Raw genomic sequence first — 57,671 nt, 5'->3', positions numbered from 1 at the left:
GCCCGCGTCGCACGACGGCAAGAGCCTGACCTCCGCGTCGTACACCCGCGCCTCGCTGTCCTACGCGGATGCCTCCGGCCGTGAGGTGAACGCCGTGACACCAGGCGGGTATGTCACCACCACCGAGTACGACGGCACCGGCAACGTTCTGCGCGAACTGACCGCCGCCAACCGGGAGCTGGCGCTCGCCACCTCCGGCGCGGGCCTCGACGAGATCAACAGGCTCGGCATCAGTGGCCTGTCCACGGCGGAGCGCGCCGATCAGCTGTCCACCACGCACGTGTACTCCACCGACGGCCAGCGTGAGCTGCAGGAGTACGGGCCGCTGCACATGGTCACCCTCACCGGCACCATCAAGGCCGGCACGGGCGGCACCGACCTGCCCGCCGGCTCTGAGGTCGCCGCTCGACGGCACACAGCGACCGCCTACGACGAGGGACGCCCCACCGACGGCAGCGCCACGGTGAGCAACCAGCCCACGACCGCCACCATCGGCGCCTACGTGGACGGCTACCCCTCCGACGCGGACACCCGGACGACAAAGACCGGCTACGACTGGGTCCAGGGCCTGCCCACCACGAGCACGCTGGACCCGGCCGGCCTGGCAGTCACCCAGACCACGGTGTACGACACCAAGGGCCGGACGATCAAATCCATCATGCCCAAGTCCAACGGGTCCGACGCCGGCACCACGGCCACCACGTACTGGTCAGCCACCGGCACCGGAACCTGCCAGGGTCGTCCTGAGTGGGCGGACATGGTCTGCTCCGTCGGCCCGGCCGGGGCCATCACTGGAGGTGGCACCAACCCCGCCCAGCTGGCGACCAAGTCGCTTGAGTACGACCGGTGGGGCAACCTCTCCAAGGAGACGCGGACCGCGAACGGCGCGACCCGCACCACGGCCTTCACGGTCGACGGCGCGGGCCGCACGACCAAGATCGCCATCGCCGGTGGCGTGGGGACTGCGGTCGCCGACACCACCGCGGCTTACGACACGGTGACGGGGGACGTCACCACCGTCACGTCGGGCGGGCAGACCGTCACCCGGACGTACGACATGCTCGGCCGCGACCTGTCCTACAACGACGGCGCGGGAAACGTCCGTAACACGGTGTACGACAAGCTCAACAGGCCGGTGAAGACCACCGACTCGGCTCCGTCGACCATCACCTACACCTACGACACCAGCACGGACCCACGCGGTCTGGAGACCTCCCGCACGGACTCCGTGGCGGGCACCTTCCGCGCTGCCTATGACGCGAACGGTGGCATGACCAGCGAGCAGATACCGGGCGGCTACACCCTCACCGTCGGCACGAACGAGATCGGGACACAGACCTCCAGGGTCTACACCCGTGACAGTGACGGCTCCACCGTCGCGTCCGATGCCGCCGATCACTCAGTGCAGGACCAGGTCGTCGCGGACAGCGACACCAACGGGCAGACGGTCAGCCGCGCCTATGGCTACGACCAGATCGGCCGGCTCACGCGTTCCGACAACGCAAGCCCGAACGGCACCTGCACCAGAAGGGACTATGGCTTCGACAAGGACTCCAACCGCACCACCCAGGCGGTCTCGTCGGGTGCTCCCGGAGACGCCTGCTCCTCGACCGGTGCGACCAGCACCACGAACACCTACGACAGTGCCGACCGACTGACCAACACCGGCACCGTCTACGACGCCTTCGGCCGCACCACGGCCAAGGCGAACGGCACCACCCTCTCGTACTACGCCACCGACCTGATCCGTCAGCAGACCTCCAGCACTGGCCGTCAGACCTGGAGCCTGGATGCCCTCGGACGTCTGTCGTCCTCGGTCACCGAAACCCAGAACTCCGATTCCACCTGGAGCCAGACCGCAGTCAGGACTGATCACCATGGGGACGACACCGACAGCCCCGACTGGTCGGTGGTGGACGCGAGCGGCACAGTGAGCCGCAACGTCCAGGGCATCGACGGCAGCCTCGCCGCCGTCACCGGCGCCTCCGGCGCCACCGTGCTCCAGCTGGCCGACATAGCTGGCAACGTGACGGTGCAGCTGCCCCTGGACCAGTCGGGCACGGTCGTCGCCCAGTCCTTCGACGAATTCGGCAACCCTGAGTCCGGTGCCGCACCCACAAGTTACGGCTTCCGAGGAGCCACCCTGCGCAACAGCGGGACGGTCTCCGGCGACATCGTCATGGGCGTTCGCCTGTACGATCCGTCCACCGGACGGTTCCTGCAGACCGACCCAGTCCCGGGCGGTTCGGCGAACGCCTACGACTACGCCGGACAAGACCCGCTCAACCAGCAAGACGACTCCGGGACGTCGAGCAAGTGCAAGTGCACCAGCTCCAACAACTACTGGCGGCAGACGTCCGTCGGTCACGTTCACTGGGGCCGCTGGCACGACACTTACAGCCAGTGGATGAAGAGCTGGTTCAAGCGCAACGCCATCAACGCCTTCAACTACATCTTCGCGGGCTATTCCTTCGGATCGCTGCGCGTAAAGATCGTCGGAATGAAGACCCGGTACGGCTACCAGAACTGGTACTTCAGACGCTGCTACCGCGGACGATGGCAGCACGAGAAGGAGACCTACTACTGGTACGTCGCGAAGGGAACGGTGGAGATCACTGCCATCTACTTCCTTACCTGGCGTCGCACCCTCTATGACGGCCCGTACATGTACGACGCCAGAATCTCCTACTACTAGAAACGCAGATCGTCACTGACCGGGCTGGGTGGGGACGACTCCCCACCCAGCCCGGCGACGGTCTCGTTCCGAGTTACTTGAGGAATCATGGGAATTTCTATTTCACACGATCCGGTGCAGATCCTGTTGGGCATCCTCTGTCTTGCGCTGAACATCGGATGCTCGATAGCGGCCTCGCGCATCGCCCGTTCCAAGGGGGCAGACCATCGCGACTGGAGCTACGTCGCGCTGATCTTCGGGCCCTTGGCCGTCGTCTCGCTCCTCCTGTTCGGTGGACGGAAGAAGAACAAGAAGGTCTACCCATGGGAACAATGAGCGATCGACCCGCCCGCTGCCGACGCGGAACACCGACGCGACGCCTGCTCGCCACATCACTCGCCGCCTGCCTCTTCGCACTTGCGGGATGCGACAGCGGAGCAGCACGGCACCCCGACGCTCCTGACGGCTGGCATCGGCCGCTCACGGCTCCCTCCGTGCCGGCGCCCAAGAGGTCTGTACCCGCAGCCGTGCACACGGACGCCGTACTGCCCACCGTTTCAGGCCGGTTCGGAAGCGCCGCCACGATCTCGGTTCCGAAGACCGCGCCGAGCGGCAAATTCGTCGTGGCGCCGCAGACACAGGGACGAGGGCGTCCGGCGCGCACTGGCGATGTGGTCGTCGTCCGTAGCACCGCCAAGCTGTGGCGAACCGGCAAAGCGCTGCCCAGCTCGCACGACAAGGGAACCCGCCCTCAGGTCTTCGCCGTCGGGCGAGGCGCGACGCTCCCGGCCCTGGACCAAGCGGTGCAAGGACAGCGTGCCGGGAGTCGGGTTCTGGTCGTGGCACCTCCCGCGGCGGCATACGGGACGACCGGCAGCGCCCAGCTAGGGGTCTCCGGCAAAGACACCGTCGTCTATGCCGTCGACATTCTGAACGTCATCGCAGCCAAGGCGATTGTCCCGGGCGAGCAGGTGCCGGTACCAGGCACACTGCCCGAGGTACACATGAACAAGGACGACGGCACCGCGAGCGTAACCCTCCCCGACCGTGCCGCCCCCATGAGCCTGATGGTCCGGAACCTGGTCAACGGTTCCGGCCCGGTGGTGAAAGCCGGGCGGACCCTCGTTCTCCAGTACTCTTCGGTCGCTTGGGGGACCGCCAGCGGCGAGGATGAGGCAGACCTCTTCCTCAGCTCCCGCGCGGAAGGCAGCCCGCTGTCCGTTGTGATCGGCCGGGGCAACGTCATCGATGGCTGGGACCGAGCGCTGGTGGGCCGAAGGGTTGGCAGTCGCGTGCTCGCCGTCATTCCCGCGAAGCTGGCGTACGGTCCGCATCCCCCGAAGGGCTTGGCCCCCGGTACCGCGGTGGTCTCGGTTCTCGACATCCTCGCCGCTGTGTGACGTGGGACGAGACGGGCCTGACCGGGTGCCCGTCCCCTGGCACACACGACAGGGCTGCCCCGCAGCGGGCAGCCCTGTGTCGTTCGACTCGAACAACAGAATCGGGCGTCGCCGCTTTGAGAGCGCATGCCTGTCTGGTGGGCAACGGAGGTGACGGAACTGGCGACACCGATGGCTCCGCGCAGTTGGCCGAGCCCGCCCAATAGGCGGGTTCCATCGCACCACCAGCCAACTCGGTGACGCGTCCGGGCACCGGGTAGGCGGCAAGAAGCGCCGATCCAAGCCGGCTTCCACCCACCTGTGACCGCCGCCAGGTCGTCCATCGAGTCTGGCGTTCCGTCCGTGGTCAGCCGAAGGCGTATCGGGCAAGCACCCCGCCTACCACGTCGGCACGATCAGCAACCCTGGCTCTCGCAGAGGCCGCGCGCCAGCTGCACGTACAGACCGGGCTGGCCTGCACGGTCTGAACATCTCCCAGTCGGGCCGGGACCTGAGACCGACCCCTGACAGGTCATCGCACAGACCTCGGACCCCGACGCCGTCCTTCAGGGCACCGAGGCACGGACTCCCACTCCCGGTCATTAATCCGACTGCGCAAACCTGGTCGCCAGCCTGACGGCCGATGGCACATCGGTCAGCAGCTCGACGGCGTACGACCCGTTCGGCAAGCAAACAGCGACGACCGGCACCACACCGGCAGTCGGATACCAGTCAGGCTGGACAGACCCAGAGTCCGGTGACGTCAACATGGCGGCCCGCTGGTACCAGCCCGGCACCGGATCCTTCGCCTCGCGAGACACGTGGCAATTGGACCCATTCCCGTCCGCACAGGCCAACCGTTACACCTACGTCAATGCCGCGCCCCTCAACGGCACCGACCCTTCAGGACACCTCGTCCTGAAGGATTCCTGGGGAGGAGTGGGCCTCGCAACTGGCGAGATTTATATGCCTCGCGGCCCGATAAAGCTCCCCGACATCAGAAGGCCGATCCCTCGGAAAGTCCCTGATGGTAAGGCAAACCGGTATCCGCAGCGATCCCGCGGGCTGCCTGGAAGGTCTGGCGGCACGTCTTGGAGTATTGGATCCGGTCCCGGTATTACGGCCGGCAGCCTGGCCGACGCACTGGGCAAATAAGCGGCCTACTTCTCGTCGGGTCCCGAGTATGGATGGTCCGGGCTGGTCGACACCGAGGCAGGCCCTGGCCTAGCTCCTGGCGGCGCAGGCAGCGGGGGCGGAACCTGTAGGTACCGCTGTGTTGATGCCCCGCCTCTGCCTCCGCCACCCATCGACCAGAATCCTAACAATGGCCCGCACCCCGTTACGGCGCCTGACCGTCCGACAGCTAAAGCAGTGCATGACGATAAGAAGTGGAACAAGGACAGTGGCGTCGATGCCACTGTAAGCACGACCGACATGACCGGGTTGGTTGACACTGGCAACTACACACCTGAGGACGGGTCCAGTCTCGATCTTTTGCGTGACATGTTCCCAGACGAAGCCATCGATCCTGACCTCGGATATGGAATGTCTGGCGCGAATCCGGATGCGAAGCGCACACGTGACGCATGCTCCCGTGACTTCCCTTCCAGGAATCCTGCATTCTATTACGCTCCTATGACCCGTTTTGGTCCTGGACCGGACGACTGCAGGGCTACAGGCGCGGTGGCCCATATCAACGCATATGATCTTCGGGCGTGGAGGCTTGATCCAAAGTGGAAGCCTGGATGATGTGACGAAGGCCGCCAGGGGGCAGGATGTTACTCTCGGTGTAGTTTCCGTCTACGGGGGCGCTAATCCGGCGATTCCAACCGAAATTCAAGATGTATGCGGTTGGCAGCAGGGGATACGGTCTGAACTGTACGGTCTATAATCGGCCGACCGGTGGATATTAGTGCTCAGAAAGGTCCTCGGGTTGGAACTCTCTCGAACCTATCAAATCGCTGAATTGTTGGGTGAACCCGAAGTTAACGGAGACATTCGCCGTGACTGGGGGAGCCTTGAAGCGAGTTACGGGAAAGGGCTTCCTGACGACTATAAGTGGTTTGTCTCGGCTTATGGGTCCGGTTGTGTAAACGACCAGCTCTACTTTTTCCATCCGCGTGCTGTGATTGGTGATCAAGGGCTGCGGATTGAGTCGCTGTGGGAGCAGGCGGCCTATTCGTACGGCGAGTTGGTACGGAGTAGTCCTGAGCTGTATCCGTGCCCCATCTATCCCGAAAAGAGTGGGTGTATTCCCGTAGCTAGGTCCGTCTCGGGCAATTACGTCCTCTTGATGCCTCCGGGAAGCGAATCGAAAGAATGGCGAGTCGTAGTAGATATGGGGAGCTGGGTGATTCTTGATGTGAATTTCACCGATTTCCTCTACACTGCGCTGCGAGGAAAGCTTTTCGTGCCTGTGATCGAAGGGGATCCATTCGAGCGTATAGGTGAAATTGAGCCTTAGAGGTGGTCTCACGTGGCAGGTTCCGCGAGCTTCTTGAGTAGCTCAGGGCGGTGGCCATGGCCAGGCTTCGGCTTTGTCGGCCATGGCGGTCCACGTACGGGATCTTGAGGCCACGAGTAACCCATGGCAGGCTCATGCCGCATGATCGATGAATTCGCGAAGGACAACCTGCACGGGAGACTGCGGCGGGACCGCGAGGCGCTGCTCTGGAAACTCGACGGCCTGTCCGAATACGACGCCCGCCGACCTTTGACAGTGACCGGGACCAACCTCCTCGGCCTGGTCAAACACGTGGCCAGCGTCGAGGCCAGGTACTTCGGCGAGGTCTTCGACCGGCCGTCCCCGGAACCGCTGCCCCGGTGGCAGGACCACGACGGCAGCGATCTGTGGGCGGCTGAGGACGAGGCGCGCGATCAGATCATCGCGTTCTACCGGCGCACGTGGGAACACTCGGACGCGACGATCGACGAACTTGCCCTCGATGCCCCCGGCCACGTGCCGTGGTGGCCGGAGCCTTATTCCAACACGAACCTGTTCGCCATCCTGGTGCACGTCCTCGGCGAGACAAACCGGCATGCCGGGCACGCCGACATCCTGCGCGAAAGCGTCGACGGCCGAACCGGGATGCGCCCCGAACACGGGATGCAGATCGATGAGGACGCTCGCACCGCCTACTGCGCGAAGATCGAGCAGGCCGCCAGATCGGCCTCATCAGTCACGTAGAGGGCTGTCCCACGTGACTTGATGTTCGAGCGGCATGATGCCTGCCGTGAGTGCTGATCTGTCGAAGCGTCTGGTTCCTGATGAACTCTGGGAGCTGGTCGCCCCGTTGCTGCCGTCGTTCGCGGCTCGACCGCAAGGTGGCGGGACCGCTCCGCGTGACGAGCGGGCCGTGTTCACCGCAGTGGTGTACGTGCTGACGAGCGGCTGTGCCTGGCGGCATCTGCCGCCGACGTTCGGCACGTCCTCCGCCACCGCGCATCGCCGCTTCACGGTATGGACCGAGGTCGGCCTGTGGCGTCGGCTGCATCGGGCGGTGCTGGACGAACTCGGGGTCCGGAGCGAGGTGGACTGGACCTCGGGGATCGTCGACGCGGCCTCCGTTCGCGCCAAAAGGTGCCTCTATGGCTTTCGTCAAGCTGTAGCGGGTGTGGGCGGCTGGTAGAAGGTGCCGTCTCGGAGCATGGCGAAGAGGACGTCGATGCGGCGGCGGGCCAGTGCGATGAGGGCGGCGACGTGGTGCTTTCCCTCGCGTCGTTTGCGGTCGTAGTAGGCGCGCGACTCGGGCTGGGACAGAGAGGCGAACGCGGCGAGGTAGAAGGCCCGCTTCAGTTGTTTGTTGCCGCGTTTCGAGGGGTGCTCGCCACGGATGGATGAGCCGGAGTTCCTGGTGACGGGTGCCAGGCCGGCGTAGGCGGCAAGGTGTCCCGCCGAAGCGAAGCTGCTGCCGTCACCGACGTCGACGAGGATGCGGGCCGCGGTCCTGATCCCGATGCCGGGCATCGAAATCAGGACCGCGGAAAGAGGGTGAGCGTCCAGGAGCTTCTCGATCCGGGCGGCGAGGAGTTTGCGCTGGTCAAGCACTGCCTGGAGTGAGCTTGCGAGGCCGGGCACTATCAGCGCGGCCGCGTCGGTGCCGGGGACGACGACGGTCTGCTCGTCGAGTGCGGCGAAGATGTCGTCGACCAGTCGCTCGGCCATGCGGGGTGCCTTCGGCCGTATCAGCGTGGTCAGACGCCGTTTTCCTGCCTTGCGGATCCGGGCCGGGGAGCCGAACTGGTCCAGCAGTCGGAGCACAGCCGGATGCTGGATTCGCGGCCCCATCACCCGTTCCAGGGACGGATGGATCTGGGTCAGCAGGCCACGGAGCCGGTTGGCGATTCGGGTGGACTCGCCCGCCAGGTCGTCGTCGAAGCCCGTGATCATGGCCAGCTCCGCGACTGTCTCGTCGGCGAGATCGAGGGTCCGCAAGGTGTGGGGCATAGCTCGGGCGGCATCGGCGATGATGAACGCGTCACGAGCGTCCGTCTTGGCCTCGCCGGGATATAGATCGGCGATCCGTCGCATCGTCAGGCCGGGTAAGTAGGCCACTGGGCAACCCACATCGCGGGCAACTGCCAGGGGAAGAGCCCCGATAGAAGCCGGCTGGTCGACGACCACCAGCACCGTCCCGTGCTTGGCCTGCAGTTTCTCGAACAGCTCTCGCAGCTTCGGCTCGCTGTTGGGAAGCGGCTTGTCGAACACCTTCTTCCCGGCCCGGCTGACGGCGGTGGCGTGGTGTTCGCCCTTGCCGACATCCAGACCGAGGTAGACGTCGATGCCATCGTCAGTGGTCATGCCCGTTGCTCCCGTGTTGCTCTCTCCCCGGCCTCACCTGCGGCATCAGCGTGCCGGCATCCACGTTACGAAGAGTCTGCCTCGCCCCTCAGGGCTCCCCGCCGAGTACACCGCCGAGGACGGCCGTCGGACGCTCGCGCTGAACGAGATCCTCGTACGGCAGCAGTGGCGGGGCGCCCACGGCAAGGGCGCAGCGCACGCTCTGCACGAGGAGCTGCTCAGCGAGCGTCAGGAGCAGCGGGTCACGCTGCTGGTCAACCCGCTTCGGTCCGACGGCCGGCTCAAGGCCGTGTACGAGGCGTGGGGCTACAAGCAGGTGGGGAGTCAGCAGCCTTTCGCCGACTCCCCGGTGTTCGCGTCGATGATGCGCGACCCCCTGCGCTAGCCTGCGTCGTTTGTGCCTTCGGTGCGGGCCTGCTGTACGGCGGCGTGCGCAGGGCCGTCGTACAGCGGCACGGCGTCGAGCGGGTCACGGGTGCCGACGCTGTGGGGGCGGTCGTACACGGTGTCGGCGGTGCGCGAGCCTTCCGCTCACCGGCCGGCCTTCCGCTCGGCGAGCGAGGCCTTCCGAGTCGCCAAGACATTAGGCGCCGCAGCCGTCGATGGCAGAACTGCGGCGGCCGCGGAGCAGGTCAGGCCAGATCTGCAAGATTGTGCAGGTCCTCGCGGACGAGGCTGTCGCGTTCGGACGCACTGAGCCAGCGTGCCTGGGAACCGCGGTGGTCCTTTTCGACCCACAGCACGTCGTGCACCGTCTCGGCGACCGGCCGCAGATGGCTGATGACGGCCAGGAGCGTGTCGGTCCCGACGTGTGTACGCAGGACCTGCAGGGCGCTGTCGAGGGAAGCGGAGTCCAGGGTGCCGAAGCCTTCGTCGAGGAAGAGGCTTTCCATGCGGGTGCCGCTACGGCTGTGCATCTCCATCAGGGCGAGGGAGAGGGCGAGCGAGGCCTGGAAGGTTTCTCCACCGGAGAGAGTGCGGGAGCTGCGGCAGGTGTGACTGGTGAGGCTGACGATGTCGAAGTTGTCGGCGAAACCCAGCCGCCCTCCGGAGAGTTGCTGCAGCAGTTCGCTGCCGTGTGCGAGGAGGGCGCGGGTGCGCAGGTCGGTGAGATGGCCGAGGAATTTCCCGTCCGTCATATGGGTGCTCACCGCCTTCCAGATGGCCAACTGGTGCTCACCGGCGGTGAGCACGGCCGTCAGCTGCTCCTTGTAGGGGATCTGGGACAGGGCCTGCTCCGCGTCATTCAGGGCGTGCGCGGCTTCGTTGCGCAGGGTGCCGGCCTGGCTGCTCAGACCGTCCAGGAGGGTGGAATCCAGCGGATCCATGTCATCGGCCATCTGCAGCATCGTGGTGCCTGGGTAAGCGCCAGCCACCTCGTGGGCATGCAGGGAAAGCTGCGCGGTCAGTTCTGTCCTGGCCGCGCGCGCGGTGGTCTCGTGTTCCTCCAGTGCCGTGAGCAGTTGGGTGCTGACGGCGTCCAGGGCCGTGGCGTACTCTTCCGCAGCGGCAGGATCGTCCATTGTGGCCAGGGAGGGCAGCGCGGGGCGATCGGACTCTGCGACCAGCGTCGCTGCGCTGCTGGCGCTGTCCGCCCAGCGCTGCAGCCGTGCCTGGAGGCCGTGCAGGGGATCGGTGACCTCGCGCTGCTGGCGCTCGGCCAGTTCACCCCGTTCGGTCAGCAGCGACTGTGCGTGTCTACGCAGCTGCTCCTGCCGCTCGGTCAGCTCCTGCTGGCGGCCTTGCTCCTTCCGTACGGCCTCGGCCGCGGCTTCCAGACCACCGGCCGTGGGGACCTGCGGAGGCAGGGGAAGCGTGGCCCGCATGGGTTCGGGCACCGCGGACAGACTCGCCAGCAGGCTGCGTTGCTCCGCTTCCAGGCTCTCGCCCCTCTTGGCTGTCTGCTCGCGTTGTTTGCGCGAGGCCTGGGTGGCCTTTTCCAGTGAAGTGCGCTCTGCGTCCAGTTCCGCCTCGGCGCGCGCCAGTTCGCCCTTGCCGGCAGCGGCTGCCTCCTGCAGATGAGCGACACGGCTGCGGGCGCCCTCCAGCAGGTCACCCGTCAGTGCCTCCCGCTCGGCGACAGTCGGCGGTGCGGTGTCGGCCGTGCGGGCGAGAACTGCCGCGACCGTTTTCTCCAGTTCTTTGGCGTATACCGCAGGCTGACGGTGGGCGGTATGCGAGGCGAGTTGCAGCGCCTGCTCCCGCACCGCAGGCAGGGAAGTCTCCAGCCGGGCGACGGCTTTTTCGACCTGCTGCTCCTGCTCCGCCAGCGTCTGGTGAAGTACTTCGATCTCATGTGCGTGGCGGGTGTGTTCCTGCTCGGAGCGGCTCAGCAGGGCGGAGGTCTGCTGCACCGCGGTCCGAGCATGCTCGAGGGCGTCAGCGTCCTGCGGCTGCGGCGGCTGGTAGTTTCCGGGCAGTGGCCGGTCGCAAACGGGGCAGGCATCTCCTGCGCCCAGACCGTCGCCTGCCGAGTGGGCGGCTTCCCGGCGCCGGATGCCGTCCAGTGCCTCCTGCGCGGTGGCCAGCGCGGTCCGGGCGTTCTCCGGGTCGCTGCCCGGGGGAGCCTGGACCAGGGTGCTGAGCTTGCTGGCCGCGGTGGCGAGGTCTGCGCGCTGCTGCGCCAGCATGCCTGCCGCTTCGCCGGCATGCCGGACAGCGGTCGTCAGTGCCTGCAGGATCTCTACGGCAGCGGCTGCTTCCTCGCTGGTGTCCTGCGCCGTTCCGCGCAGTTCGGTGATGCGCTCCTCGGCGTCCTGCAGCCCGTCGGCGCGCCGCGCCAGGGCTTCTTCCTCACTTGCAAGCTCGGCCAGGGACTGCCTGTGTGCCGTTCGCCCTTCGTCGAGGGCGTTGAGCCTGGTGGGCATGTCCCTGAGGACCTGGGCGGCGGCTGCCAGCGCGTCGGAGGTCAGGCCCGCCGTGTCGGCTGCTGTCCTTTCGGCGGTGAAGATCCGGAGACCCTCCTGGGCGGTGGCCTCGGCCGCGGCGTTGTCGTCCTGCAGCTGCTGCAGTTCGTTCTGGGCCTGCCGCATGGTGGCGGTGGTGTGGGCGTAGTCGCTCACGCGCCGCTGGGTGAGTTCGGCTGCGGCGTTCGAACTGAGGAGGGCATGCTGCGATGCCTGTGCGGTTTCGGCTTGCCTCGAGCGCAGTTCGGCCAGCCGGTTGGTGAGGTCCGTGGCGCCGAGGGCGGCTCGGTCGTGCTGTTCCCGGGCCTCCTGGGCCTGCGTGCGGGGGTCGGCGAGCAGCCGTGCGTCTTCCTCCCGCGCCTGGTGGATGAGGTCCTTGACCCGGCCGACGGCCTCGTCGGCGAGCTGGCGCACCCGCTGCAGTTCATCGACGCCGAAGAGGGACTTCAGAATGCGGGAGCGGTCGGCGTCGCGCGCATTGAGGAGGTCGCCGAAGCGCCCTTGCGGCACGAGGACGGACGATTTGAAGGTGATGTAGTCGATTCCCAGGAGCGCGCGGACGGCCGCATCGACTGCGCGTGCGCCGTCGACGTGCTTGTTGTCCGGATCCGTCAGCCGTGCCTGGGTACCGCGCGTGGTGTGGAAGACACGGTGCACGTGCCATTCCCGGCCGTCCACGCTGAACGCGAGGTCGATGGTCATGGCCTGGCAGTCGTCGGAGCGCAGCTGGGATGCCTGGTCGGTGAAGGAGCATCTGCCGTACAGGGCGACGGTGATGGCTTCCAGGATGCTGGTCTTGCCCGCGCCGGTGTCGCCGAGGATGCCGACGAGACTCTTGCCGGTGAAGTCGATCTCGCAGGTGCCGGGGTAGCTGCGGACTCCTGAGAAGGTCAGGTGGAGGATCTTCATGAGGTGGTCTCCGTTCCGCTGGATGCGGCGCTGGTCCAGGGGGCGGCGATAGCGTCGGCGAGCAGGTGTTCGGCGGGGGAGCGGGGCAGCACGGTGTCCGGCGTGTTCAGCAGGTCGGCGAAGGCGGCCACGACCTCGTCGGCGTTCTGGCCGGGGGTTCCGGCATCGGCGAGGTAGGCGCTGAACGCCGCGGTGACGTCGAGCTGACCGTCGTCATCGGCGTCGGCGCCGGTCAGGACAGTGGCTCGGGTGGCCGCGCACTCCTCCTCGACTTCCACCAGGATGGCGTCCGGCACCAGTTCGGAGACCCGCTCGCCGAGCCGGGGGACGGGCTCGTTGCTGTGGACGACGGCCTTGAGGTAGACGCCGCGGTATTGGGCGGCGGAGGCGGCGAGTTGCTCCAGGGTGCCGTCGAAGCGTGCCAGGCGCCGTCCGGAGTGCAGTGTGTGCGGGGTGATGAGCGTGCGCCTGCCAGGTGCTGCGTCGACGACGGTGACGCTCTTGGTCTCCTCGCTCTCGCCGAAGTCCATCTGCAGGGGGCTGCCGGCGTAGCGGGCAGGCAGCCGGCCGCTGCCGACGGGCTGGGGTTTGTGGATATGCCCCAGGGCGCAGTAGGCGACCTGGGGAAGGGCGTCCGCAGCGGTGGCGTAGGGCTCGCGTGCCTCCCACATCCGCTCGCTGTAGGAGGGCACCGAACTGGCCACGTACTGGTGGGCGGTGAACAGCAGCACATCACTGCCGGGGTCGTAGCCGTCGAGCAGGCGGGCGAGCAGCCCGTCCTGAAGTTCGCGCAGACCGGCCGCGTAGGCGCCCTCGGTGGTTCCGAAGCCGGGGAACAGGTGCAGGTAGCGATTGGGATGCACGTACGGCAGGGCGGCCAGGCGGATGCGTTCGCGTCCGTCGCGGCTGTGGAAGTCGAGGACCGTCCCCGGGTCTGCGTCGCCGCGGCTGTGCACGAACTGCAGACGGTCCTGGTCGGCGTCCGGCCGCAGAGCGGTGGACATGTAGTTGAGCAGGTTGAACAGTTCGGGGGAGTCGTGGTTTCCGCCCAGGACCACGGTGGGTGCGATGCGTGCAAGGCCGTTGAGGCAGCGCATCGCGCGATGAACGTCCTTGTGGGCGGGCCGGTAGGTGTCGAACAGGTCGCCGCTGTGCACAATCAGATCCGGCTGGGCCGTTTCCGCTATGGCGGTGATCTCGGCCAGGACAGCGTCGAATTCCTCGTCCCGCGAGCGGCGTTGCAGCAGCGTGCGGCCCAGATGCCAGTCGGATGTGTGCAGGGCTTTCATGAACGGTTCTCCTCGGTGCGGCAGAACTGCCGGTGCCTACTGCAGCAAAGGCAGTTGACGAAGTGCCAGAGACTCTACAACAGCAATCACAGGAGAAGACTGGAAAACCCTGGAATGCGGTAGGGTGGGTATCATGCACGAGCATCTGGACGCACTTGAACAACGCATGCATCAGCTGCAGCAGGCCATGCGGCGCGCCCAACTGGCCCGTGAAAGCGATCAGGTCAAGCAGCTTCGCGACGAACTGCGGCGCACCCAACGCGCCTGGGACGCCCTCTTCGCGCAGGTTGAAGAGAGCGCGGACGACAGCACTCCCGACACCGGCGAGAGCAGCGCTCCCACGCCCGACGTCCCCGCAGAACCGCAGACCCTGCTGCCCGCACGCGAACAGGTCCACCAAGTCCTGACTCTGCTCGCCGTGCCCGCCGCCCCCAAACTCATCACCACCGTCCACGAAGCCTTCTTCGCCGGCACGCTGGCGGCCTCCCGGCTGACCAGCCTGCGCCGCGACGAGGAACGCTCCTACCGCAGCGCCCCCGGCGCCCGCCCCTACTACCTGTGCCCGGCACTCACCTCCGACCTCCTCTCACCCGCCCGCGGCCTGCTCACCGTCAGCACCTGGTCCCTGGAACAGCGCATCGTCGGCCCACTCAGCGCCCGTGTCCACTTCCTCACCAGCGCCCTGAACATCGCGGACGCCGCCGAACGCCTCGACCCAGACACCCTGCCGCTGCCCGCCCGCCAACTCCTCGCGCGCTACGCCCAGAACATCCCCGGCGCCCAACCCCCTATATCGCAGTCCAACCCGGTCGGAGCCCCCCTCGACCTGGCACTGCTGCGCCGCGCCGCCGAGGACGAACTCACCCTGCACACCGAAAGCGACACCGCAAGCCGCACCCAGGCCGCCGCCCGGGCCCGCGGCCAACTCGACGACGCGGCACTGCTGTTCGGAGGATCCTTCCAGTCCGCCCGCCACCTGCGCTCCGTGCCCTGACCGCCTGCGCCCCGTCCCTGCAAGGAAACAACGTGAGTCTGCTCGACGACCGGCTCGCCATACTGCGCGGCCCCGTCCCCGCCAAAGGGCACGACGCCCGCACCCTCGCAGCCCTGACCACCAACCCCGGCTGCAACCGCCGTGCCCTGCTGGACGCCGCCGGGGTCGACAAGGACGCCATCGCCGTCCACCTCGGCAAACCCCGCCCGCTCGCCAAATCCTCCATCGCCATGCGCAGCGGAGCCACCTTCGAACAGCAGGTCAAAGCCGACGGCTGCGCCGAACTGCTTCGCCTGCTGCGCGACATCCTGGACCTGCCACTACCCGAAGCCGCCCACACCGACCTCGCAGTCGTCGGCACCCAGGACGCCTCCCACCAGATCCGCTACGCCCACACCCGCAACGCCGTCCTGGAGGCGGCCCGATCCACCAGTCCCGCCCGCACACTGCTGGACCACCCCATCCTGCAGCTGACCGTCGCCGGCGCCCCCGTCTACCTCGAACCCGACGTCGTCGCCTTCCAGATCGACGGCGTCTTCCACATCATCGAGATCAAGTCCTTCGCCATCCTCGACGACCAGGCCAGTCCCGTGAAAGTGGCCGCCGCCGTCACCCAGGGCGCCGCCTACATCCTCGCTCTGCGCGAACTCCTCGAAAAGGAAGGCATCAACGGCGACAAGGTCTCCCACGACATCATCCTCGTCACGCCCCGCAACTTCACCCGCCAGCCCACCGCCAAGATCGTCGACGCCCGCAAGAAGATCGCCGCCCTCACCCGCCAGCTCGACCGACTCACCCGCATCGAGCCGCTCCTCGACGAACTGCCGGCCCACACCACCTTCGATCTCGCCCTCGACAAGGACGACCGGCCCACCCGCGACCCCAAAGAACTCACCACAGCCCTGCAGACCACCACCACCCGCTACATCCCCGCCTGCCGCTACTTCTGCGACCTGGCCTACGTCTGCCGCAGCGAAGCGCGCGACGACGGACTGATCGACGTCCTGGGCAGCGACATCTGCGACGACCTCGGCGGCGTCGACCACATCAGCACGGCACTGAGCCTTGCCGACGGCACCCGTGAGCCCGCCCCCGACCAGACCGACCTCGCCCTCGCCCTCCAGCACGCGCACGCAGTCCGCAACCAACTGTTGCAGGAGTCCGCATGAGCCGACTGTCCACCCTGCTGCGCCTCGAGGCAGCCCAGACCCAAACGGTGCAGGACGCCAGCATGGTCAGCCACTTCCACCTCACCGAGCAGCCGCTGATCTTCCTGCCGCTCAACCGCTCCGGCACCGAAGCGAGCCCGCTGGCCGTCATGTTCGGCGACGATCCGGCCCGCCCCCACCTCCTCGTCGCACCGCCCACCGGGCGGCCCACCGCATTCCGTGAGGAACTGGCCGACCACATCCTCACCTACATCGACGGCTTCCAGAACACCGAACACCTGCCCGCGAAAGGCAAGAAGCCTCCTCGGGAACGTCACACCCATGCCCCTCAACTCCTGGTCGCCAACCGCAGGTCGATCCCCTACATACAGCGGCTGGGCCGTGCCCTGCGCTTCACCGACCCACCCGACGGCACCGACCCGGCCCGCAGTATCGGCCGTTTCGGCCAGTGGCTCACCTTCTTCGCCGACCACGCCGAACACCCCGGCTCCGCTTTCCTGCTGCCCCTGACCGACCTGCTGACCACCCGCTGGATCACCGGGCAGAGCCGCATGGAGGACGAACACCTGGCCGCCCTCCTCGCCTGGATCGACCCTCCCCTTGGAGCCACAGGCCTGGACGCCGCACTCGAGGCCGAGAACCCCCAACTGCCCGGTCCCGACGGCCAACTGCACCGACCTGCCGGCCCGGCCGCCGACCCGTCCTTCGACAGTTTCGAACTCGACCCCCTGCTGACGGCCTACGACGACGCCGCCAAAGAGGGCAACACCGCTGCGACGCTCCGGCTCACCGACCGGCTGCACACCCTCCTCCACGACTACCTCAAGCCCACCTGGGACGACACCTGGCACGCTCTTGGCCTGCTGCGCAGCCTGCCCCAGACCCAGGACGCCCAGCGCCGCTGGGCCTCCGACCGTGACCGCTTCACCGCCTACAGCACCTACCTCGCTGAGGACGGACGCCCCCAGCCCATCAAGGACGACGCCGTCTCCGCGGCTCGCCGGCTCGCCCGCATGGAACTGGCCCAGGGCGCCTTCGACGCCCACCGCGCCCTGGAAGACCCCTTCTTCATGGCCGAACGGCGCACCACCGGAGAAGCCCTCACCGGCACCGTCACCGACGTCGACGCCCACCACACCATCCCCGGCGCCAGAAGCCCCAAACTGCGCCCGCGCCTGACCCTGCACACCACCGACCCGGTACGCCTGGACACCGGACACCTCCTCACCGGACCTCACAATCCCCGCGTCCACCTCGCTGTCCGCGCCATCACGCCCCGCGGCCGGGGAACGGACCTCCTCCTGGAGGTCACCACCCTCACCGGCACCGTCAACAAACCCAGAACCGACTCCGTCCCCGCCGTCGGCGACACGCTCGAGCTCACCTTCGCCCCCGAGTTCTTCAGCCGGCCCCCGTTTCCCAGCCGCGAGAACACCCCCTGGACCCACGGCGGGCCCCAGCACAACCACCCTGCCGCCGCCCTGGAGCAGACCGAGGAGCCCCAGCCATGACCCAGCCCTCGACTCCACCCGAGGAACTGGCCAACGCCGCCGTCACCAGCATCCTCACCGCACTCACCGCCGACGCCGACCAGCCCCTGGTCGTCGACTCGCCCCCGGGCGCAGGGAAGTCAACCCTGGTCGTACGCGCCGCCCGTACCCTGGCCGCCGCCGGTGAACGATGCATCATCGTCGCCCAGACCAACCACCAGGTCGACGACCTCCTGATCAGCCTCGCCGACCTTGAAGCACCCCGGCTGCGCGTGGGACGTCTCACCGGAGGCACCTACGAGGCGCCCGAAGAAGTCCTGTCCCTGAGCGACACCATCATCAGCAAGGACATCAAAGACGTCCTCTCCTGCGACGTGATCATCGCAACCGCCATGAAGTGGGCCTACATCGACGGACCCCGATGGCAGTGGGCCATCATCGACGAGGCCTACCAGATGCGCTCCGACGCCCTCCTGCTGATCGCCAAGCTCTTCGACCGCGCCCTCCTCGTGGGCGACCCCGGACAGCTCGACCCGTTCTCCATCGTCAGCACCCCCCGGTGGACCGGGCTGCCCCACGACCCCCTCAACAACGCCGTCACCGTCCTGACGAACCACAACGACGCCACCATCCACACCCTGCCCGTCTCCTGGCGCCTTCCCCCCTCGGCAGCCGGCCTCGTCTCCCGCGCCTTCTACCCCTTCACCCCCTTCCACCCCGGCACAGCCCCCGCCACCCGCACCCTCACCCTCACCACCCCAGGACTGCACGACCCCTGCGACGCCACCGTCGAGGAAGCCGCCCGCACCGGCTGGGCCCTGCACGAGCTCCCATTCCGGCAGACCGCACGTATCGACGCCGAGGCCGCCCGCGCCACTGTCGCCCTAGCCTCCCGCCTCCTGATCCGCGGAGCCGACGCCGTCTGCGAGAAGCATCCCGACGGGCGCCGTCTTCAGCCTGCCGACATCGCCATCGGCACCGCGCACCGCGAACAGGCCCGCCACATCCAGCAGCTCCTCAATCAGACCGCCCAAACCCGAGGAGTGCGTGCCGACACTGCCAACCGCCTGCAGGGCCGCGAATTCGCCGTCACCATCGTCCTGCACCCCCTCTCCGGCCGCCGTGACGCTTCCGCCTTCCACCTGGAAGCCGGCCGCCTGTGCGTGCTGGCCTCCCGCCACCGCCACGCCTGCATCGTGGTCGCCCGCGCCGGCATCACAGGCCTCCTCGACCGCCATCCCTCCAACGACCCCGTTCCTCTTGGCGTCCCTGCCAAGTTCCCCGACGGCTGGGAAGCCCACCAGCACGTCCTCGAACACCTCTCCCAGCACCGCATCCCAGCCGCCTGACCACCCCCTTCTGGAAGCCGCCCTTGCCCATGGCACCCTCCGAGCTGACACTGCGCCCCCACCAGAGGGACGCGGTCGCCGCAGCCACCAGGAACCTGACCCAGCACCCCCGCACGAGCGTGATCGCCGCCTGCGGCACCGGAAAGACCTTGATCGCTGCCCGTACCGCCGCACGCATCGCTCCGCGTGGCCGTGTCCTCGTGCTGCTGCCGACGCTGGACCTGCTGTCGCAGACGATCCGCTCCTGGCGCCAGGCCGGACGCAAAGGCACCGCCATCGCGGTCTGCTCCGCCCGCCAGGCACTCGACCACGAACCGCTCGGCTCCGACGTCCCCCTCACCACCAACCCCGCAGACCTGGCCGCTCTCACTGCATCCCAGTCCGGCACGGTCACGGCCTACGCCACCTACGCCTCCCTGCCCGCCGTGATTGCCGCCCACCGCGACCACCACCTGCCCGCCTGGGACCTGACCGTCGTCGACGAGGCCCACCGCACCGCCGGACGCCTCGGCAAGGCCTGGGCCGCCGTCCACCACGACGACCAGGTCCCCGCCACACGCCGCCTCTACCTGACGGCGACCCCCCGAGTCTGGGACCCCGGCGACAGCCAGGGCGAAGACACCGACGCGGTGGCCTCCATGGACGACGAGACCCTCTTCGGCCCAGTCGCCTACCGGCTCACCCTGTCCGACGCCATCGACCTCGGTCTGCTCGCCGACTACCAGATCCTCGTCCCCGTCGTCACCGACGCAGACCTGCGCGACTGGCTCGCCACCGGCCCCGGAGCCGGCGTCGACGGACTGCGCCTGGCCGGCCGCCAAGTCGCCGCCCTGCGCGCCATCCACGATCACCAACTGCGCCGCATCCTCACCTTCCACCACCGCGTGGCAGAAGCCCGCGCCTTCGCCACCACCCTGGCCGATACCGCCGCCACCCTGCCCACCGACCTGCGCCCGCAAGGGCTGTGGGCGGACTGGATCAGCGGAAGCCATACCCCCCAGGTCCGCCGCCGACTGCTGCTGGAGTTCGCCTCCCACACCGACCCCCACACCCCGGCCGTGCTGTCCAACGCCCGCGTGCTGGGAGAGGGCATCGACGTGCCCGCCATCGATGCCGTCGTCTTCGCCGACCCCAAGAACAGCCCGGTCGACACCGTCCAGGCGGTCGGCCGAGCCCTGCGCCAGCAACCGGGCGCCGGCAAGAAGGCGACCCTGGTCGTACCCGTCTACCTCACCCCCGGCGAAGACCCCGACGACCTCCTCGGCGCCGACGCCTACACCCCCCTCTGGCACACGATCCAGGCCCTGCGCGCCCACGACGACCGTCTCGAAGCACGCCTGGCCGATCCCCGCACCCACCGCCCCACCATGCCCGCAGAAGACCCTGAGGCATGGCTGCACTTCGACCGCCCCACCCAGGCCGAGGAAGTTGCCCTCGCTCTCTCCCTGCGAGTGCTGGCACCCAAGAGCGCCGAATGGCGCCGCGGCCTTGCCGCCGCCCGCCACTACCACCGCGACCACCGCCACCTCGACATCCCCCAGACCTACGAAGACGCCACCGGCTACCCCCTGGGCCGCTGGCTCACCTGGCAGCGCCACCTCCACACCACCGGTGCCCTCGATGAAGCCCGCACCCGCGCCCTGGAACGCCTAGGCATCATCTGGGACCCCCGGAAGCAGGCCTTCGACCGCGGGCTGGACCACGCCACCGCGTACAGCGCCCGCTACGGCCACCTCGCCGTACCGGTTGAGTACGTCCATGACGGCTTCCCCTTGGGCCGCTGGCTGGCCACCCAGCGCACCCGCGCCGCGGGCCTCGCCGAAGAACGCGCCACTGCCCTCACCACCCTGGACCGGTGGTGGAACCCGCCCTGGCCGACCACCTGGCAGCGTGCCTACCACGCTGCCCGTCGAGAACGGGAAGAAGGCGGCACGGCCTCGGCAGCGGGGGAGTGGTTCCAGGTCCAGTGCGCACGTGCCGATGACCTTCACCCCGAGCAGCGGATCCTCCTCGAGCACCTGGGTCTCGATCTGCCGAGGGCGACTGCTTCTGCGGAGAAGAACGGCCAACTGCCGGCACGTGAGCGCGCCTTCCAACGCGGACTGACGGCTGCACGGGCCTTCCGCGCCCGGGAGGGCCATCTCGACGTTCCGCAGCGCCATGTCGAGGAAGTCGAAGGCCAGCACGTGCGCCTGGGCCAGTGGCTGAGCAACATCCGCCGCCGCAGTCTCAGCCCGCAGCGGCAGGCCGCCCTGGCCGAACTCGGGTTGGACGACATCAGAGCAGACGGCTAGCAGGGCGGCGGCCATCGCGCGAGCATTCACGCCATTTTGCTCATTCATGCACCAAAGCGGGTATCGCGCCCGTACTGTCCACGGCCGGGGGAGGGCTATCTGTGCCGACGCAACTCAATGAGCAGCTCCAGGGATTTCTCGACCAGTGGCAGAGCCGTCAGCGTCGCACCGCGGGCCTGCAGGCCGCACTCTTCGTCCGCCTGGACGCGCTGCGCCGCACCCATCGTGAGTGGGACGACTACGACCTGATCACCGTACTGCTCGGCGCGCTACACCTCGTCATTGAGAACGACCGGCTCAGCGGCGGCCGCCCCCGAAACGCCCTGGTCGAGGACATCACCAGCCTGTGCGCCTGGCAGCAGCCTCAGGACCCGCCCGTCACGCATCACGACATCGCGGAATCCGTCATGGACCTGCTGGTCAACGAACGCGACCGGCAAACCCGCATGACCGACCGCTACGTGCGACCCGACACGGGCCACGAGGCCCGCTACGTGGTGCAGTCCTTCGCCTTCGTCACTGCCACCGCCGACGACGAGAGCGACGAACCCGTCCTGCGCGCCACCCCCGAAGCCATCAACGTCTTCCAGAACCTCGTCGCCTTCGACCCCTTCGACCGGCTCTCCGCCGAGCGCTACCGCTCCGAACGCATGCTCAAGCGCCGCGACTACGACGAAGTCCTCGACTCCGTCGACCGTCGCACCCTCAGCGTCCACGGCCTGGCCACCCAGCTGAACAGCCTGCTGCGCCGCATCACCTACAACGTCCGCGACGTCGACTACCAAGGCGATGTCATGCCCCGCCTGGCCGACATCATCACCCTGGTCGGCGAACAGGTCGATGCGGAGGAGAAGTTCGCCGAAGCCGTGGCCGAACACTTCCACCTCAACGCACCCGACTACGCGAGGCTCCAGCGGCTCAACAGCAGCCTGCACGACCTGGTCGTCGCCCTGCTGACGCTGCAGCGCACCGGCGCCGAGGTAAACACCTCCTTCGAAACCGAACAGGACCGCCAGCTGTTCACACCGCGCCGACTGACCATCAACCCGCAAGGGCAGCTGTTCGCACCGCTGCTGGACATGCCCCCCGAGGACGCCGCCGACCTGCTGGAGCCCCTGATGGTGCGGCTGCTGGGCCCGCGCACCCCACGTGTACTCAGTCTGCTGCGCCTGCAGGACATCATGACGCCTGCCGCCCGCAGATCCAGCGAGCCGGACCGGGATCCCTTCGACATCGGCGACCTGCGCCCCGCCGCAGGCGACCTGGACCCAGCCGTACTGGCTGCCGTGCAGGACGTCCTGGACAGCGTCACCGAGCCCACCCGGCTGTCCACCCTGCTGGAGGAACTTCAGCACTCCGACGTCCTCGACACTCCTACAGCCCGCCTCGTGCCCTGGGCACTGGCCGTCACGGTCGCCAGCGCCTACGGCGGCTTCCACGGGGCCGATGACGACCTGCCGCCCGCCGCCGGCGCTTTCCTCACCGGCCGCCTGACCGTCGTCCGTCCTGGAACCCGCCTCACGGCCACCGGCATCGCAGGCGACGAATTGATCCTCATCCCGCGCCCCCGATAGAGCAGCACTTCCACCCGGACAGCTCCCAGAAGGGATCCCATGGACGGTACGGACGCCGGACGTCTCGTGGCCTTCGCCCTCGACACGACAGCAGTCCCCGGCACCAGCGGACAGGGCGCCCGCTACCGCGCCCTGCTCGACCGCTATCGCACAGACGCAGCCTTCCGCAATCTGGTCGACGACATCCTCGAAGGAGCCGGGTGCTTCGTCGCACAAGCCGATCCGCACCACGGACTACTGCTCGACACCGAGCCCGACGGCCCCTGGGCATGGCCGCAGCGCACCGCCGACTTGCCCTGGAACAAGAACTTCGAGAACTCCGCAGCCCGGGCCGCGCGGCTCCTGGTTCCTGTCGCGCTGCTGGCTTACGTAGCGCCCTCCGCCGCGGACTTCGACGACCTGCTGGCCGACCCTCTGGCCGCGGCCGCCACCTTCACAGCCGCTCAGCTTGCCGACTTCATCGCCGGCTTTGCCCGGCACAAGGAAGAAGAGACCACCGACCCACCCGGGAACGAAGCACCCCTGTGGTGGCACTGGCTCCAGCTGCCCGCTCACGTGCCCACCACCAAACGAGCAGGACGCCGCAGCACGGAGTATCTCGTGCACGAAGTTCTCACCTTCCTGCACGGCCAACGCCTGGTCGCCAAGACCGCAGGTACAACCGTCCGCGACAGCGTCTACCGCCCCCGCAGGCGACTCCTGGCACGCTGCCGGGCCATGCTCGCCGACAGCCTCCTCACAGACCTCCAGGCCTACGCCGCCACCCGCACAGAACCGGCCTCGCCCCGCGAGGCCGGACCAGAACCCGAGGAGTAGCCGTGGGACCCCTGCGCGGTTTCAGAGTCGTCAATCTCCGGGTACGCGACAAGGTTGCCGTTCCCGACCTCACCGTGGACCTGGCCCAGCACGCCCACGCCGTGATCGGTCTGGAGAACGGCGGCGGCAAGTCAACCCTGCTGGCCTTCCTCCTCCACGTGCTGCTGCCGCGCGCCGACTACTTCCTGCCCCGCATCGCCCAGCGCAGACAGAAAAAGCAGGGAAAGGAAAAACGCATCGAGCACTACGTGCCCGGCGGTTCTCCCACCCACATCATCCTCGAGGTCGAGACGCCTCCGAGCGGTCCTGGGCAACCCCCTCAACGTTTCCTTCTTGGCGCCTGCCTGACCAAGCCGGCAACCAGCACTCAAGACGATCCCGTCTCCGGCGAGTACTTCTGGTCCTTGCCCGCCTCCGCCCTCAGCCTGTCCCTGGCGAACCTCCCGCTGCGCAACGCCCACCGCCTGCTGGACCACAACGAGTGGCAGACCGTCATCACCCAACTGCGCACCAGCCACCCGGGCTCCGGTATCGAGATCACTGCCAAGAAGGAGGACTGGGACCGCTACCTGCGCCACACCCTCAAGATCGACGTCGAATTCGTCAAGAGCTGGCTGCTCGCCATGAACCAGGACGAAGGCGCAGCGGACCATGTCTTCACCTACGCGACCTCCCGCGACTTCCTCAACAGTCTCATCAAGGCGATCGCTTCACCGGACCTGATCAACCAGCTCAAGGCCGCACTGACCCAGCTGGGAGAGGACGCCGACCGCCTCGCCCTGGACCGCAGGCGACTGGAACTGTTCCAAGGCCTCGTCCAACACACCGAAGCTCTCGCCCTCCACCAACACCACCTGACAGAACTCCAGACCAGCCGCGACCTTTGGATCGATCACCTGCTGGCCGCCCTCAGCCAGCTGGACCGACAGGGAGCTGACCAGGACGCCCGCCTCGAGCGGCACCAGCAGACCCACACGGAGGCGGAGACAGCCCAGCACCACGCCTTGGCCGCCTACAGCGACACCCACGCCAGGCAGACTGCCGGCAGACTCCAGCTCGCCGAGCTGCAGTTGCAGCGCACCGAGCAGCAACTGGAAGCCTGCCAAGCAGAGTTCACCAAAGCCGAGACAGGCGCCGCTGCTGCCGACGCGGCCGCCCTGTTGGTCCGGCTCGCGACCGAACGCCGGCACGTGCAGGACATCAGTGCCACCCTCGCAGCACGCAGCCAGGGCGCTGAGCCACACCGCCGCCACGCCGCATCCGCAGTCCTCGCCCTGACCCGGCGTCTGGACGAGGAAGATGGACGGCTGACAGAGCAATACGCCGCCTACACCACGGCGGAGGAGGCCGCACGCCATGCCATCACGGCGGCACACGACGCTCTCCTGGAAGCATCCAACCACTCCACCAGCGCCGACACTCGTCTGCAGGCATGCCGGACGGAGATCGGCCGCATCGACGGCGCCCTGCGTGACGCGGTCCGTAACGGCGTGCTGGATGCCAGCGAGTCCCCGGACGCTGTGCTACAGGCCGCCGTGGCCCAGCACAGCGTGCTACGCGCCGAAAACGACGACCGGCAACGCGAGAACGACCACCTCATCAGCCTGACAGCGGAACTCACCCGCGCACAGGGCCGGCACGTGGAGGATGCTGCCCGGGCCGATGCGGCCTTGCGTGCACAAGAGAGCCTCCTGCAGCAGATGCAAGACGAGACCGACGATCTCACCCGGCACCTGCACGCCAGCGCGCTCATCGACTTCGACCCAATCCGACTGCCGGACCAGGACCAGGCGATCGCCGAACTCCTGGCCCTGGCCGTCGAGGAGGCCAAAGCGCGGGAACTGGATGCCGCTGTGCAAGCCGCCGCCGCGCGCCGAGCCGTGGCGGCCCTGGAGACCACTACCCTGTTGCCGCCGCCTCCCACGGTGGCCGAGATCTGCCGCCGTGCCGCCAAACACAAGTACGGTGCTCGCAGCACGTATGCCTACCTGGCCAACTTGCCGGCACCGGCTGCGGAAGCCATCGTGCGCCACCATCCGGCCCTCGCCGACGGCATCGTCGTCAACGTCCCCGAGGACTTGCAGGCCGTGGTGGAACTGGCCAGCCAGGCCCGAGCAGATCTCGACGCCCCGTTGGTCATTGCCACGCCCCAGGCCCTCGAAGCAGGCACGACACAGCCCGAGGACGTCATCGTCATCCTGCCCGACGAAGCCCACTGGTCGTTCGAAGCGGCACGCGTGCAGATCGACGACCGCCACATTGAGGCCGACCGCCGAGAACAGCACCGCCAGGACCTCGGCGCTCGCTACGACCAGGCCGAGAACCTGCGCCGGAGTGTCCTTCAATGGAGCGAGCGCATCGGGGCACAGAGCCTCCACGCCGCCGAACGCGAAGTCGACGTACTGCGAGCCCGGTGCGAAGAGGCCCACGGCGTCCGCGACCAGACGCAGGAAGAGCTCGCTGACGCCGCCCCACAGCTGCAGGCTGTCCAGCGGCGCCTGAACGCACTGCACCAGGAGATCGACGCCATCACCGACCGGGCCGGCCGGCTCAGGCCGCTCGCCCAGCAGGCCGCACGTCGCAGCGAAGTCGAATCCGAGGCCCTGCAGGCCGAAGAGGACAAACAGCTGGCCGACAGCGAAAAGACCCAGGCCCGCACCGACCTCCAGAGCGCCGAAGCCGACCAGACACAAGCGCAGAGCGCCCGTGAACGCATCAGCACCCAACTGAGCGACCTGCGTTCCACGGTCGCAGCAGCCCAGCGCCTAGGCGACGAACTCGTCACCGACGCCGACCATATCGATCCCTCGGACGCCCGCCTCGACCTCGGCACGCTCAACGAAGTCGCTGCAACCCGCCACCGGCACTGGAGCGCAGCCGTCAGCGACCCCCAACTGACCGCGGAACAAAACCTGCACCACGACGAGGCCCAAAAGCTCCAGAAGAAGTTCGACAACAAACCCCAGCCCGTCCAGCACGCCGCCCGGCTGCTGCACGACCGCAACCCTGGCCACAGCGCCGACGAACACGAACAGAACGCGGCCCGAGCCCGGCAAGAACTCCTCACGCTTAACGCCACGATCGGCACACTGACGAGCAACGCCACACACGAGCGCACCGCCGTCACCACAGTCAAAGACGAACTGCGCAGACTGCGCCGCACCTCCCAGCCCGACGCAGACGACCACGCCGCCACCGTCGAGGAAGCCGAACGCGTCCTCGGCCGCCTGACCGCCGCCCGCGAAACGGCCCTAGCCGCACGCACCCGCGCCGAGCAGATCCTCGAAGCAGCACAGATGGAACTGGAGCATGCCCGAGCCGCCAGGGACCTGACCGCCCAAGCTGTCAACGTGCTGCAGGCAGAACTGCCCCTGCTGGCTTCATCAGGCGGCCTCATCCCCAGCGTCGACCTCGAAGACCGTGCCTATCACGTCCAAGGCCGACCCCCCGCGCCCCCTGCTCCGGAGCCTGTCCAGCGCGTGATGGTCCTGGCAACCACCACCCCATCCGAGCAAGACCCATCCACCGCGCTGGAACACACCCGCACCACTCTGCGAAGCGACATCGCCGCCCTGCACCGCCGCCTCACCCGGCACGAAGGCCTCGCCACCCGGCAGCTCGAAGACCTGGAAGCCGCCTTGCGCGACGTGCACTCCGATGTCGTCTCGGGTGACAAACTCGTCCACATGCTCCGCGGGCTGCGCCGCACCAGCCTCCTGCAGGACGCCGACGCCCACCACCACAGCACCACCGAACGACGTGCCCTGCTGCAGAACATCGTGGACTCCTTCGACGAACGGGTGGAAGACCTCAGCCGTACCGCCTTCGCCGCCGTCCAGGAACTCCTGCGAGGCGTCCAGGCCACCGTCCGCGACTCCTACCTGCCCACTACACCCGCCCTGGGCCGCTGGGCCGGCCTTCCCCTGCTCAAACTCTCCGGCCTCGATACGAAGAAGGACCAACGCCGGGCCGCCATCCTGTCTCTGCTGCAGAAATGGTTCGACCCCCATGCCCACCCCGCCCGGCCCAACTTCGACGCCGACGCCACCATCCACCAGCTCGTCGAAGCCGCCACCCCCACCTTCAGCGCCCGCGTCCTGATCCCCTGCGACCCTCTAGACCCGCTGCACAAACCCGTCGACCGCCTCGCGGTGGAAACCTCCGGCGGCGAAGGCGTCACGTTCGCTCTCATTCTCGCCGCGCTGCTCGCCGCCCGCCGCGCCGCCGTCCACGGCCACCACCACACCACCCTGCTGCTCGACAACCCTTTCGCCAAAGTGACCAAGCCGGCGTTTCTCCGCCTGGCCCGCGACATCGCCACCTCCCTCGGCGTCCGATTCATTCCCTTCACTGGAATCCGCGACCTCGGCGCCCTCACCGTCTTCCCCGGCTTCATCCAACTGCGCGTCTCCCGCAGGGAGAACGCCAACATCGTCGTCCCCTACGACATCACCGACACCGACCTGCAGCCGCTCCTGCGCGACGGCACTCTGTACGTCTCCACCACCGAACGCGACACCGACTCCACCCGCGACCCAGCCGTCGATGCCTGGCCCGCTCTCTCCGCCGTCACCGTTCACACCACCCCGGCCCTCTTCGACGAAGAGGCCCTCCCATGACCCTCCACGCACCCCTGCCGCCCCAGGACATCCTTGACCTGTTCACCGACACCCTGCTGACCACCAGCCGGGCACGCCTGACCGCCGCAGAGCTGCACCGCCTGTGGGCCCAGGCCGACCCGGCCTGGCCTGACCCGGTCACCGCCCGCCTGCGCCTCGCCCACGCACTGCACCACCTGGCCGACGCCGGCCTGATCACCCTGCCCGCACCCGCCGGCCGACTCTGGGACGCCGGCACCCCCCGCTTGCCCGCACGCATCGCCGTCCCGGCCAATTACACCCCCGCCCGACAGCTCCTTGACGCCGCCGACGAACCCTGGGGCAGTGCAATGCAGTGGACCCCCGGCTGGATCCGCACATCCCGCCCCCCAACCCACCTGCGCCTAGACGCCGTTCGAATCAACCGATGGCTCCTGGCCACCACCGGACAGCCCCGGCCTGTGATCGCCCGAGAAGAGCGCTCCCTGCAGATCTTCAACGACGAAAAACGCCTGACCGCACTCGCCACCGGCCCTCTGTTCATTCCTGGCCGCCTCACTCTTGAGTGCCTCGCCTGCCGAGCACCCACTGGCGCGCTGCGCATCGCCGTCCTCCACCACACCGGACCCCTCCTTGTGGTCGAGAACCGGGCCACCTTCGACTCCGCCTGGCGCGCACTGCGCACTACCTCAGGCGCTTCCTACGCCGCAGTCGTCTTCGGTGGGGGAGACGCAGCCGCCGCCCTCCTCACCGACCTCATCCGGTTACACGATCTCACCGGCGTCAACCCCGGACGCATCGACTACGCCGGCGACGTCGACATCGCCGGCATCGAGGCCGCCCACCACTTCATCGGCGCCGCGCGCGCAGCACGCCTGACGGCAGACATCAGCCGCCCTCTGTGGCAGGCCGTCGCACGCGCCGAACCCACCGGCCCCGACTTGACGGCCGATTCCTCCCACACGCCCTCGGCACTCGACCGCGCCCGCGCCCTGAACATGCCAGCCGAGGTCATCGACCGCTTGAACCAGAGGCTGCGCGTGCCCCAGGAACGCATCGACCGCACCGCGCTGAACGACACGACATGGTGGGCACCTTCCTGACCTCGCCCGCCAGCCTGGAATTCCCAGGCCCGAGGCATGGGTTCAAGGCCGTGGGATTCATATGCGCTATACCGGTCCCGGCAGGGGAGGCAGTTCATGCCGCAGACCCTCCACGATCCGCTGCCACCGGCGAACCTCCTCTCGCGAAGGGAACCAGGCCTCGGTGGTCTTCCGGTCCAAGCTGGCGAACTTCTGCAGTGTTGCTGCCAGTTCCGCGACGTCTCTGCCGCGACAGGCGGCCGTGCGCACCTTCTGCACGAGGTCGTGCAGCCGGTGCGCGGCGCGATAGTAGGCGACCTGATCCCGGCCGAGCCGGCGTACGGCGTAACCCCCGCACTTGCTGCACGGGTCGAAGCCCTCGCTGCCCATCAGCTCTTCGACGGTCACCAGGTCGTCGTCGCGGCTAACGCCGTGCTCCGGGCGCCGGTGGGCGCAGCCCGGAGAATGGGCCCTGCCCTGGTACCGGCCAGCCGCGTCGGAGGTATAGGCCTGCAGTTTGGCAAGCACGCCCAGCGGCAGCCCCGATCCACGCCGCCATGCGGTATCGGTGTCGGGTACGAAGGGCTCGAGGTCCAGCTGTTCCATGGCCAGCAGACCGTGCCAGACTTCGTACGCGAACGGCCGACGCGCAAATCCCCGATCGTCGAACCCGACCCCTTCCAGTTCACGCAGATCGGCCACCCCGCGCGCTAGAGCCAGCGACCGCAGGGCGTGGCCGGCATCTCGGCGCCCTGAGCACAGGCGCATCATCAGCCTTTCGCCTTCCTCTATGCCCAGCCGGTGGCCGAACGCCTCGTGGTGGGGATCATGGATACGTGCGGGCCAAATCTCCTCGCTCTCCGACAGAACCGGACCTGGCGTGGACAGATGGGCTTCGAAGAGAGCCTCGGGAAGGTCATTGGCTCCCGCAACGAGAACTCCCTGCCATCCCGCAGTGCAACGCTGCTCCAGGACACTCAGCGCCACGATCTCGAGCCCGGCTTCAAGGGAAAGGACAACGTACAGCTGCTCCGCATCCCGCGCGACGGCGCGCAGCATGCGCAGGTGCTCGTGGCTGACCAGGCGCCTGCTGTGGACCGGAGTGTCGTCGAACACCCCGGGCCCGAATGGTGATTCGCCCCTGGGGCGGTGATCTGCTGGTGGCTCGGCTGTGGTTGGTTCAGTCCCGGTTGCCTTCGGCTCGCTGTAGGAGAGGCCGTGACGCTGGGCCAGCAGGCGCGCGGCCACGGGTTCGGGCACCTGCACGGTGATGACGGACTGGGGATGCCAGGCGGTGTCGACCGTGTACGAGGCGAGAACGCCCAGCTCCCACTCATCCAGCTGTGAAAGGAGCGACTTGAGAGCATCGTGCTCCGCTGCGGGGTCGCGGGGAAGGTGTGTGACCAGGATCCGCGCATTGTGCTGTCCGGCGGCTGCCGACCGGGCGGCAGTCTCCCATTCGGTCAGCATGGCGCGGGCGTGCTCGAGCAGCTGGTCGCGTCCCTTGCGGCGGCTGCCCATCCCGTCTGCCAGATGGTGGACGAGGTAGGTCTGTTCCCGCGGGTGGTCCCAGCTGCTCCCGACCGCCCTTTGCCACCGCTGCCACAGCGACCGCATCTGCTTGTTCGCCTGGGCCGGAGCGCCCAGCGGCGCGAACACCGGTTCGTTGACGGGGACATGAGGCTCTTGTTGAGCTGCTGCCGCGGCCGCCGTCAGCAACGCGTCCTCAGTGACCAGCAGCCGGGTCTGGGCCTGCAAGGTGCGCAACCGGTCGGCCTTCAGCTGTATCGCAGCCTCAGCCCACGGCCTCAGCCATGGGAACAGTTCCAGATGCTGGTGCGTGCGGTGCATGCTCGCCAGTGCACCGCACCATTCACCAAACACCCTCTGGCGTACACGTCTGGCCCCCTGCAGCTCCTCCCACGCCTCTTCCTCGTCATGCACAGCGAGGGACTCCGGGCCGTCGAGCCAAGGCCGGTGGAGCAGGCCCGCCGCCCGTCGGACCTCTTCGTCACTCGGGGTGTCCTCATCCGCGTCGCGGTAGCTGTCCAGCTCGTACAGAAGACCCAGCCCGGTCAAGCTGTCCAGGAAGATGGCCAAGCCACTCCCCGGACGGGCCCAAGAGCCATAGCTCCCGCATTGGGGGCACATCCGGCCTACCACAGAAGCATCCAGCTGCACCTGCTGCTCGGTGACGTGGGCGGAGCGGAGGTAGGAGCACGAGGACGTGGCGTGCAGTTTTGCCTGCTTGCTCTGGGCCGACCACACAGTGACCGGCACGCCTTCGAAGGGGCCGAGTGGCACATCCGGCGTCAGTAGACCGCGCATCACGAAAAACCTCCCTTTTGACCGGTTCTGAAGCGTAGCCACCGGCACTGACAGCCGCGGGTTGCTCGCCTCAACAGGCCTGAACGGGGAGCCAGAAGGCCGGTGCCGACAGGGCGGACGAGGCGGAGCAATCCTGGCACCGGGATACGGCCCGGGTCGCGGTTCACCACGGAACGGCGGGAGCGCCCTCAGCCGTCATCCCGTTCGACAGCAGTGCCTGCCACTGGCGCTCGGGATCGTCGCCTCTGCGTCCGGTGGCCAAGTCCTCTAGTGCCTGCCGGTCACCTGCATCGGCGGCGAGCCGGGCAAAGCGTTCAGCGTCCACGAACTCGCCCGAAGCCTCAAGGTGTTCGGCGAGCAGGCCCGGCGCCCACGCAAGCGCCTCGTCAAAGGCACGCCGGAGCAAAGGCATGACCTGCCCTCCGGTACGGCCTTGCGCCAGGCGGCGCAGCGTCCGGGAGCGCTGACTGGCTGGCGCCTGCCAGGCCAGATGCTCGGCCGCCTCAAGCCGGCCGTCCTGCTCTCGGCCCCGGACCAGCTCCCACAGGGGGGTGGTGTAGCCGCGAGCGGCGGCGTGCAGCGCCCATTGGTTCGCCTCGTTTGCCTTGCCAGCCCGCTCAGCCCGGTCCATCAGCACCCGGACGGCCTGGCCCACGCGAGCGTCCGCGGCACGCTTGAGCAGCGCACCCCGGTCATCGTCCAGAACCTGCTCGTCGTGCACAGCACGGTGGGCCTGCACCCACAACGCCCACGGGTTGGCCCGGGACGCTTCGCTGCGCAGCAGCGCTTCTGCTTCCTGCTCCTGCCCGCGCTCACGCATACGCCGCAGCAACCGCTCCAGCGCCCACGGATTTCCGGCCTCCGCGATCTCCGTCAGCGCACCGTCCCCGGCAGGAACTCCCTGCGTGCCGTCCAGCAGAGCCACCAGCTGGCGCAGCGCCCATGTCTCCCCGGGCGGCATAGGCAGCACGGCCGGGTTGAGGTGATCAAGCAGTGATCGGGAGCCCGCCACAAAATCGATGAGGTCCACGCCAGCGTCCCGCTGCCGACGACGGCGTTCGAAGACGGTGATCGCGTCCCGGTATAGGTGGGCAGCGTCCGCGCTGCGCCCGTCAGCCTCAGCCTGCTCGGCGAGATCCTTCAACGGAGTGGCCTCGCCGGCGGCGAAGGCCTCTCGCGCAGCCTGTTCCACCTCTGCCGGGGACCCGGACGCGGCCGCCAAGGCCACCAGTTCACCCATCGCCCGGCGATCGCCCGCCGCCCGCAAAGCCGCCCGCGCACCGTCCAGATCGCCTTGCTTGCGCAGGTCGTCCGCATAAGCACGCAGGACGTCCGGATCACTGCACCGGGCAATCTCGGCATACCAGTGGGCTGCCTCTCGCGCCTCACCGTCCACCGTCAAAGCGCGGGCCAAGTGGAGCTGGGCGGTGGAATTGCCCCGGCTGGCTGCCTCCCGCACGAGCCGCTCGGCCTGCTGGTACTCCTCCTGCATCAGCAGCGGCATGAGCAGTTTCTCCAAGGCATCGCCGTCACCGGCGAAAGCGGTCTGCTCCTCGACACGACGAGCTTCGTCGTCCCGCTGACGCTCCTGCCACAGCCAGGCGAGGTACTGGCCAGCCTCGACGTCCCCCAGGTCCAGCGCCCGCCGGTATAGGCCAGCGGCCTCGGCATCACGCCAGCGTGCCTCCGCTGCCCGTCCCAGCGCCCGTACGAGGTGCGGCTCGGGCAGGTAGTTGTGTGCCGCGCGCCAGAACGAGGCTGGGGGAGCGGAGAACCGCTGCTCCGTGCGGCCGATGTGGTCCATGTAGTCGGACAGCCGCAGCCCGCCTGGCCCGTTCGCACCCGGGCGGGCCCGCACCTGGCTGAGCAGGCCTCGCACGCCCTTGCTCGGCTGCTGCGTGTAGGCGAGGGCGTTCCGCAGCCAGTTCTCTTCCAGCGCGTCGTAGGCGTCGTCGCTGAGATAGCCCTCGGCGGCCGTCTCAAGGAACTCTTCGGTCATCAACGTGACCCCGCCCAGCCGACTTGCGTCCATGGCGGCATTGATCACCGCGCGGACTGCGGGCGGGGCCGTGTGATAGCGCTCCAGCAAGGCCGGAGCACCCGCCATGTACTGGGTGATCTGCCCGTTCCTGGCATGCGCCAGAGCATCAGCCAGCCGGGAGTCGTGGCCGCCGGCCGTCCGTACGTCTGCCAGTTCCTGCGCCTCGAATGTGGCTGGCACGTGTACGGCCCTGCCCTCGAGCAGCGCTCGAACCTGCGGATGCGGATCGGGCTTGGCCGAGGTGGGCAGGGTAGTCAGAGCGTTCCAGGACTCCGGCCAGAGGGTCCCCAGGACAAGTACCGGGCTGTTTGTGCTGTCCTGCAGCAACTTGCGCAGACCGGCCGCGACCTGCTCGCTGCCCGGGCCTGCTTGTTCGCCGACATACCGCTGCAGTTCATTGAGCCAGATCGCGGTGCACGGTGCGATGCCCTCCTGCAGGGCGTTCGCCAGAGCCTGGACCGGCGACGGATCGAGTGGTTGCCACAGCCGCCAACCGGCAGGCAGTTCAGCCACCGCCTCCCAGCACGCCCTCGTCTTGCCCGAGGACGACTCGCCAACCAGCACCACCATCCTGCTCGTCCCGCCAGCGGCCTGCCCCAGCACCGAACGCAGAATCTCATCATGGGTGCGCCGCACGTACAGCGGTAGCGAGCCGGGCACCGTTGCCGGTACATCGACGGGCCGGTGCACCTCCCACTCGCTGACCGCCTCCTCAGGGCGCAGCTCGGCTACGAAGCGGCCGCGTACGGGCATCTGCGGTGCGGGACTGCTGCCCGGGGCGGGGCGGGCAGGACGGCCGCCGCGCCGCTGCCGGCGTTCCTCAACTGCCGCCTCCCACAGCCTCGGCCACCCTGGGGGTGCACCCGTACGGCCCGCCTGGACGGCCTGCTGGGAAAGGTAGGTGACCAGGAACTGCACCGCCCGGTGCTGCGACGGCATGGACTGGCCCGTCAGCCAGTTGCTCAGCGAAGAGGTGGGCAGCCTGACAGACGGCTGCTGCCGCTCGCCCTGACGCGCCAGCGACGTCAACGTCGGCGAGCCCGCCCTCTCATACAAGCCTCTCAGCATGGCCGCGAATGCCTGTGCCGCCGTGCCCTGCTCCACCCGTACCCCTTCGCCCGCCCCATCCGATGACCTCTGCCCCGGAAAACCCGCCAACAGGGCCCTGGCCAGCGTAGACGCCTTCCTTCCGCCGTCCGGGACATCGCCGGAAACCTCCCGGACGGATCTCAATAGGGCAACCGAGGGCTCCGCCAGACCGGCAGCCCCGCACCCAAGGAGGCCATGTCCATGACCCGCCATCTGATCGACCTGCTCAACAGCCCGTTCATCACAGCTCTGTTGGCCACCCACTCCGTCACCGTCGCCGGGCTCGCGCTGACCGCTGTGTGCGCCCCGACGGCCCGCCGCCGGCAGGCCGCCCTTAGAGCGCTGGCTGTACTGCGCGGCCGCCCGCCGCGCCCGCCGCGCCCCCGCGGCTGACCACACCCCGTCCGGGTGGTCCGCGGCTGGCCACCCGGACGGGGACGCCGCCACCGTCCAGCAGGCAAAGCGAACAAAAGGGGCCGACAGGCCGCCGCGTTCTGCCCAGTGCTGCCCGGTACGCAGCACCGCCTCACGCCACCTCGCCTGGTGCCGAGCCGCTCGCGCCGCCGTGCCGCAAGGAAAGAAGGAGCCCTCGGACGCGGCCTCTTGGTACGTCAGCTGGTGAGGGCCTGCCCGTGTGCGTCGATCGGTGGGGGCAGCGTCCGTAGCCGTTCGGCGAGGGTGCTTGCGTCGGCGCTGGCATGGCCGGCGAGCATGCCGGTCAGATGGGACAGCCGAGTGCGGGCGGTGGAGCGGAGCCGGGCCGCAGGGACACGGTCGAGGACGTCGTGTGCCCGCTGGACCGCGTCATGGGGAGCATCGGAAGCTTCGCCCTGCGCGAGAACGAGTGAAGCCGCGGCCCAGCCAGGGGTACCGCTGGTGCATCCGACAAGCGAGGACTCGGCGCGAGCGCGCGCATCAGCGCACCGGCCGAGCGCGAGATAGGACTCCGCCTGGTGCAGAGCGAGTTCGGCGGCATCGAACCCGAACCGGCCCGCAGCCTCGGGTTCGTCAGCCGCATCGAGTTCGTTCATCGCGGTAGCAAGGGCCTGTTCGGCATCCTCACCACGGCCGGCGACAGCGAGGGCAGGCAACAGGGCCCAGGCGTGAAGCTGCGCCCGGACCCGCCCACGCGGAGCAATAGCGGCTCCCCGCTCGGCGTGCTCGACGGACGCCTCCGTGCGCCCGGAAGCACGGGCGACCATGCTCTGCGCACCCCACGCCCACGCCTCGAGCCTACGGTCGCCCGTCCGGGCCCCGTACGCCGCGGCAGCGTCGAGGTGCACGCGGGCGCCGCTGATGTCGTCCAGGTGGTAGGCGAGATTGCCCAGCAGAGCGGACAGCCACCCCACCTGCCGCCGTACGCCCTCGCTGTCCGGTCCGCTCTTCAGCGCCGGGGTGAGGAGTTTGCGGACGTCGTGGACCTGCTCGAACAACAGATGCGGGGGATGCTTGCTGTATCCCAGCGCGTAATGCTCGACAGCTGCTTCGGCCAGATCGACGACGAGCGGACTGCTCTCAGGACTGGCGAGCAGAGCCAGATGCAGGCTCTCGCGTACCGCTGGCAGACCCGCGTCCGTGGTCATCCGCATCGGCTCCTGTTCGTGCGGGCCGTGCCCGTCGTCGGCGGCGGTGTGATCCCGACCGTACCCGAACACGGCCGCCCCGGACGCCCACCCGTAGCGTCCAGCCCGAGTTGTTCAGGGCGCGCACCGTACGCCCGGCACAGCATCACGGTGTACTCGTCGTCCGGCCACCGGCCCGCATCGTGCTCCCAGCGGCACAGCATCGCGTCGGTCAAGCCGCGTGGGTGCAGCCCGGCATCGACATAGAGCGCGGCGATCTCCTCGATCGCATCGGCCCGTGACCAGCCCAGCGCCAGACGCCAGGCTTCCTGGGATCGGTTTGATCTCCATGACGGGCAGGCTGCTGCGGAACTGCTCCGAGGTGCGGGGGCGCCCGCTGCGACCGCGTTGGCGGAGGCCCTCGTTGACGATGCCGGTGGCACCGCGCCCGCAGTAGATGATCGACAGGCGCAACCGGGCCTGGAGGGCGTCGAAGTAGTCGAACGCGGTGCCCGGTTTGCTGTCGTGAATGTGGTCGACCGTCAGCACTCGGCACCGCGTGCGTCGGCATTGAGTGAGGCGTCCAGAAGGCATACGTGGGCAGTGATCCCGTGCGCGGCCAGTTCGGTTGCGTGACGGTGAAGGTCCTCCAGGACCTGCTCCACACTTCGACGGGTGTACTGGCCGCGCCGGCTGTCGCTGCTGTCCCAGACACTGCCGCTGAAATACACGGCCACGTACACGCCTGCCGTTCCGTTGGGGCCAGCCAGGTAGCGCAGGCCGAGCTGGTCCCGGATGGCGTCGATGAATTCCCTGTGCCAGCTGCACTTCACTTCGCAGGGAACGGACAGGGAGCGATCGCCGGTGGTGTGTGCAACGGCCAGCAGGTCGGGGATGTCGCCCTGAGTGCCGGCGAGGTTCGGATTGATCTCGACCTCACGCAGGACGGCCGCCCGTTGCCGCAGCCGCCGCTGCAGCTCGCGGGCAAGCCAGTCCGACACCTCGCGCTCCTCCAAGGGCACATAGCCCACCCACTTGTTGTCCTGGCGCTGACGGTGCCAGAGCTGAGCACGCACCGCCCGGTCCGCCCGCAGGTCGCCGGCGATCTCCTCGAGCGCTTCGGCCAGGACGGCAGCGAACTGCTCCTGCGATGTGATGATCCGGCGGGACGGTGTGGTGAGCACATCCAGGACCTCACCAGGTGTTGGCGGACGCCACGCCTGGGCCCGTACCGCGTCGCGCATCTGTACCGCGTCGGCCCGCAGCCACACCCGTCCGGACTTCTCCGCAAGCTCCTCCAGGAGCACGGCGTTCTCGGCGCTCGGTTCGGCGAAAACCGGGCCGAGAAGCTGAGAGGGAAAGTCGTCGACAGGGTCACTCGGCACGACGGTTCCAGGAGCCGCGAGCTTGCGGGGCATGGTCTGGTTTGCCCACAGGTATAGCCGCCCCCGCTGGGATAGCGTCAGCGAGGCCCACGCGTGTTGGGAATTTCGATGGGTCCGGCGGATGATGTCCTGAGCAAGCTCAAGATCGCCTTCGAGGACGTGCATCAGGCTGTCGAAGACAGCAGGGGACATGGGGCACGCGACGAGGCAGGCACCGGCCGCAACCGCGGTGTCCCGCTCGGGCGAGGAACTACTGTTCTCGCGGCGCGACGCAGGGGACGAGGCATGCTGCAACAGGCCGAGCGCCACCGGGGCTGTCTGTGCCGGCAAGGCAACGGCAGCAGTGTCGAGAAGTCCCGGCAGCGCGCCGGCAGGGAGATTCCCGTCCGCGATCAGGGCCAGGGCCTGCTTGCTGAGCCGCTCCGATCTCAGATGCCCCTGGTGGAACGCGACGGCCGCGGCATCCGTGCGCATCTTTTGATCCAGGAAGCCGATTGCGGTGTCCTCATCAGCCGTCATTGCCCGTCCGAGTGCGGCAGACAGCACCCGGTAGCCGCCCGGCAGGTTCCACAGACCGGGCAGCCACTGCCCCCAGCGCACGGCCGGCACCCGATCGAGCAGGTTGCCGTCGAAGGCTTCGGCGATCTGGTGGGCGTCCTCGATAAGCTCAGCGGTCACCTCGTCCGCAGCGTCAGGGCCCGACGACAGAAACGACACCGCCCGTTCGGCGATGGCCTGCTGCTGCGTCGTGGTCAGATCGGGCCACGCAGGAACAGGCCGTGGCCCTGCTGCCCCGTCGCTTGGATGCTGCAGAGCACGTACCACATTACCGAATCGCGCAGCGCGCAGAGTCTCTTCGGCATCCCACGACGGTCCGTCCTCCTGTGCGGACGCCGTCTGGCGACGGCTCTGTTCACCGTGTGCCGTCGCAGCGAATCGCTCGGCCAGGTCCGTCCACCGTGGTGTGGCCGCTTCGGCTGCGGCCACGACACGGCGGGCACCTTTGTCATCCACCACGTTCGCCAGCGCATAGAGAGCGAAGAACGCTGGCGCGCTGTGGGCCCTGTCGGGACTACAGCCCTGCAGATCGTCTAGCCACCACGGGAGATCTTCCAGACGGACCAGCCCGACCGTGAGCATCCGAGCCGCTGCGGCGTGCCCGTTGCCGGCCCGGCCGACCACCTCCTTGACCAGGTGGCGACGCCGCTCGGGCCCCAGCGCGGTGACGCCGTCTTCATCCGCTTGCTGCACGGAACCGCCGGCCACCCACAGCGCGTACAGCAGTCCCGCAGCCGCACGCCACTGACTGCTGCCCACCGCGTCGGTCGAAACGGACCTCCACGCGGACCGGCCCAGCAGTCGGCGCACCACAGGCTCTGTGTAGGAGCCGGACTGGAAGGGCGCCACCCAGGCAGCAAGGTCCTCGATGCGGCACCCACCCGCCTCGTCCTGCCGTGCCAGCATCGTCGCGATCCGCCGACCCATGCCCCTGTGCGGGGTTCGGTCCGACTCCGCCACTGCCTCCAGCAGCCACGCCATGTCCACATGGTCCGGCCACAGCGCGTTCAGGACGGCAGCTCGCACCGGCCAGGGACGAGCCGCCTCAGCAGCAAGAGATCGCGCTCGCTCGAGCACCTGTCCGTCCTGTGTCCCCTGCAGAGCCCGGGCAGCCCATTCCGCTGTTTGAACGTCCTCGTCGTAGTCTTCCCGGCTCCGGCCGCCTGCGCCCCGTTCCACCAGGTCCATGAGCCGTTCGTCGAGGTCACGCAATCCTGTGGCCTGCACGATGAGAACAGCCTCACGCTGCCGCCACGCCAGCTCACCCGGCTCGAGCAGAGGGGCGAGCTGCGCTGCGAGGCCTGGGTGGAGGAGCCCGGCATAGCCGGAGCGGATATCCGGCATCGGGGTTGCTGCCACCTTCGCCACGATCGCCTCGGCCACCCGTGCACGCTGCGCCTGCGTGAAGTCCCGCAGGTCGGCCTGCATGAGGACCTCGGGCTCCGCTGTGGTCAGCCAGTCGGTGACGTCCGAGCGCAATGCGGCCAGCCATGCGGCCACTCCGGCCAGCTGAGGCAGAACACGCTCGGGGTGCGCCGGATCGGCCAGCAGATTCCTTACGCTTGCCAGCGGCAGCGCCTCGCACTGCTGTGCGGTCAAAAACTCCTGCACGCTCCGGTGTGTCCACCCGCGGCCGGCTCCGCTCTCCGTGAGCAGAGCACTGCCGAAAACGACCTCAAGGGCTTGGAGGTCCACGTCGTCATCGGCCACTTCATCCAGCCCGAGCATGCCCTCGCCCTGCAGCAGGTCGGAGCGCCAGACGATCTGCTTGCGCCCGGACAGCAGGCTGACCGAGGCCAGTCGTCTGGCCGCCTTGAGCCGCAGATGCACAGGAGGGTCCGCCCGGAAGGCAACGGCATAGCCCGCACCGATGTCCGCAGCGAGCCCCTCCACGCCCAGCGTGTAGATCTTGCTGCGCCGGGACGGCATCCCGCCTCGTGCGTGAACTGCCAGCAGCAGACGCAGGGTCATGGGGGAGGCCGCCAGCAACTGCACGTCGGCGTCCTTGAGCCGGGTGACGAAGCCGTCGGGGTCATCGAGCTCCGTAGCCGCCGCCTGTCTGATGTCCTGCTCCGTCAGCGGTGCCAGAACCAATGAGGCGGTCGCCCCGTCAGGCCACCACCGGGCGAACGCCCCGCCCAGTTCTTGCTGCCAGGCAGACCTCCTGCTCGTGATCAACACTCGCAGACGGGCCCTGTCCAGCCGCTCAAGCTCTCGCTTCATCACGTGGGCAAGGTTTCGGATGGCGAACAACGGCTCATCGAAGCCGTCGAATACCAGCGTCAAATCGCCTGATGAATCGAGCTCCCGCCACCTTCCGGCAGCCTCACGGATTGCTTCTGCCACCTCGCCGGGCGTCAAATACTCCCGCAGGAGCAAGTGCTCGACGTGCTCACCGGCCGACCGGCGCCGGGCAACCTCTGCCTCAAGTACAAAGGACTTGCCCATCCCCGGCTCGCCCAGCAGAACCAACGCCCGATGCGAAGCGAACTCCTTGAGCTGTTTCAACTGCCGGTTGATGAACCGTGTGTGCTCACCGAGTGGATCGGGCAGCACCCCGCCGAACGACCTGATGGGGGTGCCCTCCGGCACCCACCACCGGATCCAATCGATCCGGTCACCGCGAACAAACCCCACGGATCCCCCTGATCACCCTCGACCACCCCCGATCACCGAGTGAATCCTTCCATGTCCCGCCCAGGCCCAGCGCTCCGAACGGCAGCAACCCCGAGTACCAACCGCACACCCCATCGGCGCAGAGCGGCACTTGGTGCACGCTGCGCGCAGGCCGGGCCGGCAGAACCCGTCAGTCCTGCTCTCGGCCCCGAAAAGCGGCCAGGTAAGCCCGCCCGGCCGGCGTGAGGCGGTACTGCCAGGCGGTGGCGTCCTCGATGTAGCCGTGCCCTCCCGGGCCCAGCCGGCGTGCCGCCACACGGCCAATCGTGATCTTGGCGAGGGTTTGTCCCGGGGCGGCCGCGACGGTTTCGAGCGCCGCCTGCAGCCATGCCGGCAGCAGTGAGGGACCGGTGGCCTGCTCGGGTGGCGCCGGCTGCAAGGATCGTCCGGCGGCTCGACCGGAGCGGGTGAGCCGGACCTGGGTATTCCAGAGCGGGCCGGCGGGTCCGTCCACCGCCACTCGCCGCAGTTCGATCAGTCCTCGCCGCTGCAGTGCGGCCAGTGTCGCTCCGGCGCCTGCGTCGAGGACATGCTGCTGTCCCAGCTGCTGCTGGACCGCAGTGGCTTCGGCCGCCGGGTGGTCGATGCCGTAGGTGATCCACCGCCACTGTTCGGCCGGCTGGCGTTCCCGGGCGGCGTGCCAGCGGCGGTTCTGCGCACTCTCGTTGTCCTGGTCGATCGTGAACAGCACCTCCAGATAGGTCCGTTGGCGCTCGTTCAGACCGTGCGGACGGCCGCCCGCCCCGCCCGGCTGCTCGCCGTGCGGCGTGGGCGGTGCGGGCGGCGTCACGAGGATTCCGGCTGATCGATCGGTTCGAGCTGGTGAGAGGGCAACAGTGCGCTGCCGAGCTTGTAGGCCAGATGCAGTTCGATGGGCAGTGTCACCGGATCGGCGAAGTGCGCGGCCGCTGAACGCCGTTGATGGGCCAAGGCGGCCCAGGCCTCGGCAGGGTCGTCATCCCGCTTGATTGCCACGAGCAGTTCCAGCAGCTGCGGATTCCACACGTCTTTGCAGGTGTCGATCTTCGGAACGATCTGTTTGTCGCGGTTTTTGCCATGGTGCCACTCCAGCCTGGAGCCGCCCGGGCTGCCAGGCCCCGCAGTCTTGGGTTTGTCCGCGGTGGCGAAGAACAACCGGTCGTTGTCCTTGCTGGCCCACAGTCCGCCTCCCACTCCCACCCGCTCCTTGGGGCCCTTCGCCCCGTATGCGAAGTGCTGTGCACTCTCGTTACGGACGTTGGTGCGCAGCCGGACGTGCCGCAGCCCCTTGTGCCGTCCGGCGTCCAGAGGCCGATCGGGGTGGAACGCGAGCCGGTCCGCGACCAGGTTCGGGTTGGTCAGTGCCGGGCACGCCGTGCGGATGTTCTGGGCGAGGGTGAACAGCGCGAGATCCCCGCCGTCGCTGGACTCGGCCACGCAATCGGCGAAGAAGTCCTGGATCTCCTGTTTCTCGAAGGTGCGTGTGCTGCTCCAGGCGGCCAGTTGGACGGATGCCTGGAGGTGGGTGAGCCACCTGGAATGGGGCAGACGCACCATTACGTGGGGCCGGTCCGGCACGCTCGCCACGGCCAGGGGCATGACGGCTTTGAAGTCACCGGTGCGGCGCACCACCCACAGGCCCAGGCAGGCGACATTGGGCAGCTCGTGTTCCGTGGTGCCCTGCCGGGCCGGATGACGGATCAGCCCGCTCTGCCGGATCAGCAGGTCACCGACAGCCCTGCGGGCGCGCTCCCGCTGGCTTGTGGCGCTCTTCTGCTCCTCTGGCGTGTCGCCCCCGGGATCCTCGTTTTCACCGGGGCCAGCCCCGGCTGCGGACACGGAAGGTGGCAGCAGGTTCTGGGTGACCGCACCGCAGCCGGCCGCACCGGCCCGCACGGCCATCTTCGGATCATGGTCGGCGGACGTGAACCCGTCGGCGCCGCGCATCTCGACCAGGACGAAACGGGACGTCACCCCGGGCCCGGGCTGCCCGAGCCGACCGCGGACCTGCACCTGCCGGCCGATGCCGGCGTCTTTGAGCCGGTCGTTGCGCCGCTTGATCTTCTCGTTCACCTCGAGGTCGTCGGCGAGCGCCCCTACCGGCTCGACCCGCACCAGCACCTCGAGCTCGGGCAGCGCGTATGTCTGCTGCCACGCCTCCACCTGCCCGGGCTGGTCCGCCGTATCCAGCGGCAGGTCCAGCGCGAGGGCGAGCGCGGTGAGGGCCTCGTCGCGCATGGTGGTGGTGTCGCACCACAGCACGACCTCGATCCGGGGTCCGGCGGCCGCGGCGAGTGCGCCGCGGTCGACGCGCAGCAACTCCTCGGCACTCAGGCGCGTACGGGCGGGGATCGGCACCCGCACGTGCGGCTCGTCCACCGTGGCGAAGCCCTTCAGGGCGGGCACCAGTTGGCTGAAGATGCGCCACTTGTCCTTGGCGGAGACGCCGTCGCCGACGGCGTGCCCGGTGTTCCTTCCCAGCCCGGGCCGGTAGGGGACACCCGCTACGGGATCCCGGGGCAGTCCGTCGTCGCCGGTGCCCGGTTCCAGGAAGCCCAGCGGGTCGCGGGCCAGTTTCGCAGGGTCGGGCAGGAAACCGAACGAGCCCAGACGCTTCAGCGTGGGCACCAGGCCGTCCGCCCACTCCATGGCGCCCTGTTTCTTGCCCGCCGGGCCGGGATTCCAGGTCATGGAGGCCAGCCCGAACGGGCTGCTGGCATCCGCCCACGGGGAGGGGGAGAGCAGGTGCAGGCCGATGGTCCGCTTAGGGTCGAACACGTTGTACCGGGCCCAGCGGCGCATCCCGACCCGCACGTGCAGCCGCGGCCGCACCACATCCTCCAGAGCCCTGGTCTGCACCGACAGCCGCAGCGTGTAGGACCAGGGATACCGCAGCCCGCCCTTGCTCTCGTACACATACGGCGGCCAGGACACCAGTTCCGCTCCGTCCCGGGCGGCGGTGCGCCGCCACCGGGTCGTGTGCACCGCCCGCACCAGCACACCGTCCGGGGCCTCCTCGCCGCCGGCTTCGTCCCTACCGCCCTCCTCCTCGACCGGTTCGTTCTTCGGCTCGCCGTGGACGACGTGCCAGTCCGCCAGGCACAGATAGGTGGCCAGCGCGTGCGGCACCAGGGTGTAGTCGGCGCTTTGCGGATCGAGGCCCGGTCCCAGATCCAGCGTCCTGCGCGTGAACGTCAGATCCTGCCCGCTGAAGGTGTCCAGAATCCTGGCCAGGACCGCAGTGTCGATCACCGTAGGGCGCCCGCGGCGCCGCGCCAGCTCGTTGCGGTGCTGCGCGGCCGCCATCAGCCCGCCCTTGACGAACTCCACCAGCAGAGCACGGTCCGGCGTCTTCTCGGCCGCATTCGCCGACCACGCCAGCCACATCTGACCCCGCCGCGCCCGGGCGTCGTGGGTGAGGACCTGCGGCATCAGCGCAGCGATCGCACTGTTGACCGCCCACAGGGGGATGGCCCGCTTCTCCTCCTCGGCCTCGCCCTCCGCGGTGGCCGGCCGGAAGACGTGTTCGCGTAGGGGCTGCGCCCACTTCGCGGGAAACTCGCACGTCCAGTACTGCGCCAGCTCATGACCGGCGAAGGACTGCAGGACGAGAGAAAGCGGCTGAAGGAAGTCATAGCGCACGGTGCTGCTCCACGAGGGTGTGCAGGGACTGTCGAAGAGGCTGGTACAGCGGTCCGGCGATCGCCGCATCGGGCCCGGCGAGGGCTTCGTCGAGGGCGTCGAGCATGCCGACGAGCATGCTGTCGTCGTGTCCGGGGTCGAAGGCGGCGTCGCAGAAATACACCCGGGCCGTTGCCCCGCCGCGCAGCATCCGGCCGATGATCTGGTCCAGCGGGACGATGTTCGTCCAGTCCATGGCACGCCGCTGGGCCGAGCCGGGATCGGTCGCCGTGTACTGCAGCGTGCCCTCCAAAAGGTTGAGCCAGGCACGGCGGGCCAGTTCGCGGAACATGACCGCCCGTTCACCCAGTGTCGTGTCGGGGCCGGCAGACGGGACGGAGCGCCGGATCTCCTCCACCGCCCACCGGTTCATCGTCTGCACGTGGTAGCCGAGGTCCTCGGGGTGCAGGTGAGGGCGGACCAGGTAGAACGCCGCGCCCAGGGCGGCGACGTGGGCGTCGTTGAGGATGTTGTGGCCACGCTCGATGGCCAGCTGCGGCGCGATGAGGATCCATGCATCCTTCTGCCGGGCCATCGCGTGCACCTTGCCGCGGGCGATGGTCTGCCCGCTCCAGTGATGACTGCCGGACTCGTCATCGGGCACCATCTGCAGGATCTGGTCGGCCCATTCGGGCTGGATCCGCAGCAGATGCTGCAGCACCGCCTGGGCCTCGCGGTAACTGCCCACCACCAGCAGCACCCGCCGACGACCCTCGGGCAGTTCGTCCCGGATCTCCTCCAGCAGGCTCTTACGCGGCCCGCGCAGCCCCTGCTGCCGCTGGCACAGCCCCGCCAGCAGCTCCCGCAGCGCTTCCAGCCGCTCCTCACCCTGCTTGCCCGACACCCTCACCGCGAACGACGCCCCACTGGAGGACGGCATCCTGACCGGCAGATACCTGAGCATGATCCGCTCGTGCAAAGGCACCCTGTCGCCCGTGCGGGAGGCCAGGACGCCCGCAACGGGCACCTGCACGTCATAACGCGGCGAGTTCCCCGCCCAACTGGTCGCCGACAGCAGCAGACACGCCGGCCCCGGCTCGCCCTCACCGGCCGCGCCCTCATACAGGTGCGGCAGGTTGAGCAGCAGCCACCGGCCGATCCCCGAACAGCGGAAGAACGACAGGGTCCCGATCTGTTCGAGCTCGCCCTCGTGCTCCCGGTACTGGAAGCCCAGCAAGTTGCCCATCGGGGAATCCGGCACCAGCGGCAGGTACTCGGCCGGCGGACGGTGCACGAGGCTGGAGCCCATCGCCTCCAGCCCGGTCTCCATCTCCACCTCCCAGCAGGCACGGGTCAGCAGCGCCAGCTTCTCGGCGAGCAGGGCGACGACCATGGTCACCTGGAACCGCACCGCCAGCCGCTCCAGCGCCTGCTCCCCAGTGAGCACGACGTCCTCGAGTCCGCGCAGCCACTCCACCAGGTCCTGGGTCACCAGATTCGGCCGCTGGTAGCCGCGTGCGGTCAGGTCCCGCAGGAACGCAACCGACGCATCCTCCCCCCGGTAACGGCCGGACGGGTTGTCGAGCCACGCCGAGAAGACAGCCCGCCATCGCTGAAAGCACTCCGTGTCCGAGTCCCACAACGCCGACTGTTCCCGCCGGGGCGCGCCGTCCTGCTTCCGTGGTCGGTGTGCGATCTCACCAGCCAGCCCCAGCGCCAGCCGCCACTCGTTGAAGTAGCCCTGGCCGAGCCACTCCCGCACATGGCTGTGCTCGGCCAGCAGACCACGCAGATGGGTCACCAAAAGCCCCGCCGTACTGATGTCGACGGACCAGTCCCGCACCGGTTCGCTGAACAGGTGCTGGCCCCGGGTATGGCGCATGTGCCGCTCGAACAGCGGCCTCACCTCGTCCAGCCAGGCATCCTCACCCGGCCCCGCAAGCGCCTGCGAAGGACTGAACGCCTGGTCCCACTGGATCTGCACCCGGTCGGCCTCATCGACCACGAACGCGTCGCTGCGCTGCCACGCCAGCTCCAGGTACCGCATGTCGTACCGCGACAACTGCCCGGGCACCCGGCAGTGCATCAGGCTGGCGGGCGTGGCCACCCACACCGCCGCCTCCACCAACTCCCGCGCCGCCTCGTGCCGCCCGCACACCGGCAGCAGCGAACAGTCCACCGCCGCCTCCCGCTGCTGCTCGCCGCCCTCGGTGTGCCACGGCCACAGCCGCCGCCCACACGGGGCGTCCTTCAGCGCCAGCGGCTCGGTCAGCTCCGCCAGCCCCTGCAGCACGCACTGGGTGGAGATCCACCGAAGCCGCGGATCCTCCAACAGCACCAGTCCCCGGGCCTGCACGTCCGCCGGCCGGTGCACCTGCTGCAGATGCCGGCCGCGGTTGGCCGCACCCAGGATCGGCGCCGCCCTCACCCCGTACCGGCACAGCGCGGTGACCATGTCGAGAACGGCCACGACGTCCCCGAGGACCACCGTCAGTGTGTGCCGCCGGTGCGGCTCGGCACCCGCCCACACCGCCGCGACCGTGATCAGCGTGGTCTTGCCGACGGCCGGCATGCCCACCACGTGCATCACATCCGCCAGCACCAGCTTCTTCGACTTCCGCAGCCGGCCGTCGCTCTGACGGACCAGCAGATACAGATCATCGATCCGGCCGCGCCAGTTGTTGCGCAGCCCCAGCCGCACGTCCTGCGCGTCCATCAGATCGGCGGTCGCCGTCAGCGCCGACCAGCGCAAGGTCACCTGCTTGCGCCGCCGCCCCACGGGATGCCGCCGCGCAGGCGCGGGGGTCACCCCCTCCGGTACCACCACACTGGCGTCCCCACGCCCCATGCGATAGCGCACACCTTCCTCGGCCACCGCCACCCGCAGGTCACGATGCTCCGGCAACCCCGTCAGAGCCTGCGCATACACCTGCTCCCGGTCCGACAGCACCGACAGCGACGCCCGCCGCTCAGGAGGCTGCGACGGGTCCTTCACATCGAACATCCGCAGCATCTCCGGCAACGCCTGATACGACCGCAGAGCCTTGCCCCAGTCGCTCTGGCTCTTCAGCTCGCTCACCAGCCACCGCAACGCCGCCGAACTCGCCACCGCCCGCTGCTCACGCGTCCGGAACTCATAGCCGCCCATCAGCGCCCAGGCATCCCCGGCCGCCGCACCCGCCGCCCACGACTCCAGCGCGAACAGCCCGAGCTCCACCGACGCCACCAGCCGCACATCCACACGGCCCAGGCCGTTGCTCCTGGCCGCCCGCTTCAGCTTCTGCCCGAACCCCCTGTACCAGCCACTGCGATCACGGGCCACAGACGACCTCCCCCATCACACCCAGATCAGGGCAGGACGCCACCAGATCCCTGTCCGAGATCACCTCGACTTGAGGCTGCGCCCGCAACGCCTCGCTGCGCCGCGCCAGGATCTTCATATAGTTGGGATTGGCACGCACCCGGTCGTACGGCACCACCAGGCACCCCCGGCCGTACGCGTGCGGATCATCCGCACCCCACGCCGGGAACATCTTGATCCGCCGGGCCAGCAGATAAGGGCTGCGCCAGTCCTTCACATCCACCCCAACGCTGTAGCCGTCGGGCCACACCGCCACCAGGTCCAGAGCGTCCAGCTTCGGATACAGCACCACCCGAGCCCCCCGCGCCGCCAGCTGCCGCGCGAGATCCAGCTCAGGCCCACCCGGCAGCGCCACGAACCGCACAAGCTCCGGTTCCAGCCGCCAAGCCCCCCGCGCCTCCACCCAGTTCGGCTCCGGCAGATCAGGCCGCCGAGCGCAACGCCACACCCTGCACCGCACCCGGCCGTCCGCCCGAGGGGAGATCCACTGACCGCAACCGCCGCACACGGCCGCCCGCCCGCCGACCGTCATCTCGGCCGTGACCCGCCCGTAGGACTCCTCGATCCAGGTCGCCCACTGCGGCACCTCCAGCACAGCGTTCTTCGCCGCCACGAACGCGTCCGGCACCAGCACCGCATGCTCGGTGACGAACAGACGCCACCGCGCGTACAGTTCCGGCCGCCCCAACTGTGCAGCCATCTTCTTGATCTCTTTGACCAGCGCGTTCTCGTGGACCTCGGACACCACATCCTGGGCCGATACCGCCCACTCCAGACAGAACTCGCTCGGCTCCCCGCCGATCAGGAGCCGCTCCCCGTCCACCTGCGCATCGGGATCGAACTCCAATGGCCATAGGTTCATCGACCGCTCGGCGCACCACACACCCACCAGATCCTGCACACCGACGGGAGCATCCCTGCCCGCCCGCACGCACAGGGCGGCCAGCCGGTCCAGTCCCAACTGCAGACTGCGGTCATAGGGATGCTGAAGCCGCCGCACCCCCGTCCAGCCCCGCATCCCCACCAACCCCGACGCCACCAGGCTCAGGACCACTTCGCCAGCACGTACCGCACTGGCCCGCCCGGAATACACCGGGCCGATCTGTGTCAGACTCACCCACCACACGGTAGAGGCCGCCACTGACAGTCACCTGACGAACTGAACAGTAACCCCCAGTGACCTGCCCCAACGCGTCGACAGCCCGCCACGGACACGCCCCCCGGCGCCGCCCTGGAGCGCGAGTTGCAGCGGCGCGCATCGGGACACCACAGCGAGCCCCTTCACGCGACAGCCCCACAGCACGCAAAACGGCTTTGCCGCCAAGCGTTCGCCCCGAACCCCAACAGTGCTAGGAGAATGACCGCATCACGCGCCGCAAAGAGAACATCGGGGTCAAGGGCGCCCGCACGGCCGACGCCGAGGACGGCGGTCCGGTAGATGCGCATCACAGGTCACCGCCTCGGTGGTGCGGCAGCGCAGACGGCACCGGCCGCTGATCGTCAGGTGGAGGGGGCGAGCTGATCGTCAGGGAACCGCATGGAAAGCCGCCTCCCGTCTCCGGCTTGGAGACGGGCAGAGCGGTGCCGTCCACGACCTGACGGGCGGCGCGTAGGCGGTCGTCGCGGCGAGTAACCCAGGTGCGTTCGATGCCAGCGCCGATTGCCGCACCACCGCCCTCCAGCGCGGGAGCACCACGAGCTGTCCGGCAGTGGCGCGGACCTGCGCCACCGCAGATAGAGGCGCACGGGTTCGGCGCGGGAGCTCGTCAGACGTCCTCGTACGGGCGTCGGCACCTTGATCTCTGCAGCGACGATCCACACGTGCGCGCGGGTTTCCGGGCAGCGGAAAGCCCCGCCCGTCCACCTCGGGAGGCGGCCGAGCGGGGCCGTATCGCGTATCGAGTCAGTGCTGGTGCTGCCGGTGCATGTTCCAGACCCGGGCTGCGGCCTGCATCGGCTGCGCCCATTCGTCAGGGTTCTGCGCCGCGATGGAGTCCCACAGCCGCTGTTGGACTCGGGCGAGGGCGTCGAGCCCAGGGGACGGAGCGAGCTTCCACGCCGGATGCGCGGAGACCACGTCCTCGGCCTGGCCCGCGGTGTGGCCGTGGGCGATCAGCCACAGCAGCCACAGTGCGGGGTCGATCCACGCCGCGCCGGTGGATGCCCACGCCCAGTCGACGAACCGGGCGCCGGCATCCGTGACGAGGACGTTCTGCGGGTTCCACTCCGTGTGAAGGAGGCTGTTCCCCTCGAACCACAGCAGGTCGGCCCGGTCCTCGACGTAGCCGCGGAGCCGGTGCGGCATCGACTTCAGCTCGATGTTGGGGGCCGGGATCTCAGCGAGCTGCGCCATGGCCGCGGAGACGGCCGGCAGGTCGGGCGAGCCGGGAGCGAAGTCGGCGTGCCCTCCCTCGACATGCTGGAAGCCGAGAAGGCTCCACCCGTCGGCTTCCACGAACCAGTGCAGTTCGGGGGCGATGCCGCGGACGTACGGGGCGATGTCCGCCTCCCGTTGCTGCGTCCAGACGCGGGGGTGAGAGAGCGGCAGGCCTTTGACGAACAGGGCGCGTGTGCTGGTCCGCACGATGACGGCGATGGAGCTGTTGAGACCGCCGTGGACGGTCCCGACGTCGACAATCCGGCCGCTGGCCTTCTCGATCAGCGAGCGCACTGCTTCCGGTAGCTCGGTGATACGCGGAGTGGGCATGAGTTCTCCAGAGGTACGGGCGTTGGGGCCGCGCGCGGTGCGCGGCCCCAACGGGTTGAGCTACTTGTACGGGTTGTCGTCGTTGCAGCCGGACTCCACACTCGCGGTCAGCTCGGCGACGTCGCTGACGAGAACGATCCCGGCCGGGTCGGGGGCGTCGGGGGCGTCGGGCGCGGTCTTGGGCGTGATCTCGACGAGGACAGCGGTCATGACGACCTCATTCCGTGTTGGCAGTAGTTCCTGAGTGGTGCCTTCGCTTCCTGGAAGACCCGTGCCATCGGTCGGCATACGCGGCAGGTTTCTGAGAGTTTGCAGCCGCTGCATCCTCCAGTGCGAAGCATGAGGGACTCGGCGATCTGGCCGAGTCGGGCAAGGCCTGGCACGCCTTCGGCGGTCAGGCTGATGTTCGGTTCGCGGCCGACCTTGCAGATCGAGGCGCGGCCGAACGGGTCGGCGTGGAAGAACGTCACGCCCGCCGGGCAGCCCATGAACGGCTTCCGGGCGGTGAGGTATTCGGGCGACTGGGACGGCAGGGTTTCCGCGGTGCCGTGGATCGTGGGCGAGATGTTGGCGTACTCGCGGAACGGCACCCCGAGATCCTTGGCCCAGGCCCGCATGGCGTCGACCTCGTGCGCGTTGGTCTGCACGATGATCAGGCTCAGGTCGAGGCGAAGCCCGGCGTCGAGGGCCTTGTCCACGCCTTCGCGGAACCGGTCGAAGCCACCGCCGGCGGGTCACCGCGTCGTACGTGTCGGCCGTCGCGCCGTACAGGCTCAGCGTCAGCTTGGTCGGCGGGTAGGCGCGGAGCACGTCCAGGACACGGTCCCTGCGCAACTGCGAGCCGTTGGACAGCACTTCGAGCTGCATGCCCAGCTCGGCGGCGAACCGGTAGGACTCGGGAAAGTCCGGATCGATCAGCGGCTCCCCGCCAGTGATCTGGAGCCAGATCACCCCGGCGTCCCGCATCACCGTCAACAGGATGCGCTTGCCGTCCATGTCGAGGCCTTCGAACCGCTTCTCCCCGAGGTAGCACATCTCGCAGTCGTAGTCGCAGCCGAGATTGATCTCCCACGTCGCCCGGCTGAACGCGTACGGTCCCGGTTCACAGACGAGGAGGACGTCACCGAGGGCCTGCCCGGAAACGTCCATCTGCCACTGCGCAGCCACGGCATCGGCGAGCCACCCGGGCACGCTGCTCGGGACGGCGGCCAGCGCGCGCAGCTCCTCGAATCTGGAGTGGGGGAGCTGTACGGCTTTCGGGCTGCCTCGCCGCAGCACGAGCCGGCGGTCTGCGAACGGTGTGGCGACGAGCTCGCGCATGTCGTTCCCCCTCACGGTCGGGCCCCTGCCGCCGGGGGACAGGTCTGGGCCCGTCGGCAGGGGAGTTGGACCGCGTGCGGCGGCGGGCTCAGGGCGTGCGCCGCCGCACGCGGGGATCAGGAGATGGTCCTGAGGAGTGCCTCGTGCGGGACCGGACCCGGCTTGAACCGGTTGAGGAGATCGGCCAGGGGCCAGTGCGGCACGAGGCGGTCACCGCGGCACGGGCGCAGCAAATACGGGCCCGGCGGCCCTGTCTGCTGCATGGAAGGCAGGGTGAGTTCGTGGGGTATGCCCCGGCATATGCCGAAGTCGTTGTCCCAGACCGCGTGCGTGCCCGGCGGCACGAGCCAGATGAACCGGTCCCGTTCCGGGTCGTCGATCACCGGGCCGCAGGAGCGGGTGCCGAAGCGTGCGCCGCAGACACGCTGGACTTCGTCCATGAGGTCCACGACGGCGTGGGCTTCGGGGCCGGAGGCAGTCACGACCGCGTCGAAGAACCGGCCGCCTAACGGTAAGCGCAGCCGCCGACCCTGCTGGAGATCCATCAGGCTCCGCACCCGAGCGGCCAGGTCCTGCATGTCCTGCGCGACGTCCCCGGCGTCCAGGTGCTGAACGGCGAACTCCACGGGTTCCGCCGATACGCGGCCGCGCCGGTTCGCTGTGCGCTGGGGGAGAGGCGTATGCGTCACCGGGCACCGTCCCAGGTCGTGGGCATGATGGCCTGCACCGTCTTGCCGATGGTCAGGGCCCCGTCCTGGATGACGTCGAACGCCAGTTGGCCGCGGTAGTGGCGCACCCACCACAGTCCCGGCGGCGCCTTGCGGGCCTCACCGCTCTGGGTGGCCACCTGCTCGAACCCGGGGAACTCCGGGCGCCCGTCCTGGACCTCGATGGCCAGCTCTTCGGTCTCGGGGAGAACGAACACCCGCAGGAGCACGATGCCGCCGGGCAGGGGCTCGCCGTGCCGGACCGCGTTGTCGACAAGCCTGTCGGTGACCCGCGTGGCCGCATCGATGTTGCCGTTCCAGCGCGCGACCGTGAGCCACGGGCGCATGCGCAGCCGGGCGTTCGGTCCGGCCCCCGAGTTGGCGGCAAGCGCCCAGCGCTGCTCCAGGAGGGGCGCGTCGACCACGATCGGTAGGAGCGCGGTCGCGGTGCCGGCCACCTGCGGCTCGATGGCGGGGGACTGTTCTGGGCGGTTCACGGGGGTGGCTCCCTGCTTTACGACGGGGGCTCCGTCGGCTGCCGAGCGGCCCCACCGGGGCGGGCGGTTCGGCAGTCAGGACCCCTGGATGAGTCACTAGGTGATTACGTAAAGCGAACCGTGATTGCGCCCCCGCGGGTACCGGTCGGGGGTGGCGCGACTGCCAAACGTGACACAAGATCGTTTTCACGGCCGGGTGACGCCTCTTCCCCGGGGCGTGGACTTTGAGCCAGCTGCCCTCACCTGCCGGGCAGTTGAGTCATAGGTTGGGTATAGCGCGGGAGTACCGCGAGCCAGATGGCAAACGTGACTCAAGATCATCAGTGCGGCGGGGGATCATCATGGCGCGCAATCGGAATGAACGGTTCGATGCCTTATTGCAGGAAGCTGGCTGGTCACGGGCTCAGGCCGCCAGCGCCTTCGTGCGGGTCGCACACGAGAACAACGCGACGGAGTACACCAGCCTCACGCGGCAGCACGTCCAGCACTGGGTGGCCGGTCACCAGCCTTCCGGACGCGCGCCCATCATCATGTGCGAGGCACTGTCCCGCTGCCTGAAGCGTGTCGTCACACCGGCCGAAGCCGGGTTCGCAGCGCCCGCCTCACCAGCGCAAGGGGCGTTGGACTGGCGCGTCGATCCTGTGATCGCGCTGAACGACCTGGGGAGCACCGACTTGGATCCGGACCGGCGCAGTCTGCTCCGTGGCGGCGTGTACTCGGTGACAGCCCTGGCATTACCCGCCGACGCATGGTGGGCCGAGATGGCGCAGGAACCACCACAGGGCCAGCGGAAGGGACAGCGGGTCGGCCGCGGCGACGTGGAGAGCGTGCGCGAGATGACCCTCGCGTTCTCCCGCATCGACCAGCGGCGCGGCGGCGGCCACGGCCGGACCGCACTCGTCGAGTACCTCCACTCCGACGTCAACCGCTACCTCGTCGGCTCCTTCCCCAACGACCGCGTCCGCCGCGCCATGTACTGCGCCGCGGGCGAAGCCGCCTACCTCGTCGGCTGGATGGCGTTCGACAACGGGGAACACGACCTCGCCGAGCCCTACTTCGCCCTTGGCCTGAAGCTCGCCGCCCGCGCAGGCGACGCCCCCCTGTCCGGGCACATCCTTCGCGCCATGGCGCACCAGGCGCTCGACCTCAGCTTGCCCCACAAAGCACTGGAGCTTTCCACCGCGTCGGTCGCCGGCCAGCGGTACCAGTCGGCAACCCCGCGCGAGCGGGCCCTGCTGGGCGTCGTCCACGCGCGCTCTCTCGCCGCGACCGGACAGGAACAGGCTGCCGCGAAGATGCTGCTGCGCGCCGAGGACGACCTGCGCAGTGCGCACGACGGCATCGAGGAGCCAGACCGCACGTTCTTCTTCGGAGAGGCGTCGCTGGCCCACGAAACGGCCTGCGCGCTGCGTGACCTTAAGGACAAGAAAGGCGCGGTCGGCCAGTTCGGGCGCAGTGTCCGAACCCGCGGGCCGGCCTTCAAGCGCACGCACGCCGTGACGCTCGGATACCTGGGAGCCACTCAGATATCCGCTGGCAACGTGGAAGAGGCGTGCGCGACATGGTCGCGGGCCCTTGATGCGATGGAAGATGGCATCTACTCCGGCCGCGCCCGACAGCGCGTGGTGGAGATGCGGCAGCTCCTCACCCCGTACCGGCACCGCGGCATCCCCGTCGCTGCCGAGCTCGAAACCCGGGCGGCCGACTACCTGCGCACCGTAGATTGATCACGCCACCAGGGATGAGGGGAACGCCATGACGCTGCAGATCGAACCCATCGGCACGGTTGTCGGAGGCCGTAAGGAAGTTGCAGACGACTACTGGGGCGGCGTCCAGTCCATCATCCGACTCAACGCGGCGTACCCCCGCGATGTCGTCCGGGGCCTTGAAGAGTTCTCCCACCTGCTTGTCACCTGGCACTTCAGCAAGGCATCCCCGGACGACGTCGCCCTGCACGCGCGCAGCCCGCGCAACGATCCGCGTTGGGAGCCCTCGGGTACGTTCGTGCACCGCAATCACCGGCGGCCGAACCAGCTCGCGACGTCCTTCCCGAGGCTCATCAAGGTTGACGGCCTAGACCTCCACGTCGCCGATCTGGACGCGGTCGACGGCACCCCCGTCTACGATCTGGCCCCCTACTTCCAGGAGATGGGGCCCCGGGGCGATGTGCGCGAGCCTGAATGGCCGGGCGAGATGCTGAAGGACTACTGGGCCAGCAACTAGTCCGCCGCGGGATCCCGCGAGTTCGCCCCCGGCTCCTGAAACGGTCGGTGGCCGTCTGTAGCGTGGCTTTCAGCTCGCCGCCGAAGTCTCCTCAGAATTGGCGAACTCACGGGACATCGCCATGCGCGCGAGGAGCAGCCACAGACGGTCAGCCCGCCCTGGCTCCCACGCCGGCAACAACACCCCCGACGCAGGGTCCAACTGGCCCCGCCACTGCGCGACACGATCGCGCAGCGACGTCTGCCACCCGTCCCAGTCGGCTCCTGGCAGATCGCTGACCACCGCCAGCGGCAACGGGCACCCCACCGAGTCCAAGCGGCGCGTCAGCGCCGACACCTGCGCCTGCGTCCAGGCCAGCACTCGCAACCCTCCCAGCGCACTTTCCAACGCCTTCACCCCTGCGTCACGAGGGCACGCTCCCTCCGGTACCTCACGGCTCCTGGTGCTAGCCAGCCGCACCACCACGTCCACCAGCTTTGCACCCTGCCAGTCCACTGCCGTGACATGAGCCGCAGCGGCAGGACGCGCTCGCCCCGATGCCGTCCGGCCGCCCTCCAGCATCTCCACCCACACCACCGCATGCCGGGAATCCTCCAGCACGCCCCGTGCCCACCGGGCCAGCACCCCACGCCGCTCTCTCAACGACACCTGGAACGCTGCCACCTCACGCATCCGCTGGCACATCGGGCACAGCCTGTCCCCGTCACGGACGACGAGAGGCCGATCGCCGAGAGCGCCACACTTGCCGCACACGTGGGCCACACCGGTGCGCCGGCATGCCGCAGCCTCCAACTGTCGCGCGGATGCAGCAGTCGGCTGAGTGGCCTCCACTCGGTACAGGTCCACCACCGAGCGACGTCCGCGGTGATAGGTGCGCACACGGCCGCTTGCCATTCCCGCAGGCTCCCTGGGGAGATCAGCTGCCAGCAGCTGAGTCTTCGATGCCATGGACCATGGCACCTGCCCCCAGTCCTCGTACAAGACGGTCATCAGCAATCTCCCAATCCCTCACAGCATGTGATGAACCAGCAGACTTGAAGATAGACCGCAAGTATAGGATCCAGCAATCGCAAAAAGTGCCCGTGAGCAGCACTTTTCAAGTTTGCAAACTAAGACCCAGCCCATGCTGAACCAGCCCCCATGTCAGTCCGGCCCGCAGAAAGTCACCCACAGTGACCACCTGATCCGCCCATCGCTCGTACTCCGCCAACGCTTCCGTCGCCCCCGAATCCCGCCCCGCCCGGGTGATCACCACCCCCGGATTCCGGTCGCGCCAATCCCGCAGCACATAGATGGCCTCGGCCGACACGGACCAGCACCCCGCTCGAACGAGCTGGGCCACTCCGGCAGGAAGCCGGAACGACACAGCCTCGGGATACCCCCCGTCCCGAGCTCCCGGCCAACGACCCATACCCCCACCCCCTGCCTCCGGCCACTCCCGCACCCACCCCCGCACAGCCAGCTCATGACGAACCCCGTACAGGACAAACGAGTCGACCGTGTCCAGCAGCCGCCCCTTCTCTCGCAACCCCGCCACCTCTGCGCGCCACCGGGCACGCACCACATCCGCCTCACGCCGGCTCAAACCCTCAACACTCCACCGGACATCACGCGCCAGCTCTCGCCGCCGAGCACGATGACGCGCCACCACGGCCTCCAGCCGAGACCGCGTGCCCAGCGACACCTTCACTGTCATAGACACCAAACCTTCGCCAGCCATAACCCCACCCTCCCAGAACCCCGCACCCTGACGCATCAACCACACACCAGAGCAGTCTGGGCGCCCCCTGCCAGGCGCCCAAGCCGACTAGCCAGCACGCCGTCAGGCGTGTACACCCCATCACCCGCACAAACGACGCAAAGGCAAGGGAGAGAGAACTCCCCATCCACTAAAGAAAACAGACACCCAGTCAGGCGAAAGCTCTGACACCACTTCACCCCAGGCTCCCCGGCAGGGGAGCGTAGCCAACCCGGATATCTGTGCAACCACCTCGTTATGACATCAACGGCGCCGGCAGGCGCCGGCACCTCAACCCCAGTCCACTTTTCCCTCCCCGTCAGGGGAGGGGCCGTCACCAAGGCGCCTGTTCTGCCGCCAGGCAGAACACTCTCTCTTGAGAGAGAGGGCCGTCAGGCCCGCCAACACCCCTGGAAACCAAAACAAGTTGGCCCGCCTGGGCCAACACCCGCACTACATCCACAGCCGTGCCGCCAGGCACGGCGACAGCAACCTAACGGGCCGTCAGGCCCGTAGTTGGCCGCCAGGCCAACTTAAGAGCCTTCAGGCTCTCCG

37 protein-coding genes and 1 pseudogene (1 of these 38 running past the window's edge) are annotated in these 57,671 nt (G+C 68.5%); 20 read left to right on the top strand and 18 right to left on the bottom strand.

Annotation, left to right across the window (positions count from 1 at the left end; all coding sequences use genetic code 11):
* The 7 genes from ACF07B_RS06750 to ACF07B_RS06720 form a co-directional block, all read left to right on the top strand.
* Positions 1-2,695, top strand: the end of a protein-coding gene (locus ACF07B_RS06750; protein ID WP_392178014.1) for a DNRLRE domain-containing protein. The gene continues 3,581 nt to the left of window position 1, outside the view; the window shows 2,695 of its 6,276 coding nt (coding positions 3,582-6,276); its start codon lies off the left edge, out of view; the stop codon is at positions 2,693-2,695.
* Positions 2,696-2,782: 87 nt separating this feature from the next.
* Positions 2,783-3,010: a hypothetical protein gene (locus tag ACF07B_RS06745; protein ID WP_392178013.1), complete on the top strand. Its 228-nt coding sequence runs from the start codon at positions 2,783-2,785 to the stop codon at positions 3,008-3,010.
* Between the two features lie 191 nt (positions 3,011-3,201).
* A complete protein-coding gene (locus ACF07B_RS06740; protein ID WP_392178012.1) occupies positions 3,202-4,074 on the top strand; it encodes an FKBP-type peptidyl-prolyl cis-trans isomerase in 873 nt (290 codons plus the stop codon).
* A gap of 600 nt (positions 4,075-4,674) precedes the next feature.
* Positions 4,675-5,208 carry an RHS repeat-associated core domain-containing protein gene (locus ACF07B_RS06735; RefSeq protein ID WP_392178721.1) on the top strand — a complete coding sequence of 178 codons (534 nt, stop codon included), beginning with the start codon at positions 4,675-4,677 and terminating at the stop codon, positions 5,206-5,208.
* A 778-nt stretch (positions 5,209-5,986) separates the two neighbouring features.
* Complete coding sequence (locus ACF07B_RS06730; protein ID WP_392178011.1) at positions 5,987-6,517, top strand: SMI1/KNR4 family protein; 531 nt, start codon at positions 5,987-5,989, stop codon at positions 6,515-6,517.
* 141 nt (positions 6,518-6,658) lie between these two features.
* Complete coding sequence (locus ACF07B_RS06725; RefSeq protein ID WP_392178010.1) at positions 6,659-7,240, top strand: DinB family protein; 582 nt, start codon at positions 6,659-6,661, stop codon at positions 7,238-7,240.
* A gap of 46 nt (positions 7,241-7,286) precedes the next feature.
* Positions 7,287-7,682: a transposase gene (locus ACF07B_RS06720; RefSeq protein WP_392178009.1), complete on the top strand. Its 396-nt coding sequence runs from the start codon at positions 7,287-7,289 to the stop codon at positions 7,680-7,682.
* Here the strand turns inward: ACF07B_RS06720 and ACF07B_RS06715 are convergent.
* Positions 7,652-8,854, bottom strand: coding sequence for an IS110 family transposase (locus tag ACF07B_RS06715; protein ID WP_392178008.1), 1,203 nt, complete (start codon positions 8,852-8,854; stop codon positions 7,652-7,654). The genes ACF07B_RS06720 and ACF07B_RS06715 overlap by 31 nt on opposite strands.
* Between ACF07B_RS06715 and ACF07B_RS06710 the strand changes: the two genes are divergently transcribed.
* Positions 8,853-9,239 (top strand): hypothetical protein, encoded by a 387-nt coding sequence (locus tag ACF07B_RS06710; RefSeq protein WP_392178007.1) that lies wholly within the window; start codon positions 8,853-8,855, stop codon positions 9,237-9,239. The two genes, ACF07B_RS06715 and ACF07B_RS06710, sit on opposite strands and share 2 nt — an antisense overlap.
* 247 nt (positions 9,240-9,486) lie before the next feature.
* Here the strand turns inward: ACF07B_RS06710 and ACF07B_RS06705 are convergent, their stop codons facing one another.
* Together ACF07B_RS06705 and ACF07B_RS06700 are read right to left on the bottom strand one after the other, a co-directional pair.
* Complete coding sequence (locus tag ACF07B_RS06705) at positions 9,487-12,669, bottom strand: AAA family ATPase (RefSeq protein ID WP_392178006.1); 3,183 nt, start codon at positions 12,667-12,669, stop codon at positions 9,487-9,489.
* On the bottom strand, positions 12,666-13,958 hold the full coding sequence (locus ACF07B_RS06700) for an exonuclease SbcCD subunit D (RefSeq protein WP_392178005.1): 1,293 nt from the start codon (positions 13,956-13,958) through the stop codon (positions 12,666-12,668). Before ACF07B_RS06700 ends, ACF07B_RS06705 begins: the two co-directional genes overlap by 4 nt.
* A 133-nt stretch (positions 13,959-14,091) precedes the next feature.
* On the opposite strand from ACF07B_RS06700, the gene ACF07B_RS06695 reads away from it, so the two are divergent.
* The 9 genes from ACF07B_RS06695 to ACF07B_RS06655 all read left to right on the top strand — a co-directional run bounded on the left by ACF07B_RS06695 (position 14,092) and on the right by ACF07B_RS06655 (position 29,345).
* Complete coding sequence (locus tag ACF07B_RS06695) at positions 14,092-14,952, top strand: hypothetical protein (protein ID WP_392178004.1); 861 nt, start codon at positions 14,092-14,094, stop codon at positions 14,950-14,952.
* 32 nt (positions 14,953-14,984) lie between these two features.
* A complete protein-coding gene (locus ACF07B_RS06690) occupies positions 14,985-16,121 on the top strand; it encodes a hypothetical protein (RefSeq protein ID WP_392178003.1) in 1,137 nt (378 codons plus the stop codon).
* The gene (locus ACF07B_RS06685; RefSeq protein WP_392178002.1) at positions 16,118-17,632 is read left to right on the top strand and encodes a hypothetical protein; all 1,515 of its coding nucleotides are present in this window, start codon (positions 16,118-16,120) and stop codon (positions 17,630-17,632) included. Before ACF07B_RS06690 ends, ACF07B_RS06685 begins: the two co-directional genes overlap by 4 nt.
* Complete coding sequence (locus tag ACF07B_RS06680; protein WP_392178001.1) at positions 17,629-18,960, top strand: AAA domain-containing protein; 1,332 nt, start codon at positions 17,629-17,631, stop codon at positions 18,958-18,960. Before ACF07B_RS06685 ends, ACF07B_RS06680 begins: the two co-directional genes overlap by 4 nt.
* Before the next feature lie 29 nt (positions 18,961-18,989).
* Positions 18,990-21,254, top strand: coding sequence for a Helicase associated domain protein (locus ACF07B_RS06675; protein WP_392178720.1), 2,265 nt, complete (start codon positions 18,990-18,992; stop codon positions 21,252-21,254).
* Positions 21,255-21,355: 101 nt separating this feature from the next.
* Entirely contained in the window at positions 21,356-22,828 is a 1,473-nt protein-coding gene (locus ACF07B_RS06670; protein ID WP_392178000.1) for a hypothetical protein, read from the top strand.
* A gap of 39 nt (positions 22,829-22,867) precedes the next feature.
* The gene (locus ACF07B_RS06665; RefSeq protein WP_392177999.1) at positions 22,868-23,644 is read left to right on the top strand and encodes a hypothetical protein; all 777 of its coding nucleotides are present in this window, start codon (positions 22,868-22,870) and stop codon (positions 23,642-23,644) included.
* 2 nt (positions 23,645-23,646) lie between these two features.
* Positions 23,647-28,263, top strand: coding sequence for a hypothetical protein (locus ACF07B_RS06660; RefSeq protein ID WP_392177998.1), 4,617 nt, complete (start codon positions 23,647-23,649; stop codon positions 28,261-28,263).
* Positions 28,260-29,345: a hypothetical protein gene (locus ACF07B_RS06655; protein ID WP_392177997.1), complete on the top strand. Its 1,086-nt coding sequence runs from the start codon at positions 28,260-28,262 to the stop codon at positions 29,343-29,345. Before ACF07B_RS06660 ends, ACF07B_RS06655 begins: the two co-directional genes overlap by 4 nt.
* Positions 29,346-29,411: 66 nt before the next feature.
* On the opposite strand, the gene ACF07B_RS06650 is transcribed toward ACF07B_RS06655, so the two are convergent.
* A complete protein-coding gene (locus ACF07B_RS06650; protein WP_392177996.1) occupies positions 29,412-31,424 on the bottom strand; it encodes a hypothetical protein in 2,013 nt (670 codons plus the stop codon).
* 391 nt (positions 31,425-31,815) lie between these two features.
* Positions 31,816-34,797, bottom strand: coding sequence for a hypothetical protein (locus ACF07B_RS06645; RefSeq protein WP_392177995.1), 2,982 nt, complete (start codon positions 34,795-34,797; stop codon positions 31,816-31,818).
* 186 nt (positions 34,798-34,983) lie between these two features.
* Between ACF07B_RS06645 and ACF07B_RS06640 the strand changes: the two genes are divergently transcribed.
* The gene (locus ACF07B_RS06640) at positions 34,984-35,175 is read left to right on the top strand and encodes a hypothetical protein (RefSeq protein WP_392177994.1); all 192 of its coding nucleotides are present in this window, start codon (positions 34,984-34,986) and stop codon (positions 35,173-35,175) included.
* Positions 35,176-35,393: 218 nt separating this feature from the next.
* On the opposite strand, the gene ACF07B_RS06635 is transcribed toward ACF07B_RS06640, so the two are convergent.
* From ACF07B_RS06635 to ACF07B_RS06580, 12 genes and pseudogenes are all read right to left on the bottom strand, one after another.
* On the bottom strand, positions 35,394-36,365 hold the full coding sequence (locus ACF07B_RS06635; RefSeq protein WP_392177993.1) for a Twin-arginine translocation pathway signal: 972 nt from the start codon (positions 36,363-36,365) through the stop codon (positions 35,394-35,396).
* Positions 36,366-36,886: 521 nt separating this feature from the next.
* Entirely contained in the window at positions 36,887-40,879 is a 3,993-nt protein-coding gene (locus ACF07B_RS06630) for a hypothetical protein (protein WP_392177992.1), read from the bottom strand.
* Positions 40,880-41,093: 214 nt separating this feature from the next.
* Complete coding sequence (locus ACF07B_RS06625) at positions 41,094-41,753, bottom strand: hypothetical protein (protein ID WP_392177991.1); 660 nt, start codon at positions 41,751-41,753, stop codon at positions 41,094-41,096.
* Positions 41,750-44,584, bottom strand: a complete 2,835-nt coding sequence (locus tag ACF07B_RS06620) for an RNaseH domain-containing protein (RefSeq protein WP_392177990.1) — start codon at positions 44,582-44,584, stop codon at positions 41,750-41,752. Before ACF07B_RS06620 ends, ACF07B_RS06625 begins: the two co-directional genes overlap by 4 nt.
* Positions 44,574-47,885: a hypothetical protein gene (locus ACF07B_RS06615; protein ID WP_392177989.1), complete on the bottom strand. Its 3,312-nt coding sequence runs from the start codon at positions 47,883-47,885 to the stop codon at positions 44,574-44,576. Before ACF07B_RS06615 ends, ACF07B_RS06620 begins: the two co-directional genes overlap by 11 nt.
* On the bottom strand, positions 47,875-49,041 hold the full coding sequence (locus tag ACF07B_RS06610; protein WP_392177988.1) for a hypothetical protein: 1,167 nt from the start codon (positions 49,039-49,041) through the stop codon (positions 47,875-47,877). The genes ACF07B_RS06615 and ACF07B_RS06610 overlap by 11 nt, the downstream gene beginning before the upstream one ends.
* A 786-nt stretch (positions 49,042-49,827) precedes the next feature.
* Positions 49,828-50,631, bottom strand: a complete 804-nt coding sequence (locus tag ACF07B_RS06605) for an aminoglycoside phosphotransferase (protein WP_392177987.1) — start codon at positions 50,629-50,631, stop codon at positions 49,828-49,830.
* Positions 50,632-50,691: 60 nt separating this feature from the next.
* On the bottom strand, positions 50,692-50,841 hold the full coding sequence (locus tag ACF07B_RS06600) for a hypothetical protein (RefSeq protein WP_392178719.1): 150 nt from the start codon (positions 50,839-50,841) through the stop codon (positions 50,692-50,694).
* Entirely contained in the window at positions 50,838-51,329 is a 492-nt protein-coding gene (locus ACF07B_RS06595) for a hypothetical protein (protein ID WP_392178767.1), read from the bottom strand. Before ACF07B_RS06595 ends, ACF07B_RS06600 begins: the two co-directional genes overlap by 4 nt.
* A 91-nt stretch (positions 51,330-51,420) precedes the next feature.
* Positions 51,421-51,666, bottom strand: a pseudogene (locus tag ACF07B_RS06590) (radical SAM protein); the annotation flags it as partial.
* Positions 51,667-52,067: 401 nt separating this feature from the next.
* A complete protein-coding gene (locus ACF07B_RS06585; protein WP_392177986.1) occupies positions 52,068-52,577 on the bottom strand; it encodes a hypothetical protein in 510 nt (169 codons plus the stop codon).
* A gap of 59 nt (positions 52,578-52,636) precedes the next feature.
* Complete coding sequence (locus ACF07B_RS06580; protein WP_392177985.1) at positions 52,637-53,155, bottom strand: hypothetical protein; 519 nt, start codon at positions 53,153-53,155, stop codon at positions 52,637-52,639.
* A 341-nt stretch (positions 53,156-53,496) separates the two neighbouring features.
* On the opposite strand from ACF07B_RS06580, the gene ACF07B_RS06575 reads away from it, so the two are divergent.
* On the top strand, positions 53,497-54,882 hold the full coding sequence (locus ACF07B_RS06575) for a Tat pathway signal protein (protein ID WP_392177984.1): 1,386 nt from the start codon (positions 53,497-53,499) through the stop codon (positions 54,880-54,882).
* 28 nt (positions 54,883-54,910) lie between these two features.
* Entirely contained in the window at positions 54,911-55,378 is a 468-nt protein-coding gene (locus ACF07B_RS06570) for an SAM-dependent methyltransferase (RefSeq protein ID WP_392177983.1), read from the top strand.
* Positions 55,379-55,447: 69 nt separating this feature from the next.
* Here ACF07B_RS06570 and ACF07B_RS06565 read toward each other — a convergent pair whose 3' ends face one another.
* A complete protein-coding gene (locus ACF07B_RS06565; protein WP_392177982.1) occupies positions 55,448-56,062 on the bottom strand; it encodes a hypothetical protein in 615 nt (204 codons plus the stop codon).
* Positions 56,063-57,671 lie beyond the last annotated feature (1,609 nt).

Origin of the sequence: Streptomyces sp. NPDC015532 (assembly GCF_043078065.1) — a bacterium.
Classification (GTDB): Bacteria; Actinomycetota; Actinomycetes; order Streptomycetales; family Streptomycetaceae; genus Streptomyces.
Note: the sequence above shows the minus strand (reverse complement) of the source record. Positions and strands in the feature narration are given on the sequence as shown.

Excerpts from the sequence above, each read along its gene's own strand:
- ACF07B_RS06745 (WP_392178013.1), top strand. The coding sequence starts at position 2,783 with ATGGGAATTTCTATTTCACACGATCCGGTGCAGATCCTGTTGGGCATC.
- ACF07B_RS06725 (WP_392178010.1), top strand. The coding sequence starts at position 6,659 with ATGATCGATGAATTCGCGAAGGACAACCTGCACGGGAGACTGCGGCGG.
- ACF07B_RS06710 (WP_392178007.1), top strand. The coding sequence starts at position 8,853 with ATGCCCGTTGCTCCCGTGTTGCTCTCTCCCCGGCCTCACCTGCGGCAT.
- ACF07B_RS06715 (WP_392178008.1), bottom strand. The coding sequence starts at position 8,854 with ATGACCACTGACGATGGCATCGACGTCTACCTCGGTCTGGATGTCGGC.
- ACF07B_RS06705 (WP_392178006.1), bottom strand. The coding sequence starts at position 12,669 with ATGAAGATCCTCCACCTGACCTTCTCAGGAGTCCGCAGCTACCCCGGC.
- ACF07B_RS06700 (WP_392178005.1), bottom strand. The coding sequence starts at position 13,958 with ATGAAAGCCCTGCACACATCCGACTGGCATCTGGGCCGCACGCTGCTG.
- ACF07B_RS06695 (WP_392178004.1), top strand. The coding sequence starts at position 14,092 with ATGCACGAGCATCTGGACGCACTTGAACAACGCATGCATCAGCTGCAG.
- ACF07B_RS06685 (WP_392178002.1), top strand. The coding sequence starts at position 16,118 with ATGAGCCGACTGTCCACCCTGCTGCGCCTCGAGGCAGCCCAGACCCAA.
- ACF07B_RS06680 (WP_392178001.1), top strand. The coding sequence starts at position 17,629 with ATGACCCAGCCCTCGACTCCACCCGAGGAACTGGCCAACGCCGCCGTC.
- ACF07B_RS06675 (WP_392178720.1), top strand. The coding sequence starts at position 18,990 with ATGGCACCCTCCGAGCTGACACTGCGCCCCCACCAGAGGGACGCGGTC.
- ACF07B_RS06665 (WP_392177999.1), top strand. The coding sequence starts at position 22,868 with ATGGACGGTACGGACGCCGGACGTCTCGTGGCCTTCGCCCTCGACACG.
- ACF07B_RS06655 (WP_392177997.1), top strand. The coding sequence starts at position 28,260 with ATGACCCTCCACGCACCCCTGCCGCCCCAGGACATCCTTGACCTGTTC.
- ACF07B_RS06640 (WP_392177994.1), top strand. The coding sequence starts at position 34,984 with ATGACCCGCCATCTGATCGACCTGCTCAACAGCCCGTTCATCACAGCT.
- ACF07B_RS06635 (WP_392177993.1), bottom strand. The coding sequence starts at position 36,365 with ATGACCACGGACGCGGGTCTGCCAGCGGTACGCGAGAGCCTGCATCTG.
- ACF07B_RS06605 (WP_392177987.1), bottom strand. The coding sequence starts at position 50,631 with ATGCCCACTCCGCGTATCACCGAGCTACCGGAAGCAGTGCGCTCGCTG.
- ACF07B_RS06600 (WP_392178719.1), bottom strand. The coding sequence starts at position 50,841 with ATGACCGCTGTCCTCGTCGAGATCACGCCCAAGACCGCGCCCGACGCC.
- ACF07B_RS06575 (WP_392177984.1), top strand. The coding sequence starts at position 53,497 with ATGGCGCGCAATCGGAATGAACGGTTCGATGCCTTATTGCAGGAAGCT.
- ACF07B_RS06570 (WP_392177983.1), top strand. The coding sequence starts at position 54,911 with ATGACGCTGCAGATCGAACCCATCGGCACGGTTGTCGGAGGCCGTAAG.
- ACF07B_RS06565 (WP_392177982.1), bottom strand. The coding sequence starts at position 56,062 with ATGTGCCAGCGGATGCGTGAGGTGGCAGCGTTCCAGGTGTCGTTGAGA.